The sequence below is a fragment of the Pseudoalteromonas luteoviolacea NCIMB 1942 genome (assembly GCF_001625595.1).
Lineage (GTDB): Bacteria > Pseudomonadota > Gammaproteobacteria > Enterobacterales > Alteromonadaceae > Pseudoalteromonas > Pseudoalteromonas luteoviolacea_A.
In genome coordinates, this window is record NZ_AUXT01000143.1 from 1 (window position 1) to 57,671 (window position 57,671).

Genomic DNA, 57,671 nt, shown 5'->3' on the forward strand with positions numbered 1-57,671 from the left:
TTAACTGACTGGCATTAAGCTACAAGCTGGCATTTTTAACTTTTACACTGAGCATCGCTTTATCTAGTTATAGTGTCTCATCTAACCATTTGAAGAACTCACGCTGCCAAACAATGCCGTTTTGTGGCGTAAGTACCCAGTGGTTTTCTTCTGGGAAGTATAAAAAACGGCTCTTGAGTCCACGTAGTTTAGCAGCTTGGAACGCCTGAATACCCTGCCCTAGCGGCACACGATAGTCTTTACCGCCATGGATCACAAACATAGGAGAATCCCATTTATCAACAAAATTCACCGGGTTAAACTCAGAGTAAGCTTTGCTTGCAGCTACATTGTCTTTTTCCCAGTACGCGCCACCTAAATCATGATTAACGAAGAACACCTCTTCTGTCGTACCATACATGCTGCGCGTATCGAAAATACCGCAATGTGAGATAAAGGTTTTAAAACGGCCTTCGTGATTACCAGCTAAATAAAACGCTGAATAGCCACCAAAGCTCGCACCAATTGCGCCAATACGCTTTTTATCGACGTATGACTCCTTTGCAATATCATCAATTGCATCAAGGTAGTCTTGCATCGCCTTTCCACCCCAGTCTTTACTGATGTCTTCATTCCACTTAACACCATGTCCAGGCATACCTCTGCGGTTTGGCGCAACCACGATATAACCTTGCGATGCCATTACTTGGAAGTTCCAACGGAAAGAGTAAAACTGTGATAACGAAGACTGGGGTCCGCCTTGAAGGTATAGCAAAGTTGGGTATTTCTTGCGCTTATCAAAGTTAGGAGGGTAAATAACCCAAGCCAGCATGTCTTGACCATCTTTTGTCTCAACCATGCGTTTTTCTACTTTAGGCAGATCCAAATCTGCATAAAACGCTTCGTTAACTTTGGTCAACGCAACCATCTTTTTGCTGCGCAAGTTCAACTTAAAGATTTCCTTGGCTTTATTCATGCTGTTACGAGTAACAACCAGCTGCCCATCAAGTACCGCTATAATGCCATTTATATCAAACTGCCCTTTTGTCAGCTGCTTAATTTTCGGCTTAGCTTTGGATCTCGTGTTTACTGCAACTTGGAAAAGTTGAATGGTGCCACCTGTTGGCGCCACAAAGTAGATATGCTTACCATCGTGGCTCCATTTAAAACTATAAACGGTGCCATCCCAATGCTCAGTCAAGTTTACTTTGGTGTTATTCGCCATAACAATGATGTCATTCTTATCGGCTTCATACCCAGGTTCGTCCATCTGGAGCCATGCAAGCTTACCTTTAGGAGAAAACGCAGGGCTTTTGTCATAACCTAAATTGCTTTTAGTTATGTTAGTTGTTTTTTTATCAGCCAGATTATAACGATAAATATCTGTGTTTGTGCTCTTAACATAATCAACACCAGTTAATTTCTTACTGACGTAATAAATATTTTCGCCTTTAGGTCCCCAAATATAATCCTCTGAGCCTCCAAAAGGTGAAGTCGGACTATCGAAAGGTTTACCTTCCATGATATCGACTTTGGCTTCCGTTTTTAAATCTTGGTAAAACACATGTTTAACACTGCCATCTTTCCATGTATCCCAGTGTCGATAATTCAGATCATCAAAAACATAGGCGTTTGCGTTGCTTAAATCTTCATGTTTATCAGAAGCTAAAATAGTATTCATTTGCACTGATTCGTGAAACAGCCTTTTACTTCCATCAGGAGAAACGTTGCTATCTTGAAGCAACCCTTGGTAAGCCTCTAATAGCTGAGCCGAACCGCCTTTTAAAGGCACTTGATACACCTTGCTAGTAAAGTTATTTTTCTCAACACTCGGCGTCGTAACTCGATAAATTACATGGGTGTTTTCTTTATTTAGACCGAGCGCACTTACGCGCTTTACTTGCCAGAGTTTTTCCGGGGTCATTACATCTTTGGCTGATACGCCTGCACTGACCGCTAGCCCCAAGCTAGCACATAAAAGAATTCGCTTCATCGCGAAATACCTCCAAAAATAAAAACCCGTCTAGACTACATAAATAAACAACAGCTGAAAAGGTATTAAAGACAGATTACCATTATCAGCTATACGCTAACCCACTCATTATTAAACGTAAAATTCAAATAAAAGCACTCACGCACTGAAGCCTGCCATTCCACTTTTTACGCGGCACGGCACTTAATTATTCTTAACTTGGTTAAAAACATCTAAAAATCAGTGCACTACAGCCAAAACAAGCACCTCATTGTTAATGGCAAAATATATTAATAACAGCGAAGAATTGATGCTACTATGAATATTTATGCGATTCTTTTTTACTAACTTTGGTTATGTTGGAGAGTCTTTTATACACTGGAAGCATTTGGTTGTCTGTGGGAGCATAATCAGGGCTGAAAACTTGTAACGCTAAAACGTACTTAGTTCTATTCGATTCAATAAAAACTTAATAAGGTGACTTTACGAGCACAACATAACTAGCTTCCATTTGCTCAGAAATAGAACCTCAGATTTTAAGCGCCTAATTTATACATGGCGCGCATTTTTGAATTCCTCAAGCCTTTTGCTCCAATTACCACCATGCTCATTGGCACAAGCTTCTTCTGTATCAAATAAAATACGCTTTTTAACCCCTTTCACGTTGATGTTACAAGATGACAGCTTGCCTTCAATTAGCACCTTAAGTTGCTCACCTTTGTCGTCATTTATGGCCAATCGAAGGTGCGCTTTATTATCGAACACGCAAATTACCGATAGGCTATCGGGAAATCGCTGATAGTTTACAATATGAGTCAACCACTGAAAGCCATCATATTGTTTCAATGCCTCTTCGCATGCTTCTGTTAAGGCTGTAACGATGCTTTTCTCAAGCTTTTTATCTGATTTTCTCATAGGTTTTTCACTGTTCTTTACATAAGAAGAATGAGTATTTGGGCTATCTCCGGCATATGCAATGATTCAGAAAGGCAACTTCCACATTATCTATCTGTGTGGTCACAACTGAACCAAACACACGATTACATTACGACAAAAGAGCTAGCAGAGCACTGTGTCAGGGTATAGCGATTACTATTTTAACAACGAGTATTACACTTTGAAAAAGAATATCTGCTACGCTCCGTGGTAATAATAACTACAGCACTGTCACGTACTGCAACTTACAATAAAGGTTGCTGGGAAAAACGATTGAGTCATCAACAGTAACTGTAACTTTTTGTTTTGCCATTTTTGCAGCGAGTACCATTGACATTGCTGTATTATTTCCATCTGGGATAGTCACTGTATAACCGCCACCGTGAACATAACAATTTGGCTTCGGCTGGTTTGGATCAGGTATTAGCGTAAACCATGTATGCTTTTTCCAAGCGGGCGCAAGCGTATTTGTTGCCTCGTGATATCTAATTTGACCAATTTCACCTTGAATATCATATCTATCCGCCAAAGCATGGGGGCTCACAACCAAAAACAGTACAAAAAGAAGTGCAAGTTTCATTAATTATTCCTCATAAACGCTAATTTATTATAAAGCAGGGTTTAAAAGTGCAGGATAATAATCAATATAAAGCAAATTTCCAAGTTAATTTTCCACCATTTAGGTGAGAGAAAAGTCCCTTTTAAAATTAAATAAATAGTAGCCTGCACAACAATGATAAAAAACATCCTAAACGCGCATCAGCAAACTGCTAATTTCGTATAATAAACGCCCTATTCGTGCTGTACTGTTATTTATTCGCCAATAAAAATGGACGCCTTTTTATATCAAGTATTTGTATAGTACGTTCTAAGGAGAGCCAGCCGCCATAACCGCTGCAGCAAAAAAAACAGCAGGAACAGTAACAACTGCATCTATCGTGATAGTGGCAGGGGTTGCGATGACTTTACCTGCAGTTTCACTAAAAGTCCGAGGTTGCGCTACCATAATTATGTACTCTTTTTCTAGCTTTTCGAGAGGCAGCTCTCCTTCAATAATATATCGCTTACCCGTTAGCTCACGCTTAAGCTTTAGCTGATTAGACGAAAGTTGCTGTTCAAAGCCCAGAGATATCAATTTTACGACCAGTTCTTGTGGTGGGCTCTTTTCTTTCATCGTAAGCGTAACGCTGCCTACGACGTTATTTTTCTCATCTAACCTAAAGTCCTCAAATGTAGGGATGAACTCTACCTCCCTCGACAACTCAAGCGCCTCACCGAATTGCGCATCAATCCCTAACAAGTAAGCAGTCTTCGTTGTAGTGACAAATAGCTCCTTAGTGTCACTTTTGACATAAAAGCCGTTTAGACTTTCTTTTTTGTAATTTGTAGCCCACAAACTTGCGGTGCAACCGCTTAGAAAAACCAAAGCTAATAAAATATACTTGTACATTGAACCTCCTCTACTCAAAGCTGCGCTTTTATTGTAAAAACATTTTTTCTTATTCATCTCGATATGTAATTATCATTCGATATATTACCCGTTAGGCATGTTACGATGCCTGTACATAATTACTACGGCAGCTATCTATCTGATCAACTTAGATACGGCTCTACGAGCAATAGAGTAATACAAAGCGTCACCACTATTTTGATACTCACACTGGCAGCTATAAACTAGCTTAATAATATGCGAATCATCAGACACCAATGCTGCTTGTATCACTGAATCAAAACAACATTGACGTTGTTGTATCTCAATTGCGTTGCGCTTGTATTCATGCCCCGTGCTCAAATATGCGACTAAGATGGCCTTCCAAAGCGAGCGTAAAGCGTACTCCTCATCATCAAGAAAAGGCAGTCATCTTTATTGCGAGCAAAGGCGTTCTATTCACTGAGTCTAGCCTCCTAATAATGTAAGTTTACAATTGTAAATGGCCCAAATACATGGGCATCTCGTGCCCCATCGTAAAGTCTGACAGCTGCTAATATTTCTAACTTTTATAGAAACTATTCCCGAGACTCTAAGAAGAGTCACTGCGTCTCTGGTTATATGATCACGATTAACTCAGCTATTTTTTTTAAACCCTAGCGTTATTTACTACTTAAGTAACGCTAAAGAATTTAAATTAAAAGAATAGACTTGAAACGAATCATCAACTTCTTGCAGCGTTATAGTTATCAAACCATCCCCATTTTCATACTTAGCAGGGACTCTGTAGGTTACAAAAGAGCCCGACTCTTCACCAGCCATTGCAGTACTCGAGACATTCATAAACTGGAACTCCCCAATTTCGACTAATCTCCCCATTTTTGATAGCCCTTTTACTAAGGCTTGCAAATCTGATTCTGAGACCCTGTCGTTTGTACTTACAACTAAATAACTTCTCACCGTGTCTACTTGCCAAGTAGAAATATCTTTGATGGCTTTGTCCATGTAAGGGATAGCGGTTTCTTCATATGATGCGGCTTTATAGCTTGTCCAAGCTAACGCAAACGTAAACAGGCCTATTATTACCAATAATGTAAAACCCAAACCTTTTAAAATTTTTTTAAACATAAAACCTCTAAAATTTATTCCGCCCCCCGCGTGAGGATAAAGGAAATCAAGCCAGTTGAATTTTTGATATTAAGTGTTATCTAAAACTCCTCGCACAACTCGCAACCACGATGTAAAGAACACTGTTAGCCTTCATTCTTTGTGTAATTGAGTTGCAGTAAATCTGATTTATTGCCGTAAAGGTCTGAAGCACAGCCACAGTACCATACTCTTCCCACGGCGTGTCTCATAAAATATAACCCCAGCAATAAGGTTGTAAAATTTGATTTCATTTAGCTACATAATTTATTAAACGGTATGGGCAATTAATATTTTTGGCATTTTTAGTCGCTGACTAATACAGCTGTGCATAAATAACAATTAACTCCAATTTCAAACTCTTAAATTAAGGCGCATTTCGTTGGTAGAGTAGTAAACAAGCAACGAGACAAAGCCGAGAAGACGTAAGCTCGCGGATTTGCCTCAAGAGCGCTGGACGTTATTTATTAAGAGGAACTCTTGTTCTAACTCTACTATTGTATTCAGTAATACAAGCATTGGGCATACTTGCTATATTTACGTTTCCAATAGATTTGAGAACGCGACTATACTCACCCTCATTTTCTGTGATTTCATATACTACAGACAAACAGCCATTTGTATTAAAATCAATCTCATAACTTTTATCTTTCTCAAATGTGGTAGATACAAACGAGCCACATGACAGGCTAACACCCAACCCACTAGGCCTTTTAAAGATTAAAAAATTGTTTGGTTTATTTGCTTCGAAGTAATACTCTTTGGCATTTGCAGCATAGTCTCCGTAGGTCCACAGTGGCACACCTACTTTTTTCGACTTTGTAAAATTGCCATGCATTTTTGCATACAAGGATACTCTATTTGTACCATTGGCACACTCTGCATTATCAAATCCTACAACGACAGCCTCACCTCCATGGTGGCCTGAAGAAACAAACCTAACCTTAGACCTTTCTCCTCCCGTCGGTTCTTGGTATTCAACCGTTGTTGTTGCACAACCCGAGACAAAAAAAGCCACAATAAAAAGCTTGGCATAGACTTTAAACATTTACTCTCCAAATAACCCATGGCCCCGAAAACGAGGAAATATCAAAGTTTAATAATATCAAGCTATACACTAGGTGCCAAAAAGAACTTGTTTAAACCAAACCGACAGCTCACTTACCGCTCACAAATAAATACAGCAATTCACAACAAATCAGTAAATTTAACCTCACATTTGGAGTCGCATGCATGGGGTAGCTCCCAAGGTTCAAAGTTATGAATTCGATTAAGGCTAAATAGAACCATTGCAAAGTAATAACACAAAAGTATCACGCCTCTACGTGCCTCACAATCTGAGGCTATGTGTCTATAAAATTCAGCGTTTAAGTATTGCATCAGGGTCCAAATAAAACATCCTCTTCCAGCCTTGAGGTTCAGTAGTTACCAACCAAGGATGCGGTAGTAAAGATAAAATTGAATAATGCACATGTGCGGGTTTTCCTTGAGCGTTGCCTGAGTCACCTAAAGTACCTATCACTTCTCTCCGCTCGACAAACTGACCAGTACTTACCGAATCGCTTTTTAAATGCGCATAGTAATGAATCCGCCATTTTGGACCAAGCACTGCCACTACGTTTCCGCCTTTGTCGACATGCCCCTTATAAATTACAAAACCATCTACGGCGGAGATAACCGCAGTACCGACCTTTCCAAAAATATCAACTCCCTTGTGTACGCCGGAACTTCCCCAAGGCTCGTACCAAAACGTATTTTGATTCCAATCGCTTGCAACTGCACCCGCAACAGTTACTTGAATTTTTTCTGGCACTAAAGTACCCAATAAAATGAGTAAGAAAAGACCAAAAAGAGTTCGCTTAAAATACGTCAATCTTCTCTCCTTAAAAATAATTGCTTTGCTAGGTGAATTTAAAGCGAATAATTCCATTGTGGTAATTACACGAAAAGTCATAAGTTAGCGACTAATCAGTCTTTAAAAGTAGATTAAATACTAAAAATCCTTAAAAAGTGCTGAATAAACGTTTGCTCAAAATACCAACTAATAATCTTGTCTTATATAAAATCAATTTATCCCTCCATTTTGCTTTCATAATTATGTATCACCATGTGCTAAGAATGTGGTGATCTAGCTCGGAACTTATATGCAGAAAACTTCAAAAAAGGAACAACTTATGTCCTTTAACTCTGTTTGTGAACAAAAAAATAACGAAAAAAACGCTAAAAGCAGTAAAAACTCCAACACTATAAAAATCCCGCTTATTTTGCCAGAAAGCCTAGGCAGTAGTGAATTTCGCAACGATTATTGCATTAAGTATGCTTGTATTGCAGGGGGAATGTACCGAGGTATTGCGTCAAAAGAATTAGTTATTGCGTTAGCTAATGCAAGGTTAATGGGGTTTTTAGGTACAGGGGGCCGAACCTTAAATGATATTGAGCAAGACATCATTTATATTCAAAACTCGCTCACCGACGGCCAAGCTTATGGTTTAAACCTAGTTGCAAATTTAGACTCGCCAGAAGCAGAGTTAGCATTGGTCGAGCTTTATCTCAACTACAATATTCGATGCGTAGAAGCGGCCGCTTTTATTCGCATCACACCAGCGCTTGTTTTGTATCGCTTGCAAGGCATATATAAAGACCAACACGGTGCTGTACGTACCAAAAATAAAATTATCGCCAAACTCTCTCGCCCGGAGGTGGCAAATCACTTTTTAAGCCCCGCACCTATGCACTTTGTTCAGCAACTGTTTGCCCTCGGTAAGATTACCCCCGAGCAAGTTGAGCTCAGTCAGTTCATTTTTATGTGCGATGACATTTGCGTTGAAGCAGACTCCGGAGGACATACCGATAGAGGCCAACCAGCTGTTTTACTGCCAGCCATTCAAACCCTACGCGACCAAAAAGTACTTGAACATAACTTTGCTCAAACACCCAGAGTCGGCCTAGGTGGCGGTATTGGCACACCAAACTCTGCCGCCGCAGCCTTTATGATGGGTGCTGACTTTATTCTCACGGGCTCTATTAACCAATGCACCGTTGAAGCAGGAACTTCAGACCTAGTAAAGCGCATGTTGCAAGATATCAATGTACAAGATACCGATTATGCCCCAGCTGGCGATATGTTTGAATCTGGTGCAAAAGTACAAGTCCTCAAAAAAGGCGTATTTTTTGCCGCACGCGCAAACAAGCTGTTCCAGCTGTATCAGCAATATGACTCATTAGACACTCTGCCTGAAAAAATCCAAACACAGCTCCAACATAAGTATTTCAATGCTTCTTTTGATGATATTTGGGCGCAAACAAAACAGTATTTGCTGAACGCTAATCGCTCACAAGACATTAAACGCGCAGAGCAAGACGACAAATACAAAATGGCGCGGGTTTTTCGTTGGTATTTTGCTTACAGCATGAAGTTGGCATTTACCGGCTCAGAACAAGCACGAGTCAACTTTCAAATACATACAGGACCTGCGCTTGGTGCATTCAACCAGTGGGTTAAAGGTACTGAATTAGAACATTGGCAAAACCGCCATGTTGACCAAATTGCCGAGAAACTGATGCAAAGCACGGCAGCATTATTGAACACAAGAACACAACAGCTCTTAACGTTGAATCATGTAGCAGAAAAAAAGCAGAGGTAATATGAAAACTTACATATTTCCAGGGCAGGGCTCTCAATATGTCGGCATGGGTAAAAAGCTCTTTGGCGAATTTTCACAACAAGTTGAACTAGCAGACGAAATACTCGGCTATTCAATTACTGAGCTTTGCTTGGTAGATCCAAACAAACAGCTCAACAACACGTGCTTCACACAGCCAGCGTTGTTCGTCGTGAGCGCCCTTGCCTATTTACAGCAGCAAAAACAAGATGTCATCTCCGCCGATTACTTTGCAGGCCACAGTTTAGGAGAATACACTGCTTTATTCGCCGCAGGCGCAATGAGCTTTGAAATGGGTCTAAAGCTTGTTAAAAAGCGTGGTGAGCTAATGAGTCAAGCGGCACCCGGCGCGATGGCGGCAGTGTTGAATGTTCAAGAAGTAGAACTACGTAATTGTCTACAGGAACACCAGCTAACTGGTATCGACATTGCTAATTTAAACGCTCCCGATCAAATCGTGATCTCAGGGCTTGTGGATGACATAGATAAAAGCCAGCAAATTATTGAGAGACTGGGCGCGCGCTTTATTAAACTCAATACCAGCGGCGCATTTCATTCTCGTTACATGGCGCCTGCTCAGCGAGAGTTTGCCAAGTACATTGCGGGTTTTAACTTCTCCTCACCACATACACCTGTAATCGCCAATGTCACCGCACACCCTATCAAGGAAAATGAAATTGCCAACTGTCTGATTGAACAGTTAACTCAACCTGTAAAATGGACACAGAGCATTGAGTTTTTACTCGCTCAAGGCGAGATGGTATTTACCGAGCTAGGACCCAAAAAAGTACTCACTAAGCTTGTCGATAACATCAAAAATAATCGCGATACAACTCTTCACATCGGCGCTCAAAGGCCAACCGACGCTGCACAGACTTCTTTGACGCCACAACAACAAGTAGATCACTGGAATAGCACCTACCCAATAGGGAGCGAGATCAAAATCAATGGCACAGCGAAACAAGGTTTCACTCGTTCTCAAGCCATCATGTCGTTTGGCCACCGCCCTACAATTTATTTGCACGGTTATAGCGGATACTTCCACTTAACTGAATTAAGCCCTCTTCAACAAATCGTTAAAAAAGCGACTGAGGCTTAGAACAATTATGAATAAATACATCGGCTTGGGAAACATTCAGGCCATCAACAGAATAAATATCAACAATACTTTTGGATCACAGCGATGAAATATTACATTGGCTTAGCAACCTCATTTCACGACCCTGCTATTGCAATCGTTAACGAAAAAGGCGAACTAATTTTCGCTGAAGATGCAGAGCGCTTTTTGGGTTATAAACGCGGTTTATACTGCTTGCCAGACAACCCTTATTACATTGAAGAAGTACTGAAAACTCACTGTGCTGATTGCACCGAGTTAGTCATTGCCAAAACTTGGAGTAAAGGGCGTGAAAAAAGTACCAATATTCTCGAGAATGTAGTCCTAAGTATTTTAGAAACCTTCTCTTTTAATATCGACGTCAACACGCGTGACATCAAAGATCAGTTCTATTTCGCAAGAGCCTCTCAGGCGGCGGCTGGCAGAACCTTGTCTAGGTTTTTTGAAGCAGGTTGTCGGAACTTTATCGTAGGTAACTATCGCACCAAAAAACCAACCGATGTACGCTATCACGACCACCATTTAACACATGCTGCTAATGCTTGTTTTAACAGTCCATATGACGATGCAGCATGTATCGTCGTTGACGGTATGGGTGAAAAAAGCAGTATTGCTTACTACACCTATAAAAATGGCCAAGTAAAGCCCGCGCCAATCAAAGTAAAGCGTTCTTTCAAGAGCTTAGGTTTGTTCTACACCATTATCTGTGAAAACCTCAGTTTTGACCCGCTCAAAGGTGAAGAGTGGAAGGTTATGGGCTTAGCACCTTATGGTAAGAAAGATCAAAAAGTCTATGATTTACTGCGCTCATCGCTTCAGGTGAAAAACGGTAACTTTTTCGTACCTAAAAACCTCAATACCATCATGAAAGAGATCAAAAGTATGGCAAGAGAACCTGGTGAGTCGGTTGAGCGTTTTAAAGACTTCGCTTACACAGGTCAGTTGGTGTTTGGCGAGATCTTTATGGACTTAATCAATGCTGCCTACGAATATGCTCCCTCTAAGAACCTAGCAATTTCCGGTGGCTGCGCATTGAACTCATCATTTATGGGGACCGCACTTGAGCGCTCCAAATTTGAAAACATCTTTGTGCCTTCAGCCCCAGCAGATGACGGCAATGCCATTGGCGCTGCGCTTCTAAGCTATCAGCAAGATAACCCAAGTTGGCAACCCAGTAAAACGGTGCAATCTCCATATACCGGCTCGACGGTAAAAGAAAAGTCACTGCAAAAACTAGCACAATACGGCCATTTAAAAGCCACAGATTACGGCGATGAGGTTTACAAAAAAACCGCTGAGTTTTTAGCCGAAGGTAAAATCATTGGTTGGGCACAAGGCCGCGCAGAGTTCGGTCCTCGCTCTTTAGGAAATCGCTCAATCCTTGCAAACCCTTGTTTGCCTGATATGAAAGACACCATCAATGCGCGCGTTAAATTCCGCGAAGAATTCAGACCTTTTGCGCCATCTATTTTGCACGAATATGGCGACGAATACTTTGAAAACTATCAAGAGTCTCCTTACATGGAGCGCACCTTAGTTTTTAAAGAAGCCGTTCGCGACAAGGTACCTGCGGTTGTGCACGTCGATAACACAGGTCGGTTGCAGTCGGTGAAAAAGGAGTGGAACGAACCTTACTACAACCTGATAAGCAACTTTAAAGACATCACAGGTGTTCCTGTACTGCTTAACACCAGCTTCAACATCATGGGTAAACCCATAGTGCACTCTGTTGAAGATATGCTTGCGGTGTTCTTGATGTCAGGCATCGATGTGTTGGTGATCAACAATACCATCTACGAGAAAAACTAGCAGCAAGCGCCCTAAGTCAAGGTGATTTAGGGTAACCGCCAAGGTGGGCGGTCACTTTATTTGTTTTGCCCATTATTAGTTATATCCGTTTTACTGAGACAACCATGAAAAACAAACAAGATACTACGGCCAACGAACCTACAAATACGCAACAAGAGATTGCCATTGTCGGTATATCTCTGCGCTTCCCCGGCGCAAGCAGCAAAGAACAGTTTTGGCACAACTTAGCAAACAAAGTAAGTAGTATCTCAGAGATCCCCGCAACACGTTGGCAATGGCAGGATGACTTTGACCCAGCTCCAAAAAAAGACGAACAAAAAATTGTGAGTAAATGGGGTGGATTCATCGATAACATTGACTGCTTCGACGCAGGTTTTTTTGCCATTTCGCCAAAAGAAGCACAAAGCATGGACCCTCAACAACGTCTGAGCATGGAACTGGCGTGGCAATGTTTTGAAGATGCGGGTTTGTCTTCAAGCACCTTCAAAAACACTAAAACGGGTGTATACTTGGGCTGTAGCAATACGGATTATCAAGAGCTTGCCACGGGCAACATCGACCCGCACTTTTTAACGGGTATGTCTACGGGGGTGTTTGCCAATCGTATTTCCCACTACTTTAATTTTCAAGGGCCTAGCGAAACCGTCGATACCGCATGCTCTTCATCTTTGGTTGCCCTACACAAAGCAGTTAATGATTTTAAAGCAGGTGAAATCAATGCCGCGCTTGTCGGTGGCGTTAACTTACTTATCACTAAAAGTCGTTACGTATCATTTAGCAAACTTGGTGTACTGTCTCCACGCGGGCGCTGTAAAACACTGGACGCAGATGCCGATGGATATGTACGTGGTGAAGGTGTTGGTATGGTATTACTACTGCCGCTTGAGCGTGCATTGGCAGAAAACCTGACCATTTACGGGGTAATAAAAGGGAGCAGTGTTGGCCACTCGGGCCACACTAATACATTAACTTCCCCTAGCCCATTTTCGCAATCTCGGGTTGTTCAAGCTGCCATCGACAATGCAAATATACATTCAGATGATTTATCTTATGTTGAATTACACGGCACAGGCACCGTACTTGGCGACCCAATTGAAATTCAAGGTCTTAAACGTGCTTTTCGTGCGACTAAATCTAAAAATGCAGACCCTGAAAAACTTTGCTATCTGAGCACCGTAAAGACGAATATAGGGCACTTAGAATCCGCAGCAGGGATTGCAGGGATTATCAAAGTGCTTTTGAGTTTTAAGCACGAACAGGTGCCACCACTACAAAACTTCGAGACACTAAACCCAAAGATCTCGTTAGAAAAGTCACCTTTTGAACTAGCAACAGACTGTAAGCCATATAATCTAACAGATGATAAAGCACTGCTAGCCGGTATCTCATCTTTTGGTTTTGCAGGCGTTAACGCCCATGTTATTTTGCAATCACCTCCTACAAAAGCCACTAACTCAATCAAACTCAATACACCAGCTGTTATTGTCCTGTCTGCTAAAAAACCACAAAGCCTTATTGAGCGCGCGAAACAGCTAGTCGATTTTATTGCGCAGCAAAATTTCAAAGATGATGTATTGGCTGACTTAGCATTTACCTTACAAATTGGTCGTGAAAACATGGCTCATCGCATGGCCTTTAGTGCAAGCTCCATTGCTGAAGTAACCAAACAACTTACCCTCTTTATCGTAGGCGAAAGTGGTACTTGGCAACAAGCCGAATCAATCAAAGATAAGATCAGCACGTGTATTGAAGCGAGCAATGCAAACATTTCCGATGCTCTGAGCCAATGGCTATTGGGCGCCGACGTTAATTGGACAGCGCTTTATTCAGACTCTCAACCAAATCGACTTGCTCTACCTGGCTACCCGTTTAACCCAAAATCTTATTGGATAACGTCAAAAAAAGACGAGCCAAAAACGGAGGCATTACATCCACTACTCCACAAAGCATTACCCGCTTTTGATGAGCTATTGTTTAGCTCCACCTTTAACGGTGACGAATTCTTTTTGGCCGATCACCAAGTAAATGGTGAACGAATATTGCCTGGGGTTTGCATACTAGAAATGGTGCGTGCTGCGATCTCTTTGTCTCACGATTTAGATGAGTCGCACAGTACCCTAATTGAGAAAGTCAACTGGCTGCGCCCAATTTGCATCGAATTAGCTGCATCAGATGAGCAAAAAACCGTTTTTCTATCGCTTTGGGAAACCGACAATAAAATGCTTTTTGAAGTGTGGCAAAAACACGATAGTACGCAGCAAGTGTGTGTATCCGGTGAGGTGCAAGTATCGCCACACAACACGCCTGTAGCCAAATTTGCGCTAGAGGCAGAGTCTGAGCAGCTGCTCGCGCCTAATGACGCTTACGCCGCGTTTAAAAACATGGGCATCGAATATGGCAAAAGCTTCCAAGGGCTACAGCATTTAAGCAAGCAAGGTACAACCGCAACCGCCAAAGTCGCTGTACCAACATCCTTTTGCCAAGGTTATGGGTTGTCGCCAGCCCTGGTCGATGCGGCACTTCAATCCCTGATTATATTTGCCGATCAAACACAGGCTGCTCTGCCGTTTGCGACAGAACAAGTCACTTATTACAACACCGAACAATTAGGCCAAGTACAGCACCGAGAAGTTTGGGTAAAAGCCTCTCAAATAAGTAAAAATACCGATAACACAAAAAAGTTCGACCTAGATATATGCAACCTAGATGGCAATTTACTCATGGGGATAAAAGGGTTTTCAACTCGCAATGTGCCAATGGACATACTTAAACCAAGCCAACAATACACGCAAACTTTGCTGACTCTGACACCTTGTTGGCAAGCCATTGCACCTGATGCTTCCCAGTCTTTTGACCCACACTCTCGCTACTTTGGTCCACCAACCTTAAAACCCAAGTGGTTAGAACAGAGCACAGATACCAATCAACTGCTTTGGCTGGCAAAAGATGAATATGCTCAGCCGCTGACCTTATTAAAACAGCTTAAGCGCTTACTTGCAGACGGGTTCGATTGCAAACCACTCTCAATCACCTTAGTCACGGAAAAAACCCAAGCCGTATTTGGCCAACATGAGCAACATGCTTGCGAAGGCACTGGTCTGATTGGCTTGTTGCAAAGCGTCGCGCAAGAATACCCTAACTGGACTGTGCGTATCATTGATGCGGAGCAGTTAACCGCTATTTCTGCATCATTCACCGAGCTGCCAGTAGGGCTATATGCACATCGCGGTGCGCAGTACTTTACTTTTGAGCTGGCTAAACACACTTACCTAGATACAGCGCCCAAGAACAGCATGGATTTGCAAACTCAAGGGACCTATTTAGTCCTTGGCGGCGCGGGCGGCCTTGGCCAAGTGTGGAGCGAGTGGATGGTAACAAACCACGATGCGCAGATTATCTGGCTTGGTCGCCGGGCAATAAACGAAAACATTCAAAGCGATATCGCCCGCGTAGCAAAGCTTGGCAAAGCACCTGTTTACGTCCAATGTGATGCCAGCGACAAAGTCGCCATGGAAAAAGCCTTTGTAGACATCACCAACCAGTTCGGTGCTTTAAATGGTGTAGTGCACTCTATTTTACACCTAGAAGATCAAACGGTAGCAAACATGGATGAGTCGCAGTTCTCTCGTAGCTACCACGCCAAACAACGAACGGGTGAAGTGGCCCTTGAAGTATTCAGCCAAGCAGGCTTAGACTTTTTCTTATTCTTTTCATCTATGCAGTCATTTTCTCCTGCGGCTGGGCAAAGTAATTATGCCGCTGGGTGTCTTTATTTGGATGCCCTAGCCCGCACTTACCAACAACAGTGTCCAATTAAAATCATTAACTGGGGTTACTGGGGATCAGTCGGCGTTGTACAAGATGAGTTCTACCAAAAGAAAATGCGTACCATGGGCATAGGATCCATCGAGGCAGAGCAAGGCATGCAAGCACTTGCAACCTTCATGGACTCAAACCTAACGCAAGCAGGCGTCCTCAAAGTAACACAAGCCGCACTAGCCGATACCTTCAAGCTACAAAGCTTTAGTGCACAAGGCGCGCTGCATTCACTTGCTCCAAAAAGAGCTAAACAGCAACCACCCAAGCAAGATAGCAAAACGCACGTTGACTTAAAGCAGCTTTGCTATGCATTCAAACAAGCAGGTTGGCAACACCCTGAAAAACGTGAGCAAGCCCTTGCAACTTTGCCTGAATATTTCAGCAAGTGGTGGGCTGAGACTGCGCGTTACTTAGAGGCTGAGCAGCTAATGCAAAATGGTATAATCCAAGATGCAGAAGCCACGCCTATTTCGGACCCCACTGCAAACTTACTGGACAACTGCTTAGCTAACTTACCCGCCATTTTAAATGGTGCTATGAAAGCCACAGATGCGCTATTCCCAAATGCTTCTATGGTCTTAGTCGAAGCGGTTTATCAAAACAACCCCGTTGCTGACTACGCCAATAAGATACTTATCGAGCAGCTGCAAGCGTACCTGACCAAAACCAAAGCAAACTCAGTGCGTGTGCTTGAGATTGGCGCGGGCACAGGAGGTACTACTCGCTCTGTTTTACCAGCCCTTGCACCGTGGCAAGTAGAAGAATACGCCTATACCGATTTATCAAAAGCGTTTTTTAATCATGCCAAAGCACAGTACCAAACTGATTACCCGTTTGTTGACACCAAATACCTAGACATCAGCAAACCACTTGCTGACCAAAATATTGATATCGGCAGCTATGATGTGGTGATTGCCACCAATGTGCTGCACGCCACTGCTGATATTAAAAACACCCTGCAAAATGCCAAAGCCTGTTTAAAACAAGGCGGTATATTATTAATCAACGAAGTTGTAAAAAAGTCACTCTTTACACACCTTACATTTGGCTTGTTAGAGGGATGGTGGCTAAGCAAAGATCAATTTATGCGTTTAGCTGGCTCGCCCATGCTATCTATTGATAACTGGAAACAGGCACTCACCGAGTCTGGGTTTAACTCCCCTTTTGCGGCCACCGCGCATAATTGTCCACAACAGGTTTTTTGCGCTCAAAGCAACGGCCTTATTTTCCAACATAAAGTTAAAAAAAGCGTTCAAAAACAAATTATAAACTCACATAACAAAGATACAAAACCACCCAGTATGAACAGCAAAACAACCACGCAAGACCAGCTACCGCTGACACACAACACAGATGAATCCGTGCTCACTGAGTTTGTGCAAAACGTGCTGTTTGACATAGCAAGCATAGCGTTAGACATGGCTCCTAATGAGTTAGATGCTGAAGAGTCATTTGCTGACTATGGAGTCGACTCCATTTTAGCCATTCAAATGCTCGATGAGATCAATGCCAAGTTCGACTTAAACCTACCGGCTACTTTGCTATTTGACTACCCCTCAATTGAAACGCTTAGCAAACATATTATTGCAGAGCATAGTGATAAAGCCATGGCGCTACTCCCAGCTCAAAGCCAGAATAATAGCTGCACAGCAACGCAAACAATTGAATATGCCATCAGTACAGATAATACACGTAGTTTGCGCAAGCATCGCTCACACAATAAGGCTTCACAGTCGGAAACTCAGGAACAGGAAAATACCAAAAGTATCCCTGCCAATAGCGGTAAAATCGCCATTATTGGCATGAGTGGTCAGTTTGGTGATGCTAATAACCTAGATGACTTTTGGGCGATGCTGGTTGAAAAAAGAACCTCAGTCAAAGCACAAACTCGATGGGATCAGACAGGGCTCAGTGTCAATCAAAAAAGCTGGAGCAAATACGCAAGCTTGCTCAAAGACATCAGCACTTTTGATGCGCCATTTTTCTCAATTACGCCGCAAGAAGCCATGTATATGGATCCGCAGCAAAGACTGTTTTTACAAGAGGCATACAAGGCATTAGAAGATGCCAATATGATCACCAAGGTGGCTGGTCAAAATGTCGGGGTATACTTAGGTTGCGCACAGAGTGATTATGCCGGTTTGGCCGAGGACGATGCTCCTGCACAAGTATTTTGGGGTAACGCGGGCTCAGTGATCCCAGCACGGGTTTCTTACTTTTTGAACTTAAAAGGCCCTGCCCTTGCCATAGACACTGCATGCTCTTCGTCTTTGGTCGCACTGCACAGCGCTTGCCAAGCACTTAATAATAATGAAATAAGCAGTGCCTTAGTTGGCGGTGTAGCAACGTTATGCACACCAAAGTTTTCGATTCATGCGGGTAAAGCAGGTATGCTGAGCCCAAATGGTACCTGCTATACCTTTGATGACCGCGCCAATGGGTTTGTTCCAGGTGAAGGTGCTGGTGTATTAGTGCTGAAAAAGTTAGAAGATGCCGAGCGTGATGGCGACCATATTTACGGTGTGATTATAGGATCTGCTACCAACCAAGATGGGACCACCAGCGGAATTACCGCGCCTAGCTCTCTGTCTCAAGAACAATTGCATCGTGACATATACGCGCGATTTGATATCCGACCTGACTCAATTCAAATGATCGAAGCGCATGGTACAGGCACTAAGTTGGGTGACCCGATTGAGTTTCAGGCGCTAACTCGCGCATTTAGGGAGCACACCAGCAACAACGAATTTTGTGCGCTGGGCTCAGTAAAAACCAACATTGGCCACTGCCTGACCGCTGCGGGTGTTGCAGGGGTGATTAAAGCGCTACTTGCAATGAAACATCGCACGATCCCAGCATCGCTGCATTTTGAAAATGGAAATAGTCATATAAATTGGCAAAACACGCCGTTTTTCGTCAATCAAGACACCATTGCATGGCAAACCAATAACGCGCAGAAACGCCGCGCAGCAGTCAGCTCCTTTGGCTTTAGTGGTACTAATGCCCATGTTGTACTCGAAGAGTATCAGTCAGAACCCGTACTTCCATCAGACGGCTCAGAGCGCTCAGTTATCATCACGCTCAGTGCCAAAAGTAAAGACGCACTAAAAGACAAAGCGCTAGAGCTGAAGACATGGTTAGCACGCGAAAATGTGCAGAACAACATGCTTGCAAGCTTAGCCTTTACGCTGCAAAGCGCCCGTGAAGAAATGGACCACAGGATTGCGTTTACGGCAAACACCATCGTAGATGTGGGTACTGAGCTGTCGCGCTTTTTAAACAAAACGCGCGGTCAATACAAACATGGGGAGGTCAAGCAAGGTAAAGAGATTTTAAGTGCATTAGATAGCACTGACTTTGCGCGCTGGATAGACCAAGGTGAATTTAACAAGTTACTCTCGCTATGGGTAGTCGGTGCTGCCATTGATTGGCCTTTGCTGTACTCAGAGCAAACTCCTTCGCTACTGCGTATACCAACTTACCCGTTTGCCAAAACATCATTTTGGCTACCTGAAAAGCACGCAAGCAAGCCAATAAGCATTGAGCCTCAAAATGTTGAGCCTAGTAAAACAGATGAACCCTCAAGTGTTGAGTTAGACTTCAACGTAAAAAGCACACAGCTCTTTGAGCCCACTGAGCAAATATCTAATACACATCGCACGGCACCTGCGCTTTTGCATTACACAGCCAGATGGCAGGACACACCTATAACATCGACTGAGCCTGCAACTTATCATCGCCAAGTAGTGTTACTTGGCCGTGACTTGCCAAAGCTCTACTCCGTATCAAATACACGTTTAGATTGCGAGAAATCCAAGGCTCAGGAACAACTTGAAACGTACACAGTGGGCCTTATCGACTACTTCAGGCAACTTGAATCACAACAAGGAGCCATTGCCAATCAAGTCGGTAGTAAACTTTTGGTACAAGTTATTGTAAAAGACAAAGCGAACCTATTGTCAGCACTCAGTGGTGTACTTAAAACCGCAGCGATAGAATACAGCAGTATAGAAACTCAACTTATTTCTGTAGATGAAGCTCACAACCTAGAGCACCTTGTAGAAGCCGAAGCCAAAAAGCAAGATACTTGCGTACGTTATCAACAAGGTCAACGACAAGTAATCAACTTTGACTTACAGGCCTATCAGCAAGTCGACAAATCAACATTGCCCTGGAAAGAAGATGGCGTCTATGTGATCACAGGTGGCCTTGGCCAACTCGGCCAAACTTTTGCGAAAGAAATCATAGAGCACACAACAGGCGCACAGATTGTATTTGTCGGCCGCCGAGCACACAGTACAACTATCCAATTACAACTCAATACGCTAAGTGATGAGCACTCTAGATTGAGTTATGTGCCTTTGGATATTGCAAACCACAATGAAGTTAAGGGGCTATTTAACAAACTCAAAGCTAAATATGGCACCGTGACTGGCATCATTCACAGTGCAGGCGTGATTAAAGATCAGCTCATTAGCAATAAAACGCCGCAAGAAGTGGCACAAGTGTTTGCGCCAAAAGTGGCTGGCCTCTTTACACTCGATGAAGCAACTAAAACATTAGATTTAGACTTTTTTGCCTGCTTTTCCTCGATTGCTGGCGTCTTTGGTAATATTGGGCAGGCGGATTATGCTTGCGCCAATGCGTTTATGGACCGGTTTATGGCAATTCGCCAAACGCAAGTAGAGCAAGGTGAGCGCAGTGGTTTAAGCCTATCTATCAACTGGCCGCTGTGGTCAGAGGGCGGTATGCAGGTTGACTCATTAACCACCTCAATTTTACAATCTCAAGGCATTGAAGTGATGCCAAATGAAGTGGGCGTCGACGCGTTTTATCGGATATTTACTTTACGAAAAATCCCAACTCAGCACTGTTTTTTATTTGGTGATACGACTAAATTAACGCAACTTTGGCACAAGCCAAAAACGGTATCCAAAAGCGTCAATGCTACAACTGTGTTCGCTGGAAAAAATCATGCTCAGATCCGCAACTACGTTAAGTCTCTAATTACAGACATTACTAAAATCGACAGTAACGACTTAGACGATGAGGTCGATTTTAAAGACATGGGCTTTGACTCCATCATGCTGATGTCTGTGGTGCAAAGATTAGAATCTGATCACTATTTGGCTATCGAAACCTTGCCACCGGCCTTACTGTTCGAGATAAGCACCATCAACGAGTTGTGCGGCTATTTGGCAGAGCACCAATTGCCAACGCACCTAAACGAGTTACCGGTTAATAACACATCAAACGCTACACCATACAATTTGAGTGCGCCAATACCTCTGTCAAAAGCCCAGCAAGGTCTGTGGTTATTACACAAACAAAATCCGCAGTTGAGCAACTATCACGTGCCAATGGTATTTGAAGTAAGCAACTTAAATCCGGCTTGCATGCAAGAAACTCTGAATTGGTTGACCCAAAAACACCCAATATTGTCGGTAAAACTCTCTGAAATTGAAGGTTTACCTCAGCAGCAAGTTACTGGCCAAGTACCTGTGTTGGCACAAAGCAACACACAGTTCACATCCAAGTCAGCCCTGATTGGTTTGATCCAAGCAGATATAAAGCAACCATTTTCTCTCACACAAGCGCATAATACGCAAAACCAATTGCTATGGCGCGCAAAGCACTGGCAAGTGAACAATGAACGCGATGTGGTGGCCTTAGTTTTTCATCACCTGATCATCGACGGGGTCTCTGCGACCTTGCTTCTTGAACAATTGTGGCAAACTTATCACGCGCTTGTAGCGAGAGAAACGCTTGAGAAACCACAGCCAAACACTGGATTTTTCACTTATATTGAGTGGGAAAAGCAGATGCTCAAGAGCGAGCAAAGTACCCAGTTAAAACACTATTGGCAATCACATTTACAAGGTGTCAAACCTGAACTAGTGCTTGCAGAAAAGCAAACCCACCAAGGCGCGCAAAAGCAAGCACGGCGCATCGAATTGCCTGTGGAAAACAGCCATGTTCAACGCATTCAACAATACTGTCGTAGCAGTAAGATAAACCCAGCGACATTCTTCTTATCTGCTTTTCAAACGCTCTTAAGTGCGAAAACACAGCGTATAGATATCACATTAGGTGTACCGGTGTTGCATCGCCCAACCAATGAAATGACCAACTCGTTGGGGCTATTTGTAAATCAGTTACCACTTAGAAGCTCATTAAATAAGGCGCAATCATTTGCCCAACTTGCACAAAAAAACCAGCACCTGCTTGGTGAACTGATAAAACACAGCGCCTACCCATTTGCAGAGATTGTCCGCGCAACTGGCGCACAGCGTACCCTACATAGCCATCCAATTTTCCAAATTGGGTTTGCTTACCATAACTTCTTAAAACCAGACTGGATAGAGTCTAATCAAGACTTGGTTGACGCAATTTGGACTCAGTGCTTGCAAGAGCCTGAGTTAGACTTAAGCCTTGAAGTCACCCCTTTGTCCAATACCTTTATGATTGCCTTTAAGTTTGACGCTGCCATCTATCCACCCCATCTAATTGATGCGTTGGCCAAAGACTACTTAGCTCTGCTTGATGATGTAATGTTTGCAGGCAACCAAACACTGGGTAGCTTACCTGTATTTTCAAACTTTCAATCTCAAGCTTCGGTGCAAATAGCTCAGACTACCCTCGTTGATTTATTTGAAGTACAAGTAGCAAAGCACCCTGAGCGCACTGCCGTGTGCTTTGGCATGCAATCAATCAGCTATCGTCAGCTCAATGACAAGGCCAATCAATTTGCTCACACCTTGGTAAATCACCACGAGTTTAAACAAAATGCTGAAAACCTCATTGCGCTGTGCGCAAAGCCATCTATTGAGCTAATAGTCGCCATACTGGGAATCTTAAAATCAGGCGCAGCCTATGTGCCGCTTGACGCAAACTCACCAGATACGCGCATCAACCATATTTTACAAGACGCCAAACCAAGTATTTTGGTTCTTGACACAGATATGCCACATGCTGAGGCCAGCCAACATAGTCAGGTGATTAATTTGCAAGCAGCGCTTTCGAGCAATACGCAAGTTGCCAACATCAATCTAGCATCATCATCAAACCTTGCATATATCATTTATACGTCGGGCTCAACTGGCACACCCAAAGGCGTGTTGGTCGAGCACCACAATGTGCGTAGCTTGTTTAATAATACCCAATCGCTATTTGGTTTTAACGAGCAAGACACTTGGTGTTTATTCCATTCTTACGCATTTGACTTTTCAGTATGGGAAATTTGGGGCGCGCTGCTGCACGGTGGCAAACTCATGATCCCTGACGAACTAACTCGAAAAGAATCCGCCAGCTTTGCCAGATTTATTACCGACAATGAAATTACTATTCTAAATCAGACCCCATCTGCATTTTATCCTTTGCTGGATGTATTACTAACAAACCCCAAAAATGCGCTGCGCAAAGTGATATTTGGCGGTGAGGCGTTAGATTTAAGAAAATTAACACCTTGGTTTGAACAAGCACGGCCACAAGCTGAACTGGTAAACATGTACGGCATCACTGAAACCACTGTACATGTGACCGAAATAACCATAGATGCAAATATGGTGCATGGCGCACAGGCGCGCAGTATCATAGGCCGTGCACTACCCGGTTACGACATTCTGCTGTTAGATGAGCTATTAAGCCCTGTCCAACAAGGCCAAGTAGGTGAGATTTTTGTTGGGGGATGCGGCGTTACCCGCGGTTATCACAATCTATCACCTCTGACTGAAGAGCGCTTTATCATGCACAATTCAGGCAAACGCCTATACCGCTCGGGGGATCTTGCCCGCTTAAATGAGTCTGGTTTACTAGAATATATGGGCAGAGCCGACGACCAAGTTCAGATCCGCGGCCATCGTATTGAACTTGGAGAAGTGCAGCATGCCCTGCAATCGCTAAGCTACATCACTGAGGCTTATGTCGTTGCCGCACAAAAGCAACTTGGACAGGTGTTAGTGGCTTATATCATTGCCCCAGATACACCGTCTACTGCAAAAATCCGAGCTGATTTACTTACCAAGTTACCAGAGTACATGGTGCCAGCTTATTTTGTGTTAGTGCCTCACTACCCACTGACCTCAAACGGTAAAATTGATAAAGAGACATTATTAAAGCAGCTGCCTTTTAATCAAGCACCAAAAGCGGCGTTATTAAATTCGCAACAGACCGCGTTCACCAGCGCTCCACTCCCTAAACTTGCATCTCAATTTGAGCGCTCAGAGTTAAAACCCGAGCTTAAATGCGCTGTGACCCAAATTTGGCAGCAAGTTTTAGAAGTAGATGACATTGCTTCTAACGTGCCATTTTTTGAAGCTGGCGGTGATTCATTACTGGCTAATGTGCTAACTGCAAAACTCAAATCACAGCTAAATGTTGAGTTCCCGCTGACGCAGATTTTCCAATATAGCACCATTGATGCGATGACAGACTACATCGCACAACGACAGTCTGAACATGACACCAAGCGTGTCCACTCTATCGAAGAAAATCAACAAAGCAACGTGTCGACGGCAAACGGCAGCGATCAAAACATCGCTTTAATCGGTTTGTCTTGTCAATACCCTGACTCGCCCAACCATCAAGCGTTTTGGCAGAATTTAGTCGAGGAAAAAGATTTTTTAAAACGCCTCAGTGAATCTAGCGAGCAAGGTGACATCACATGGCTCGACTCTTGGATTGAAGGCCAAGACCAGTTTGACCCAGAGTTTTTCAACATCTCTGAAAAGAATGCTAAAACCATGAGTTACTCGCAGCGTCAGTTACTATTGCATGCTTGGAAAGCCATTGAAGATGCAGGCTATTGTGCTGAAAACATGCCAAATACGGGGGTTTATGTTTCATCGTCTGGCGCTGATAATCCAGACTTGAACTTGCAGGAAAAATTTAAAAACGGCCAGTTTATTTTAAACGCCGAAGACTATGTAGCTTCAACTATTAATCAACCCGGTACACTGCCAACCACAATCTCATATCACCTTGGTTTTACTGGTCCAAGTTTATTTGTCCACTCAAACTGCTCTTCCTCCATGTCGGCCATTGCACTGGCCTGCAGCGCACTGAAAGCCAAAGAAATAGACTACGCCATTGTAGGCGCAGCTTGTTTATATCCGCAGCGTTACACGGGGTATGAATACGAAAAAGGCCTAAACTTCGCTGGGGATGCCCGCTGTAAAGTGTTTGATGAAAAAGCTGACGGTATGATTGGCGGCAGTGGCGTTTCAGTGATTGTGCTCAAACGAGCAGAAGATGCAATGGACGACGCAGACAACATTTACAGCCTGATACGCGGCATTAAAGTTAATAATGATGGCAAAAACAAAGCTGGTTTCTTTGCACCAGGTACCCAAGGTCAAATGAGCGTGATTGAACAAACGCTCAACGCTGCCAGTGTGTCTCCCGCGTCGATTAGCTATGTTGAAGCGCATGGTACTGGCACCGCACTCGGTGACCCTATCGAGTTTTCTTCGCTACAGCAGATTTATCAAAAGCATACCAACGAAAAACAGTACTGTGGTCTCGGCGCGGTCAAATCTAATATGGGCCATACGGATACTTTGGCGGGCTTAACAGGGCTGATTAAAACCTCTTTGGCGCTTTATCATAAAAAGCTCCCCGCCTCTTTGCATTATACAAATACAAATCCGCACATAGAGCTTGCCAGTTCACCGTTTTATGTTGTTGAACAAACCAAAGACTGGCAAACACCGCTTTTACCGAGGCGCGCGGCGGTCAGTTCGTTTGGGATCGGCGGCACTAATGCCCATGCCGTTTTAGAAGAAGCCAACACAAACGTCGTCAATTTAAAGGCTGAGAATGCGTTGCTTTTGAAGCCTACGATCATTATTTTGTCAGCACACAATTCACAGGTACTTACAAAACAAGTAGCTCAGCTCAGTGAATTTCTCGACCAGCATAACTTGGATGAGCATTCCCTCGTGAGACTCGCGTACACTCTGCAAACGGGTCGAACCGGTATGGACGTGCGTACAGGTTTTATTGTCCACTCAATCGATGAGTTAAAAGCTAAACTCCGCAATTACATAGCAGCGCCAAGTTATGTTAAAAAAGGCACTGACACGACAGCAACTGCAATGCCCACAGAGCTTAACTCGCTGCTTGCCCAAGACAATTATGAGGCAATTTTAAACGCTTGGCTGGGGTCTGGATTTACCAATTGGGACTTTTTATATCAACACACTAAAGTCACCAAAATAAGTTTGCCAACCTACCCGTTTGCACTCAAAGCGATACCACAGAGGGAAAACCACGAAGTCAAAGCCCCTAACACGGGTATTTCTAGTGGGGCTATTGAGAGTCAGGTTCACATAAAAGTACCCATTTGGGTACCTAAGCAGCTTACTGATCAAGATGGCGAAATGCCATCGGAAGAATGCCATCATCATGTGGTTTTATGTGAGGCTCCTCCTGTCGAACACACCAGTGACACCTTACATACACTACACTCTGACCATTTCGCTATTGAGCAGAAAGTAGAAGATTACGGCTTTCAACTCGTCGAGCTGTTAAAGCTACTAATCGCAACCAAACAACCAATAAAGTTACAATTGGTGATTGGAACAACCCACGAGCATGACACTGCTAATTTGTATACGTGTTTTCACGCGCTGCTCAAAACTGCCAGCCTCGAAAGTAAAACACTTAAAACGCAATTAGTGCTGTTAAATTCAAACACATCGGCACGCGAGATTGCGAGCATACTTAATCAAAATCTGAACAGCTTTGAAGATACCTTTGTACGTTACCAACAAAGCAAACGTGAAGTATTAAGCTATAAACCTATGCCTAGCAAAACGCCGTACACGCCATTCAAGCCTGATGGCATCTATCTAATCACTGGAGGTTTTGGCGGAATTGGCAAACACTTTATCAATGAACTTAACACGCAAGCATTCCATAAAACGGTAATTGTTACCGGCCGCAAACACCCAGAACATCCCGATGTACAGCAGTGCTTAGCGACTTTGCAAAGCCCACATACCACTTTACAATATCACTCAGTCGACGTTTCACACAAAATGAATGTATTGCTGTTGGTGCGAAAAATTATTGCAGAACATGGCACCTTATCTGGCGTTATTCATGGCGCAGGTGTTATCAAAGATACGCTGCTAACCAAAAAGGATCACGATACATTTAGTCAGGTGCTCAGCCCTAAAGTAACTGGTGTCGTTGCTTTAGACGAGGCAACACAAGACATTGTACTAGACTTTTTCGCTTGTTTTGCTGGGTTAAGTGGCGTCAATGGCGCATTAACTCAGGTGGATTATGCCACCGCAAATGCATTTTTAGACCGCTACATGCAACATCGTGCATCACTACAAAAATGTGGTAAACGCCAAGGTCTGAGCGCAAGTATTGATTGGCCCTATTGGCAAGAGGGCGGCATGAAGATCAACCCTGACTTCGAGCATACGCTGCGCCACAACGGATTTGCTCCTATGCCAACAGAAATCGGAGTCAATGCGTTCTATCAAGCTTTGCAATACCCACAAGCTTTGGTTGAATATGCCCATCAAGACGGGCCTAGCGTAGCAAATAACCCGCAAGTCTATGCTCAATTTTCAAACTTAGCATCCCTTAAGTCTGAATTGTCTGCGGGCCTTGCTAGCATTGCTGCAAACATTTTAGGCGTCAAAGTTGAAGAGCTTGATGCGGATACTGATTTAGGAGATTTTGGTGCTGACTCAATCGCATTTATCACCTTTATTAACCAAGTAAACTCTAAATATCAATTAGCACTCTCACCCAGTGTGCTATTTATGCACTCAACCTTAAATAGTATTTTGGGTCACATACTAGATGAACACAGCGATTCATTGATAAGCACGCCTATGGCGCAAGCGTCGGGTCAAAACATACCAAGTAAGGATCAAAATAACGACAGTGAAGATCGCATTGCGATCATCGGTATGAGTGGGCAATTCCCGCAAGCGGATAATCTTGAAGCTTTCTGGCAAAATTTAGTCAATGAAAAAGACTGTGTCACTGCGTTCGATTGGGAAACCCTACAAAATAGTGATACCCGTTCACAACAACCTCTACCAAAAGCTATTAACTGGCTAGGCCGCCTTGAACGAAATCAAGTTTTTGACCCGCTGTTTTTCAATATTGCACCTGCTGAAAGTGATCGTATCAAGCTTCAAGAAAGTTTACTCATGACGCACGTGTGGAAATGTATTGAAGACGCAGGCTACAACCCTAAAGCACTCGCGGGCACAAATACAGGGCTGTTTATTGGCTGCCAGGCAAGTTATCACGACGGTTTAATCACCTCTTCTGCCTATGCACCAAATCGTATGAGTTATTTCCTTGATTTGCATGGACCTAGTGAAGGGATAGATACCACCTGTTCATCATCACTTGTGGCGATCCATAAGGCTGTACAATCCATTAAAAACGGGGAATGTGATCAGGCGATTGTAGGCGGAGTCAATATCATTGACTCTCCGAGTGCATCCCTTGCAATGCATGAAATTGGCGCATTATCTCCTTCAGGTCGATGCCGAACTTTCTCTACCGGTGCTGATGGTATCGTGCGTGGTGAAGGCGTTGGCATGATCTTTATTAAAAAACTCTCAAAATGCGAGCAAGATAACGATCACATCTATGCCACGATTTTAGGTTCTGCCATTAATCACGGCGGTAAATCTCAAGGCTTTACCGTACCCAATGCAAAAGCTCAAACACGCTTGTTAGATAAAGCTTGGGCTGATGCGGGGATAGAACCGAGCACACTTAGTTATCTAGAGTGTCATGGGACCGGCACGTCATTGGGTGATCCGGTCGAAATTGATGCCCTAAAAGCAGCGTATAAAAACGCCCAACCTGACACGAGAGAAACAGCAAAATGTGCTCTGGGCTCTGTAAAAAGTAACATTGGGCATTTAGAGATTGCAGCAGGAATAGCGGGGGTCATTAAAGTTCTGTTGCAGTTAAAACATCAGACTTTGGTGCCCTCTTTGCATGTAAATGAGCTCAACCCTTATCTATCTGTAGATAATTCACCATTTAAAGTGCAAACCGCTATTTGTCCTTGGAAAGGCGATAACAAGCGTAGAGCTGGTATAAGCTCCTTTGGAATAAGTGGTGTCAATGCACACCTTGTGTTAGAGGAATACCCACATCAAACCTCAAAACAGGCGCAAACAAGTGACGCGGGGGCTGAACACACCATTATTTTGTCTGCTTCGAGCAAATCCGAATTAACCACCAAAGCCTGTGAACTAAGCGTCTACCTCAAGCAGCATTCAACCACTGAACTCTCTTCTTTGGCGTATACCCTGCAAGTAGGTAGAACCGCGCATAAATACCGAATCGGTTGGGTTGTCTCGTCATTTGAAGCATTACAAGACAAACTCTCAAACGTTAAACAATACTCAAAAGTGCCCAGTGGTAAACAGCCTGAATTAAATGACCACGAAGTTTTGCAATTACAACAAAGTCCACAAACCTTGCTGCATTTTTGGCTTGAAGGTAAGACGGTAAATTGGCAAGCACTGTATACACACAAACCAAAGAAACTGGCGTTGCCAACTACGCCATTTATCACCCCTAAAAAGTTCACTTCAGGCCCAGCAAATGCACCATGGTTACTGCTTGAAAACCAATGGAAAGTCCAACCGTTAGACATGCCAACCAATTATCCAGAGCAGCTCCTCCAATCTACCGGCGAACAACACGTTATGATTGTAGCACTAGACTCTCAAACCGCGACCAAGCTAAGTGAAAAATTGCCCAGCGTACATGTAACAACGGTATTATTTGATCAATTAGACTTATTGAAATTCGTACCTAACACTCTGCCTGATATTGTATTTTTCATCAGTCCTGCTGGCAGTTTGACGGCTGTCAATTCGCAAATTGAACCGCTATTCAAGTTTATGCAAGCTATTACACCATTCGATAACCACCCCATGCAGCTTTTTTATGCGCAAGCGCTCAGTGATGATAGAACCTGCGGTGATGATATTTCCGCATTGCTAAGAAGCTACACCATGAGAAACTCAGACCATGTATGGACGTTGATTGAACTTTCGCATCAAGTCCAAGACTGGGCGCAAGTCACGACGCAAGAACTGATTAGCTCCAATATATGTACCCAGCAAGCGCAACCAAACCATATCAAGTACCAAGGTCAGACGCGAATGGGCATGTACTTACACAATCCGCCATTGCAACAAGTAAACAATACCAAGTTTAAGCAAGGCGGCGTTTACCTCATTGCCGGTGCACTGGGTGAATTAGGGATGGCCCTAAGTACTTACCTACTCAAAGAGTTTAACACCACGCTGGTGCTACTAGGTAGGCGACCAGCACAAGAGTGCGCACAGGCGCTTGCATCCTTAAAGGCGCTAAATAAAGGGCAGGTTCATTACCTCACAGCAGATATTACCTCTGTACAACAGATGCGCAATGTTAAACAGTTCATCACAGATAATAGCTTATGTTTGAATGGCATACTTCACTTGGGTACCAGCTATACACCAGATGAAAGTACTTGGGGTGACTTTGAAAATGCGATGAGCGTCAAAGTCCAAGGCTCACTTAATCTTGATAAGGCCTTTGCAAGCAGCGAGTTGGATATGTTTATCCTGTTTTCTTCTATGGCTGTTTTTGGCAGCCTCAATCACCTCTCATATTCATACGGCAATGGCTATCAAAATGCGTTTGCTCAACAGCGTCAGAAATTAGTGGAGCAAGGCGAAAGGCAAGGTAAAACACTGGCAATTAACTGGGGATACTGGCACTCGAACGATCCAGTCAAAAGTATCGAAAACGGTTTCGCGGAGAAAAAAGGTTATCAACTCATTAAGATGTCTGAGGCCTTTAATTTGATTGAGTCTTTACTGTGCTCCGAGCATACCTCAATTGGTGCCTTGTTAAGCTCAGACCCAGAAAAAATACTCCAAAACACAGCCCAGTCGATGATTCGAAAGACGTCGGTTATTAAAACAGCTCATCCCGCGCATGAACCCACGGACAGCGACTTCAGCAATACAGATATCCAAAGCACAGTTATTCAAATTGTCAGTCGTGTTATTGGCATAGCACCAGATGAACTTGATTTAGAATGTGACTTGTACGATTACGGCTTTGATTCTATTTCATTGCTGAAAACCTTCCAGCAGCTCAAGGATACGTTGGCTATAGAACTGCAAGCGGATGCTTTCAAGAATATGAACACCATAAAATCGTTTATTGACGACATTGAAAGGCTATATCAGGCTCAACATAGTGATATTGCGAACAATAACACTCAGCAAAAGCCTGACTTTATTTTGGACGCTGGGTTCTCCCCTGTTACGCAAACTGACAACCTAGCAAATGCATTTGAAGGTAACGTGAAGTCTGTCTTACTGACTGGTGCTACAGGCTTTTTAGGTAGTCATATTCTGCACCAGCTTCTCCACGAGACAAACGCAACTATATTCTGTTTAGTACGTAGCAAGTCATTAAAGCAGGCTCAGCAACGTATTGAGCAATCCGCCCAAAACTACCAATTGGATATTGATATGGCGCGAATTGTGCCAATGCTTGGTGATATGGAGCAACCTCAGCTGGGGCTAAGTAATCCCAACTGGCAAACCCTGTGTGAGCAAGTACAGCATATTATTCATACGGCTTCTTATGTCAACCATATTCAGCCCTACTTTGCATTTAAAAAGTCAGTCGCTGGCACCAATCAGTTACTAACCATTGCGACGACCGAAAAGCTTAAAATGATTCACTTCGTGTCTAGCACCACAGCAAGTACCCAAGTAAAAAACTCACACTTTTCGGTCAACCCTGTGGAAGACTTTATTGAGATTGAAGATGCCGAATTGATTTGCAGCGGCTATGGTCAATCTAAATGGGTGCAAGAAGAGAATATTCGACAGGCAGCAGAAGTAGGCGTTCCTTACACCATTTATCGTTTTGCACAAATATCTGGCTCGTCAGAGACTGGTATAGGTAACACCGATGATATTTTCCATCGTATTTTAAAGATGATGATGCAAGTTCCTGTACAACCGGCTGAAGTACCCTATTTGCTCGATATTATTCCGGTAGATAAAGCGGCGGCAGCCATCGTCTTTGGAATGAATGACCCAAAAAAGCGTAACTCGGTGTTTCATGTCGCAAACTCAGAACCTTTACCTGTGGCGCAGTTTTATAACTTTGCTCAGTCTCAAAAACTGAACTTTGAGCAAGGCTGCAAATCCGATTTTATCCAAACCTGCAAAGAGTATGTGGATGGCTTAAAGCCAGACAATACGCAAATCATCATGGAGGGATTACTTACCCAACGTCCAGGTTATGATGAATACTTATTTGAAACCTATTTAATGCCAATGACGCCCTATGATAAGGACAACTATCTAGCGCTGATTGAAAAATACAATATTGGTTTTACTGATTGGGAAACGCTATTTACGACCTACTTTAACCAGTGGCGGCAAGATAAACACTACCACACCATATGGCACGCACTGCCAGAAAAGTAATTTAGCTCTGTACTAAAGCCTCACTCTTCGCTGGGAGGCTTTGAGTCGTTGCGCCAATTGAGCTAGCTGATTTCAAAAGCACCAAGATACGAACTACAATGAATATAATTGAAACAGCTTGCCATGCATTAATTACCCAGAACAACAAGTCAAAACAGCACAAGTACGTAAAATATCGTTTAGTACATATAATTGCTGAGTGCGCATGACATTGACAGCGCACTCATTCAATGTGAACATTTACTATCGGGCATTGAACCTAATAGCCTATAATTAGGCATTTCGAGTCAAGCATCAACATACACCTAGTACGTTTGGTGTATTTGAGCGTTGGCTGTTTGAATATGTGATTGACGGCTATAACTGTGATGACTTTGCACGCATGCTTTTGGTGAGTTGATCTCGCAACACAGTGACCTCATAGCGAAAACGCACTCTTGGGCGACACACCCTTATTTTACGGTCAGGCGCGCAGTTGCAGTCATCTTTATATACCCAATCAAAAAAATGCAGTGCCCCACAGATGCACCGAGACAAGCTACAAATCTATTGCTGTTCGACCAGCATGATTTAGTGCAAAATGGGGGTGACTGGCTACTAAAAGTGCTGTCACAAAAATCCCCTAATGAAGCCATCAATTATTTAATAATCAAACCACAAAAAAATACCGAGAGTGGCATTTCGATATACATTAGAAAAGCTAGATAAACAAACCAGTTCAGCGCTTATGTCTCTATGAACGTGCAAATACGCCGGTGCGGACCGTAGTATTTTCACAGTAATTAATTTATGCTTTTATTACTTTATAACAATAAATATGCAAATCATGATTACGATAAAAAAGCTCTCAAACGCATATATAAATCAAGTAGAAAAAATACAACTATGCGATGACCAAATAGAATTTGCAGGCACTGCACCGGAATTTTTAAATGATGGATCAGACACAACACATTTGCATGTAATAAAAAACAATGAAAACGTCATTGGGTATTTTAAGCTCGATTTGGCGTATGCCGATAAATATGATTTTTGCCCACAAAACGCGGTTGGAATAAGGGCATTTGTAATAGACAAACAACAACAGGGTAAAGGCTTTGGTAAGCTAGCCGTAAAAGCTCTGTTTCCCTATGTGGCCGCAAACTACCCAACATATTCACAAATCGTGCTAACCGTCAATTGCCGAAACCAAACGGCCTATGAGTGCTATAAAAAAGCGGGATTCCAAGACACCCAAGAAAAGTATTTAGGCAGCCCTGCTGGCCCTAATTACATTATGCGCGGCCATTGCAAATAGCTAGATGGCTCACAAAGGCTTTTTCTAAAGTGATTATTTCTACGGAGATTATCTCTAAGGAGATTATCTCTAAGGAGATTATCTCTAGCCATTTTATCCATTTCGATTATGCTACGATGTCTTGCGATTAAGTAATGGCGGAGGCTCAAGTGAGTATTGAAAGTTACGTTGCCCTATTTGGTGCGATGTTTGTCGTAGGTATTATCCCCGATTTGCCATCACCACCACGTCCATCACTGGCGGCTTTCGTCGTGGTGCTGCAATGATCATAGGCTTAGTGCTCGCCGACTATGTGTTTATTTTATTGGCGGTCTCTGGCTTGGCTTTTGTTGCTGAGTCCATGGGCGCAACAGGTCCATTATCATTGTCAGTTTTAACCAAAGAGCTCAAATCAAAAGACGAAGTTGTCGCAACAAGCGCTGTGTTTATGACTATCAGCCACCTCACCAAAATACCAGTATTTATGCTGGTTACACATATGCTTTGGCAAAGCTTAGAATTGATTTTAGGTATGGTACTGGGTTCTAGTTTGGGTTCATTTGTAGGTACCAAGTTAAGACTTAAGGCTAGCAATGCCGAGCTGATAGCCGTGATTAACTTGCTGTTAACTTTGCTCGCACTCCACATGATTTTTGCTGTTTTCGCATAGAGCCAAGCGTCAATTTCTCAGTCAACTACTTCCCTGAAACCGAAAAAAAAATTAGTACTAAGTTCGCTAACAATGGCTCCATACTCGATCCATATTCCTAGCCTATAATGATGAATAGTTAAATAAGATAGAGAATCGACATGCGCTTAATCACGACTGCTTTATTGAGCTTAGCCACTTTGACAGGGTGTCAATTTGGCGCTAACGATACGCCAACAATAACTGAAGTCACACCAACCCCTGAGGTAAAGAGTAACCTAGAAATTACCGCAATCTCAACGGGCCCTTTGGACACACTAGAACCCACAGACACTGTAAAAACTTACTACACTGTTGATGTAACGGGTTTTAACGATGTAGATGTAGAAGTTCACTTCTATCTAATGCACTCAGACGAACTTGATGTGCAAAGTGAACAAGAAACAACGATTGAAGACATACAGCAAATTGCCGTCGTTGAGCTGACCTCGCTGAATGAAGGTTCAAGCGAGCACGAAATTGATCTGCTACTGCCTAACACGCTTGAGGGCGGAAACTACCACATTATTGCGCAAATTGATCCAAATGACTTACATGTAGAAGATATCGAAGAAGACAATCACCCATCGGTTGATCACCAGCCTCACTTAGACGGTGAATTCCCGCATGCTGATATTGTTGTACGTGAGCAAGAAGGTCATGATTATAAGCTACTAACTGCCTCTTTCGGCCAATCAGCACTTATCTTAGATGTGCCAAATGTCGACAACGGAACCAGTGAATATCATTCAGATCTTATCGGTTACCTCGAAGCAGATTATGAAGGCGGTAACCTAGGACTTTCACATATCAAAGCTGAAGTGATGGTTGCAGGCAACTGGGTTGAGACTCATTTTTGGGATGCTCAAAACAAACAGTATACAGATACACTAGCGCATGAGTTCACTGCTGAGCTACATGATGAGCATATTGGTTTTGATATTGCGTTAGAGCCTGAGTTATTACAACAAGTTTATGCTAATTATGATGCTCAAGGTGATAACCAGTTAGAATTACGCTTCACGCTTATTGACGCTGCACAAGATTCAGAAACACGTACCGATAACAACGAGATACTGACATCTATTCCGCTTTATTTCTTTGAACAGACTGACGAACCACAGGAGCGTTCTGCAAGACAGGAGCGTTTTAATGAAACTGCCATTTTGCCAGCAGCGGTTGGTCTTGCAAATATCAACTTCTCAAGTGAGTTCAACAAGTCATATGGTAACAAGTCGAAGTTCAGTGTGGGTGTAGACTTACAGGGTCAACTGTTTATCGTGCCTACTGGCGATCCTGGTGGTCGAATTACAGGTGAAGGAACGGTAGAAGCCTACTTCTTTAACGCCAAAAATACGTTGTTTAGCATCTCATATAACGGTAGTGCTTATATCAGCGGTCTAAACACTGGCTATGAATCAGAAATGATTATCTTCAATAACGTTGTTTTTGAAGACGAGAAGTTTACTGCAAAGTATGAAAAGTCATGGGAAAAGAAATGGGAAGAAGAAAAAGTACTTGCCCAAGCCACATTCACAGTGGGCCCTATTCCCATTAAAGTCGAAGCTGGCGTAACTGGTAACCTTGGTTTTGAGCTAACAGTCGGTTACAACGCTGAGCTATATGCTGAAGGAGACCTTTTCCATGTAGACTTTGGTGCATTTGGCCGTGGCGGCGTAAATCTACTCGTCGCTTCTGCGGGTGTACAAGCTATCTTAAACTTGATTGACAACACCTTTGCAATGGAGTCAAACGCTGGGTTTGCATTACTGACCAATGACAATACCAACCCACATATCTATTACGGGATTGAGCTGAAAAACGACCTAGATGTTATTTCTGGAAAGTTTGGTCTGTACGCAGAAACCTATGGTGTGAAGTGGTGTAAAAAATGGGGGATCCCATACCCTTGCGGTAAGAAAACAACTCGCTATGATCTGTGGTTATACCAAACCAACAGTGTGTTCAATAAATCGTGGACAATCTACTCCAAAGAAGGCGATATCAGTCTATGATAACGCTTAATCAAGTGATTTTAGCTGGTGCACTTTGTGCACTAGCTAACTCCCAAAGTGCTCAAGCCGCTCAAACCAACTGCTCTGCTCAATTTGACTTTACCATAGATACTCGCACCACGTTTAATTACGACCAAATTAATAAGCAAGGCCAACAAACACACATCAAGCTGTCTGGGCAACTCACTGTCAAAACAGTTGAACACAACGATGAAGCTGGCTGGTGGGCAATAAAAGCAGACAATGTGCGTGCAGGAAGTGGACAATTTAGTTCCGAGCTGGACAGTTATACTGTGCCATTCGCCTTTAAATTAACCCCAATGGGATTAATCAGCGACTTTTGGTTTCCAGCACCTCTGGACAAACAAAACCAAGACCAACTAAAAGGGTTTGCATACTATTTTCAATTTCAGCGCCACCCTGACAAGCAACTTGAAATGGAGCAAGACACCCTTGGCCAATATTCGGCATTTTATTCATTTAAAGAAGACCAAATCCAACTCAATAAGCAAAAGTATCAGCTGCATAATGCCAATCAAGATGCACTGCAAACAATAAATATTGCTTCATCTGGACATGAAATTACTCCAAGTCCATGCTTCTTCACAACACGAAAGGGGCAGGAAACTTTGTTGTTTACAGGTAAATCGCAAAGCTTGAACTTGAAAACCAAACAGCAATACTTCTTTGAACCTGCTAAACAAGCCTACCCGTCTGTACTCTTTTCTTTACCAACAGACCTAGTCAGCTGGCCAATCGACAACCAAAATCTTAGTGAAGAAGATATCGCCCAGCTCAAAAAAGCGTTAGTGAGATTGATACTCGAAAATGATTTAACACAAATTGCCGCCCATGATTTGGCAAAGCAGCTGGCTCAATTTGACGCTGTGATTAGTTCATTAGATGACGTCTTTTTAAAGCAGCAGCTTCCAGATAATGCGCAAATGCGTTTATTCAACGCCTTGGGTCAGTTAGATAGTAATAATAGCCAATTATTGCTTGGTACACTGCTGATACAAGCAGATAAAGACCCTCTTATACAGTTTAGAGCTTTGCGGGCACTGTCTCAGGGCAGAAATACTTTAAGCCCCGAGCTAACCGCACTACTCAAAGAACAAGTTGAAACGGGCTTCACCAGTTTGGACTCTGAAGTAACAAGTAGTTTTTACATGACCATTGGCGCGATGCTGTATGGACGTGAGCCTGACGCTCAATCGCAACAACTACATAGTGCACTCTCAGAACAGCTTTCATTAGAAACAGATGGACGTATTCAATCAGCACTGATCACTGGGTTGGGTAATAGCCGCAATGAACAACACTTTGAACAAATTGATAGCTACGTCAACAATCGTAACAAAAGTGTACAGAGAGCCTCTTTTCGAGCTCTGGGTATGTTACAAACAGAACAAGCGTACATGAGTTTAGAAAAGCAGCTATCAACACCCACGCATCACAATCAAATGGCACTTCTCAGTGCCCTTGGAAAATACCAGCTAAAGCCAGCTGCAAGTGATACGGTACTCGCAATTGCGGTGAACAACTCAAGCGCAGAAAGCCGCTATGCAGCCATCAAGGCGCTGGCAGCACAAAAAAATCAAGAAGGGATTAAACACACTTTAAAATCAGCATTACGCTCGGAAACATCTAAAAGAAATTTCAAAGCGATAGTTGAATTACTGCATAACACAGACAATTCAACGCAAAACTAAATCCCTGCATACAGCCATCGTCTAATTGATTGATGGCTGTGTTTCTTATTAGAACCCACCACCGATATCAGCAAAGCTTAAAATCGACACGCGCACTGCATCAAACCAAACTATTTTACATAGACTTTATGGGGTTTCAGTTAGATTGGGAACATAAATATGAGTCGGGACGACCACTGTATATGCAAACATCTCAGGGAAAGTGAGTGCTTCACCTTTGTGAGCATTACGGAGATACCACGCCAAGTACAACGCTTAGAATTGAAGTAGAAGACCTCATCCAATATCAACGTTTATTATAAGGAAAACAGTTCAAACATGCTCGACCTGGGATTAATACCCAACTATGGGGCTTAGAAATATCCATTTCAGATCCCTTTGGTAATAAACTGATTTTTACTCAACCTGCTTAAAAAGGCAGCACATTCGCTGCCACAAAAACTGACTATTTTTGTGCTTCGTCAACTCGCCTGTTAACTGGGTAACGCTCAAAGTCCTCCCAATAATGGATCCCTCCGAGCATTTCTTTGACTAAATACCCCATCGCAGAGAGCTTTTGTGCTGCTTTACTCGCACCATTACATCCGGGGCCCCAACAGTAAACTATGAATAACGTATCTGTGTTAAATTCTTGCATACGAGCTTGAGTTATTTCACCGTGTGGAATGTTAATCGCAGTGATGGCATGACTCTTTGAAAATGCCTCTCGAGCGCGTACGTCAACTAATACAAAGTCGTGACTGCCCGATTTGATGTCTGCATAAACATCTGAGCAGTCTGTCTCAAACACGAGTTTATCTGAAAAATACTGATGCGCCTTTTTAGTGTCTTTCTCTATGAAGTAACGTACATTGGACATGATTTAACTCCTTAATTAACCTACTGAACAATTTACTAAGCGATTGCTAATTAAGGAATTCATAAGTTTTGAACGCAGTGTTCAGACATTCTTAATACACATAAAAAGTCTCTCTCCCTTAATCTTTCATCTGCTCAATGGCGACAATTTCAGAGCGGTTCATAGTGAGTTTATAACGTTCAAGCTGGACCTCATCTTTGGCCTTAAAACGCATGACCAAATTGATTTGATAACGCCGCTCTACAGAGTTTTTTGACACTTTGTGCCCCTCTAGGCTGTAAAGCTTTCCAGCGCCTTTCTTCAAATAGCGTGCAAATGAGCTCATGTTAAATGTTATACGTTGCTGTACTTCTTCATACCCGGGTAAGAATTCGTTTACGTGCACTTGATTCTTTGCGCAAAAATGCAAGAAGTTCGCTTCTTGTCGATTCTGTCTACCACGTTTTTTAAGCAATTTATCAACATCGTCTGGGATCTCTTTTTTCTTGATATGCTCCAACCATATAGTTTGTGTACAGACAGTCGCATCATTCACAGAGTTTTTGAACTTGTTGCGCCACTTTGGCCTACCCTTTTGTATTTGTCGCCATGCCCACTGAGTTAAGTCATCTTTAAAGGTTTCTCTTAAGCCGTAGATAACACCCAATAACGCGATGAGCGCAACTGTGATCTCTTCAAAATTAGAGCGCGCGTTCAGGACCAAGTACATGACGAAAGCCATTATCACCGCAGTTACGCCGCCGCGCGCTAGGCGTTTTAAGTTTGCGCCTAAGTTAGTCGTTTCTTTATTAAAAACAACCCCATACTCTATCAGCCTTTCAAGTAAGCGCATCTTATTGGTAATGCGATTTGGGTCGTCTAAAGTAACTTGTGAGTTATAACTAAGCTTTTCTCGATACTCACTCTCTTGTTTACAAAAATCGACAACCGTACTTCTTTCGCGACTAAATTCACTAGATTTTGGACCTCTTGCTAGTAGTTTCAAAAACGCTTGTTCCGTGTGCCAACTCAAATAATTGTCTGCATTTTGAAAGTAAGACTTTAGCTTGTTATCTGGTGGCGTGTAGCGTCTCAATTTTACCAACAAACGTGCCGACTGTTCCACCAGCTCAATAGCTGCAGGATAAAACTCATCAGCTTGCTTCAGTTTAAGCATGTCTTTCACATCTGCGTCTAATGCAATGCGAATTTGATAGCAAAATAAATTTAAATTAACTCGATAGTCACTTTTTTGCCCTTTGCTTTGGCTAATAAAACGGCTTCTCACTAATGGTAAGTGTAACTGTTCAGAATAGTAGGCACTGTGACTCTTAATGTTCGCGTTAAAGTAGTCAACTTCATTTAGCGTATTGGCATTGATACCCATATCGGTAGGTATAGAAAAATACAGGTCAAGTTGGTTGGCTTCTTTGGGCAGGAGCTGATAATTGATTTTAAAAGATAGGCTTTCGTCTTGGCTTAGTTTCGCTTTACTCACTCGAATAATGTACCTCCAATTTTTTATACACTGCAATTATAACACAAATCCTTTGGGAACATCGGCTTATGCCCTGAAATACTCGGTTTTTTGTACCAAAGTCGAGGTTTGCAAACCTTAGGCTTTTAGAGATAATAAGGTTTTAATTCAATAAGAAGTATTGATGACAAACTCACCCCAAACACCTGAAAATATTGAAAGTTTTATAAACCATGTGGCAACACCGGGTAACATCATAGAATTTGAGCAGACCATATCGTTGATAGACAGCCACTATGTATTTAGTCCATGTGCATTCGAAAGTGGCGAACAGCACAATGAAGCAGGCACTAACTTAGGCTCGTGCAAAATATTAGCATTTGCAAAACTGCATAACTTGTCAGCGCAAGCAACACTACACTGCTTTGGCCGCTATTATAGGGAAGACGTTTTACTCAACCCCAAAGGCACTGATCACGCAAATATCAGAAACTTCATTAAATTTGGCTGGCAAGGCGTGTATTTTTCTCAATTCCCTTTGGTTCAAAAGTCGTAAATTAAATCGGGTGCATCGCAAACGAGTGCAGAACATGCGCCCAACCTTTACTGCAAATACTCCCTGCTTTAATCACTTTGTAAAACGTGAATCCAAACCGACAGTGCTTTCGTATAATTCCGCTTTGACAAAACCTTGGATTAAGATGCAATTTAGAGAAGACGAAACGTCACGAATAATTGAAATGGCCTGGGAAGATAGAACTCCATTTGAGGCAATACACACCTTGTTTAAATTGGATGAACAAGCTGTTATTCAGCTCATGCGAAGAAACCTTAAGCCTCGCAGCTTTAACAGTTGGCGGACTCGCGTATCAGGACGGAAGACTAAACATTTACACATGCGCTCAAAAGATATTGTGAGGGGTTACTGTAAAACCCAATATAAACATAGATAGTATTTGAAAGCAGTGTAATGCAATAACTATGTGCCAATTAACGCCATGCTTGATTCAATTTTAGGGCGGGTCTTTGCACAAAACTATACTCCCAAATCCTCGCGTGATTTCCGTTTTAAAAGTAGAGTGAAATAGATGGGCTCACCAGCCCATCCAAATAGGTTTTAGCCACATACTTAACTGACAGTACAAGTTGCCATTGTCTCTATTAAGTTTTGTGCGGTTAAATCTTCTGTCACGAGATAGCCTTTTACAAAATCATAGCCTTTAATCATGTACCTACCTTAACCACATATTGAAGAGGTATACAAAGTGAGAATAGAGCTTTCAAATACTCCAGTGGTTGCTCGTAACTTGACCAAAGCTTCCAAAAACTCAAAACCATCCATAAGCGGCATATTGATATCGAGAAAGATAATCACAGGCGGGAACTTGTCAGGGTATCGTTTCGCATTGTGCTCATAGTTAGACAAACAATCGATCGCGACTTGTCCATTGTCAGCTTCAAAGATATGACCCGTGTAGCTGGCATTTTTCAACGCACGTGTCAGCAGATACCTATCTACGTCATCGTCGTCAATCATCATAATGGTATATTCTCTCATCTGCACTTTCCTTACTATGAGATAGGTCAACAAACTCGGCGCAAAACATTTACATAAATAAAATCAATAATTTATATTGCAAAATACTCGCTCTTGCTTACTCAAGTCTAGTCAAACAGCCGTAATCCACAAATTAAAGCAAGAAGCAGGTGTGTAATATGAAGAAGCCTTTGAAATGTGATAAAGAAGAATAAGTGGCTATGTAACGGCTTCAAGGTAGATCAAGTTTGCCATTGCTTGTTCATTGCTAGAGCCACAGGTTTCTTTGTCTGCTTTGAAATCACTACAAACCTTGGGCCGTTCCGGCTTACCAAAAATCGAGCATAGATTTTGCTCGTTTAAATACTCACAGCGCACATCGGCTGCTTTTTTCAAAGAGCTGATACTTGGGGCGACACAACAAGCACCGCAACCTAACCTACACTCCATTTCTACCCCCAAACCAAAAAGCTGAGATTATACGTATTAGCACACTTTCTGTATGCAAAAATGATTCTTTTATTAAATTTTAAGCAATTTTACCCGCTAATTGTAAAATTGTGACAATAATCGCAATGCTTTGTTACATATTGATATGAGATCAAAACACCTAGAAATATCTATTGGCGTATTATTCTGTGTAACCGATACGTATCAGTATCAAATTTGTCAATTCGGGAAGGAATTAACATCGTGGCTAGTAAAAAACAAATCATATTACCCTGTGTGGTTTTGCTTGGAGGTATCGCAAGCGCTATTGCATTTTCTTCAATGCAAACACCTCCGCAAGAAAAACCAGAGAAGATCATTCATCCGCTTGTCGAGGTATCGCCGATCCATACATCGTCTCTGCAAATGTCGGTAAGCTCTTATGGTATCGTCAAGCCAAAATACAGCACACAAATGGTTGCTCAAGTCAGCGGACAAATTATTGACCTCTCTAAAGCTTTTGTTAAAGGGGGATTTGTTAAAAAAGGGGCGATTTTAGCGCGCATAGATCCCAATGATTATGAAGCCGCGCTTATTGATGCGGAGGCTAACCTCGCACAAGCTAGTTCTGCTCTCGAAATCGAGCAAGCTCAAGCGCATGTAGCCAAAACTGAATGGGAGCGTATTAAAAATAACGCTAACTCCACGATTCCCTCTGAATTGTACTTACGAAAGCCTCAATTAGCCGAAAAGCTAGCACGATTTAAAGCCGCCCAAGCCAGCGTTAAACGTGCAAAACGCAACCTTGAACGCACCTATATCAAAGCGCCGTATGATGCAATTATCGAAACTCGCTCACTGAGCCTTGGTAGTGTCGTAAATCAAGGTAGCTTAGTCGGGGTTTTAAATTCTATTTCTGTAGCCGAAGTACGTTTACCAGTAGCTGATAATGAGCTCCAGCATCTTCAAAATAATGGAATCAACGCAAATGTCACACTCACTGCGAAAGTGGCAGGCCAAGAAGTCAACTGGCAAGGCACAATCGTACGCAGTGAGGGAGTCATCGACAGCCGCAGTCGTATGACCTACCTTGTTGCGCAAGTTGAACGCCCATATGACGACACGCAAAAGCCACTGCGCTTTGGCGCATATTTAAATGCAAATATAAAAGGAAAGCGAGTCAATAACGCTGTGGAAATTCCTCACCATTTGGTGAGAAATGGGCAGGTGGCGATTCTAAACAGCGACCAAACGCTGTCATTTAAAAAGCTCAATATTGTTCGAGAATATGACGGCCTAGTCGTTATAGATCAAGGGCTTGAATCTGGGCAAAGCCTCATCACATCAGCGCTTGAATATCCTACCGAGGGCATGCAACTACGCATTGATGATAATATACCCACTCAAGCCGCGACTCAGCTTGCATTAAAAGAGGAGTAATGGCGCATGGAGACTCAAGAAAAAGGCATCATTGCTTGGTTTGCGCGTAACCCAGTTGCCGCTAACCTTTTAATGATATTTGTACTAGTTGGTGGGTTACTGACCGCATTCACCATTCAAAAGCAAATTTTCCCACAGAATAAAAATTACCGGTTGAGTATTCAAGCAGTCTACCCTGGTGCTGCACCACAAGAAGTAGAAGAAGGGATCACCATAAAAGTGGAAGAAGCGATGGAAGGGCTAGAAGGTATAAAAAGGCTCATTACCTACTCTAATCGTGGATTTTCACAAACTTGGATTGAAGTTGACCAACAGTATGAGCCAAAAGACGTCCTCGACGAAGTTAAGATGCAGGTAGACGCCATCTCTAATTTCCCCTCTGGTATGGAGCGTCCAATTGTTCGTAACGAGAAAAACGAACAAGATGTAATGTTGCTAACGTTAAATGGCGACATGGACTTCAAGGAGCTGAAGAAACTTGGCAATATCCTTCACGATGAAATGCTTGCACTCCCAGGCGTGAACTTAGTGAATTTTAACAGCGGCCTGGACTATGAAATAGGTATTGAAGTGAGCCCAGACAAGTTGCGTGAATATGGCTTAACATTCCGTGATATCTCCTCCGCCGTACAGAGCTTTTCAGCCAATATGTCGGCTGGGCAAATTCGCTCAGACAATGGCTACATTTCAATGCGTGTTGAAAACCAAGCTTACCAAGGTCATGAATTTGAGCAACTGCCTTTAATTACGCTAGAAGACGGCGCGCAAATTCGCTTGGGTGATGTCGCCAAAATTTCAGATGGTTTTGAAGAAGGCTTAATGTACTCGCTATACAATGGCAGGAATTCACTGTTGTATGAAGTCATGGCCTCCAAAGATCAAGACATCACAAAAGTTGCCAGTGTTATAAAAGGCTACTTAAAAGAGAAAGAATCTCAGCTTCCACAAAACGTAAAACTTGAGCCTTTTTTAGATTTCACTTACTACCTCGAAGGCCGCCTAAACATGATGATTGAGAACATGGTTATCGGTGGGATTCTGGTAATGTTGATGTTGGCGTTATTCTTAAGAGTTAGACTCGCGTTTTGGGTAATGATGGGTTTACCTGTTTCGTTCTTAGGTGCTTTCTTACTCATGCCTATGGGCTTTATGGACATTACAATCAATTTAGCTTCTTTGTTCGCCTTTATATTGGTACTCGGCATTGTTGTGGACGATGCTATCGTCGTCGGAGAATCTGCACACGCAGAAATTGAAAAGTATGGCCATAGTCTAGATAACGTGGTTCGCGGAGTTAAACGCGTTGCCGTGCCTGCAACCTTTGGTGTACTTACAACAATTGCAGCATTCTTACCACAAACTTTGTCTACAGGCCCTGAAGCCGCATTTTCCAAGGCGATTGGTGGAGTCATTATTCTGTGTTTGATCTTCTCATTGATTGAATCAAAACTGGTCCTTCCTGCTCACTTAGCAGCCATGAGAGACAAGCCCAGCAATCCCAAAAACCCACTTCACCGTTTGAGAGCGGGTATGGATAATGGTTTAAAACACTTTATCGACAATATCTACAGACCATTTATTGACAAGTGTATCCACTACCGTTACACGGTGATCGTCGGCTTTATCTGTATTTTGATTGTTAGCGCAGGACTATTTGCTGGCGGATTCATTAAGTTTGTCACGAACCCTAAAATTCCACACGACTTCCCTAGCATACAAGTTGAAATGAACTTATCTGCTTCAGAGTCTGCAACGCTTGACACAGCCAATAAAATTGAAAAGCTGGTGTGGGATGTTGAAAAGAAAATTGAAGAAGAGTATGGGCAGGTGATGGTTAAAAACCTGTCGGTAAACATGAATGGCCGCACCAATGCTTCAATCCGCGCTATCTTGGTTGAACCTCATTTACGTCCAATTGACACTTTTGAGCTAAGCGAAATGTGGCGAGAAAGCATGCCGCCTTTGCCCGGCGTTAAAAGCTTGAATATTGAAGACAGTGTCTTTGGCGGTGGTCGCGATGATGGCGACATTAGCTTCCGCCTTGAGGGTAAAAACAAAGAGACGCTGAGAGAAGTTGCGGCCAAGCTAAAAGCGAAGCTAAGAACTGTGGAAGGCGTCGGAGATGTAAATGACTCCATGCAGTCTGCTACGGATGAAATCAGACTAGAGCTTAAACCGTTAGCTTACAGCATGGGCTTGACCTTATCCGATGTCGCTTCGCAAGTGAACTTTAGTTATTACGGACTTGAAGCCCAACGTATTTTACGTAACGGTGAAGAAATAAAAGTTATGGTTCGCTACCCTCGAGAGCATCGTAATGCCATCAGTGACATCCAAGATGTGCGTATCATTTCACCTGCTGGGGCTGAAATCCCATTGGTTGAAGTGGCCGACATCAACCTCGTTGAAGGTGTTAACCGCATTCGCCGAGAAAATGCGAAGCGCACTATCAATGTCTGGGCATCTGTAGATACTGACAAAGCAGAACCTTTCAAAATTGCTGAACAAATAAGCGAAGAGTACTTGCCTAGCTTATTAGAAAGTTACCCTGACGTTACGAGTAGCATTACCGGACGAGTGCAAGAGGAATTGGACAGCGTTGCTGAGCAACTGCGCGATTTTGCTTTATCGCTGATGATCATCTTTGCACTTTTAGCTATCCCACTTCGCTCATATTTACAACCTTTATTGATTATGTCTGTGATCCCGTTTGGTGTTGTCGGTGCTGTATTAGGTCATATGGTTCTTGGCATAACAATGAGTGGATTATCCTTCTTTGGCATCATTGCTGTAGCAGGTGTTGTGGTTAACGACTCTCTGGTAATGGTTGACTTTGTCAACAAAGCACGAGAAGGAGGACTAAGTATCAAAGACGCTGTTGTTGAAGCTGGATGCCGCAGATTCCGTGCAATCCTACTTACATCACTCACGACGTTTATCGGTTTAATACCCATCATTATGGAAACCAGTTTGCAGGCGAAAATCGTTATTCCAATGGCGGTTTCGTTAGCCTTCGGTGTCCTATTTGCAACGGTTATTACTCTAATACTCATTCCTTGCCAATACGTTGCGCTTGAGGATGCAAAACGTATTGGTAAAAAGCTGTTTGGTAGAAAAAGCGAGGAAATTACCCAAGTACAATCCAATTTGAATTAAGTAAACTCCCTTCCTGACCAAGCCCAGCATGTATGCTGGGCTTTTTCACTCTACAAATTATTACATTTAAATAACAAAAATTACCTTATTTATTAAGTTACCGTTAAAATAAAGCGGACTAAATTGCTTGGAAATAGGAGACCACTTCCTATTGACTAAAAATAATGTGAAAACTGCCATTGATAAGGAATGAAAATGCGCAAAATACTTTTGGCCTCACTCGTTGGATTGTTAGCTGCCTGCGGTGGCGGTAGTAATTCATCAGGAAACGACGATCAACGCCCTTCTACACAAAACCGAGCCCCTACAGTTACACTCAGTGGCGATTCGCTCGCTCTATCAAAAGAATCTATTGTTATCACTACCAGTTTTATCGACCCGGATAACGATCAACTTACCGTAAATTGGACAAGTTCACTAGACGGCGTTCAGTTTGACCAAGAATCAATGACCAGAACAGTGGTTAAACTCCCGTCTGTAACAGAAAGACAAAGCATTACTGTCACATGTGAGGTCTCGGACGGGGTGAGTTCTCCAGTGACTAAAACCCACATAATTTCACTCTATCCAGAAGTTGTAGGCGCTAACATTGAAATGCAGGACAGTTATACGTTCAGTGGTGGTGACACAGTTTCATTGACAGCATCATTTGCAACTGACGCAAATATTCAAAAGGTGAGTTGGGGATTTGAAGGCCTAAACCCGACGCACAAGGTATCGACATCAAACGCAGGGCGCACAGGAGACTCTACGCTAACCCTCACACTTCCTGATGTATCAGAGGAAACTGAGTTTACTGTGGTGATTAATGTTGTGACCGACAACGACGTACATACTCGCCCAGCAAAAGTAAAGATAACGCCTGCTGACGGCCCTTCTTTAACTTTATCATTACCAGAACAGGTGACAGTAGCAAGCGGCAAAACCGCAAGTATCGTCCCAACTATTTCTCATAGCGACGAAATCGAAGCTTATGCATGGCTATGGCAACCAGACCCGCAGCCAACCAACGCCACCAGTGAGAGTAAAACCTATAGCTTTACCGCCCCTGCTGTTTTGCAAGACACCACGTTTGATTTGTCACTAAAGGTTTCAATGAAAGGTAGTGTGACTGAAACTGCTAGTACAAAGGTTTTAGTCACAAAGCAAGAAACCCAAACCCCCATCTCACTAACTAGCTCTCACGAAGTGGCCGCTTCAGGACAGACGGTCGTAATAAACAGTAACCTGACGGACTTTTCGAATATCGATAGTGTCACATGGGCTATCAACAATCAGTTTGATGAACAATATCTCACCAAGGAAAACAGTAAGCTGACGATACAAATACCTGAAGTCGAGAGCTTTAATAATTTTCATACCATAAGCTATAAAGTGAAATACAAGTCAGGCGAAAGTACAACCGCAACGCAACCGCTGATTTTCCATAATACAGCAGCAACGAGAGACTCTATCAATATTCCTGATAAAGACCATAGGTTTGAACTTTATCCTAAACGTGAAGTTACACAAAACTACACCTTAGAAAGCTCAGTGCCAATTGACCAAGTGCGCATTGTCCCCATCACTAACTTGTACACTTACGATAAATTAGACGTCACTCAGACGGACGGCATTACCGCTGTGACGGTATTAGATAACCAATACACGATAAGTTCACTAAGAGCATTTAACCTAATAATCAAAGCGGGCTTTGCCGAAAAAGAAGTTAAAATCTATGCCGAATCGTACAACTCTCTATTGAGAACCTATGCAGGCGTCAATGAAACCTATGTAAGTGGCTCGACATTTTTCTTGTATGGTCAGTTCATCCATTTAGATGGCAACACTGACTATGTTCCTTCTTGGGACAGTTTTGGTGGAGTATCAAAGACTTCAAATGATGTCGCCTTAACCGCCCAATATCAACAGATAATACCGCAAGACCATGAAGCTAGATTGTCTCTATTCACAAGAGATGAAGCAGATACATATGTGACAAATAGTCTAGAAATTGTATTAGCAAACAACTTAGAAATCGAAGGTGAGCACTACCGCTGTGTTGTTGAAGACCGAGTATTAACAAGGTGTACCAGTACCAACAGTCAACTTAGATTTGAAACTCAGCCTGAACAACTTAAACAAGTGGTTACCCGCGGTTATTATGCCTGCTTATTAGGTAATGAGGGAGACGTTCACTGTGCAGGGTTTAACGACTCACCAGTGTCAGAAGTCCCCGTGTTGGAAGGAGTCAGCAAACTAAATGCGGTCAATTATGATACTGCTTGTGCACAATTTGCTGATGCAAGCTGGCAATGCTGGGGGAATGATGTTGAGCCCGTGCAGCAGCTTATCGCACAATCAGGTGTCGTACATCAAATTTTGGGTAACAATACGCATACCTGCTTAGTTAGAGACGGTCACTTAAGCTGCTATGCTGGCAACACTTTGGCATTCCAAAGTAGTGGAGACTTTGTAGAAAACATCGTAATGGATGATGGTAAACTGTGTTATAGAAGCCAAGGCTCTAATACACTCAAGTGCCCACTAGAGGATTAAACAGAGTCACTCTTCCCGCTACAGAACTGGGCGTTCGATCAGCTCTGTAGCATGGTATCCCAACGGATTCCGCTCTACTTTTACTAATTCCTAGCTTTTATAAAAATACGCTATTTATCCTAATATAAAATAAGCAGTTAGGTTATTTTGACTAGTTAACTTTACAAATGAACTGAATAAAGACACACTAGAGACAGTGATTCGAAACTCTTTTTTAAAATGAAATATCTCTGTTTGATTTTCGCTCTGACGACACTTTTTTTAGTTGGTTGTGGTAACGAAGAAGCAGGTCGAGGTGATAAAGACACCCCAGGCTATGCCGCTACAATGTATTTTGATGCACTATACAACCGCAAGGATATGAAAGCCGCGCTTAAGCTGTCTACCCCCAGACTCGCTAGAATAATGCGCTCTTACGGTACGCCATCACAATTCACTAGAAACCTAGTTAATATGCAATTTGATCACGTCACAATAGAGTTAGACATGACCAATAAAAGCTTGCGTGAACAATATGGAAATAAAGCCAAGGTGAACCTGATCTTTACTGGGCAGTTACATGGCGACCAAGTGGACGACATGCGCAGTGTGCAAATGGTAAAACGCAAGGGTGACTGGTACGTCGATAAAATCAATCCAGACCCCTACGCACGCTAAAAAACTATCAAGCGTTTCGTGAGTCCACACTAAGCGCTTCGTCTCTAAGCTTCAACCATTTTTCTAGTGTTTCTTTGTCCCCTTCAGAAATCGTACCTGACTCACAAGCCCCCTGCAATTGCTGAGAAATTGTCTTATCATAAATGGTCGCTGATTGCTTTCTTTGCCAACTCAAAAAGTCGTGATACGGAAGTTTTGCTTGATTAGAAATAGACAGTGCTTCTTCTAGTTTTTCCAGCCCGACCATTCCATTACTGTCGCAGAACGCACTAATACGATTACGCGTATTGCTGTTTTCAAAAACACTCGAGCACAGGGATTTAACCTCACCATCTGACGGCCCGAATGCTCTTGTTCCAAGCGGAAAAATAACTCGCTTCACCACACTTCTAAGCCCTCTTGGCAAAAAGTTCTCAATAAACGCTTTCGCAGCTTGACTGTAGTTTGTCAAATGATATGCCATAGCCACACGAAGAAGTGGTAAGTCACCACATTGGCGTCCATCGTCTTCATATTTTTTCAATACACAGGAAGCTAAGTACAAATGACTAAGCATATCTCCCAATCGGGCTGACTGCATTTCTCGATATTTAAGCGCACCACCTAAACGAAGCATCGCAATATCACTTAATACCGCCAACACTTGACTGTACCACGTCAGGAGTTGGTAATAGCGAGCCACATCTCCACTAACGGGCGAGCTGACAAAACGCGCCACAGTTAGGCCATTAAAAAGTGCTTTTAAGCTATTTATGCCAGAGTGAATGAGATGGGACAGCAGTAACTTGTCAAACTCTTTTAGGCCCTGCTCTTTATCTTCAAGTTGAACGGCTTCCATTTCTTTTAAAATGAATGGGTGGCAGCGGCTCGCTCCCTGGCCAAAGATCATTAAGTTTCTGGTCAATATATTCGCACCTTCCACCGTAATGCTGATTGGCATACCGGCATAATGATTGGCTAAATAATTTAAAGGACCTTTTTGAATTGCCTTACCACCATGAACATCCATAGCATCATTAATTACAACTCGCGCTTGTTCAGTTAAATGGTACTTCGCAATAGCAGTGATAACCGATGGTTTCTTGTTCAAGTCGACCGCCAACGCTGTATTTTCTCGTCCAGCCTCAATGCTATATGTCAGTCCGCATATTCTAGCTAACGTACTTTGCACGCCTTCAAACTGGCCTATGGGTTGCTTAAATTGATAGCGAAGTTGGCTATAGGCGGAAGTCGCCCTACTGCATAATTGCGCCGTACCAGCACTCAAAGCTGGTAGAGAAATTCCGCGTCCTGCACTCAAACAAGAAACTAACATTCGCCACCCAATTCCAACGCCATCTTGCCCTCCAATAACCCAATCTAGAGGAATAAATACATCGTTGCCCTCTGTTGTGCCATTCATAAACGCCAACCCCATAGGGTCATGCCTTTCGCCTTTAATGACGCCAGAATGGGCTGTCGGTATCAAGGCGCAGGTTATGCCAAGCTCCACTTGTTCACCCAACAAATGCTCTGGGTCATACACTTTAAACGCCAGCCCAAGTACATCAGCTACAGGGGCTAAAGTAATATAGCGTTTTGACCAAGTTACGCTTAATCCTAGCGTTTCTTTTCCTTCGAAATCTTGTTTACATACGGTCGCATAGTCGGTGATACCACCCGCATCGGAACCTGCATGCAGTGAGGTTAAAGCAAAACAGGGGATCACCTCTCCTGTTGCGAGCTTTGGCAGCCAGTGTTGTTGTTGCTCTTGTGTTCCAAAATGAAGTAATAGTTCAGCCGGCCCTAAACTGTTCGGTACCATAACAGTGACGGCCGCGGATAAACTGCGAGTCGCAATCGTTGAAACAATCACTGAATTTGCTTGCGCACTAAACTCCCTACCACCAAAGCTCTTTGGAATGATCATAGAAAAGAACCCTTGTTCTTTTAAATACTTCCAAACAGACTCAGGTAAATCCCCCTGTGCAGTAATTTGTGACTCATCGAGTATTGCCATGAGTGACTTCAGCTCATTATTTACAAAAGCCTGCTCTTCATCAGATAACCTTGGTTTGCCAGAGTGCAACCACATCTTCCAGTCTGGTTTACCGCTGAAAAGGCTTGCATCCCACCATGTGTCACCTGCCTTCATTGCTTCCTTTTCTGTATCTGATAGCTCGGGTAACGCGCGTTTAAAGTAATTAAACAATGGCACAGAAATCCACTTAACCCGTATTTCCTTAACGCCGAAAATAACCCAACCAGCTATAATTATTAATAAAACTAACCACATGAGAGTTTATCTCCTTCCTATAATTAAGATAAGTATGGATGAAAAATATACTAACTCAACCATAGCAAAGCATTGCTGGCAATAATTCAAAGCCACATTGTCACTGGTATATGAATAAACTTTGATTTAGCTTGTGCCCAATTTAACTTTCAGTGCTCTTTTGGCGATTGAGAGGACGCAAATAGACTGTTATCATCGCGTTTCTCTATAACAAAAAGTGAATAATTATGTCGGCAAAATTTAAACTCAGCCTAAGCGCGGTATTCGTCGCTGGGGCGCTCTCTCTGAGTGGCTGTAACTCGACAACAAGTGAAAAACTAACAGAAAAAGACGCTGAAGCATTCCTAGTACAAGCTGAAGAACAGCTTTTAGACCTGACAGTCAGAAGTAGCCGTGCAGCTTGGATATACGCTAACTTTATTACAGAAGATACTGCTGCACTCTCTGCTGAAGTTGGCGAAGAATACACAGCGACACTTGTTGCCCTTGCGAATGAAGCTGCAAAATTTGATGACCTAGAACTTAGCTATGATAACCGTCGTAAGCTTGACAAATTAAAATTAAACCTAACGCTGCCAGCGCCGAAAGATCCGGCTAAAACAGCAGAGTTAGCAAAGCTTTCAGCAGATTTAGATGGCCTTTATGGCAAAGGTAAATACTGTAAAGAAGGCAAATGCTTGAGCTTAGGTGATATGACAGCCAAAATGGCCAACAGCCGTGATTACGAAGAGCTATTAGATATATGGCAAGGTTGGCGCGATGTTTCTAAACCAATGCGCCCTCTTTATAAAGACTTAGTATCTCTTGCAAATGAAGGAGCCAATGAGCTTGGCTATGCTGACACAGGCGCTATGTGGCGTAGTAAATATGATATGCCAGCGGATGATTTCGCTAAAGAGCTAGACCGTATTTGGGGCCAAGTTAAACCTTTATATAACTCTCTTCACTGCCACGTGCGTGCAAAACTTGGTGAAAAATACGGCGAAGACAAAGTGCCTCAAAATCAGCCAATTCCTGCACACTTACTTGGCAACATGTGGGCACAATCGTGGGGTAATATCTATGATTTAGTTGCACCAGAAAATGCAGATCCAGGTTATGACTTGACGGAGTTACTTAAGCAGCACGACTACGATGCTATTAAGATGACGAAAGGTGCAGAAAAGTTCTTTACTTCAATGGGCTTTGAACCTTTGCCAGAAACATTCTGGACACGTTCACTGTTTTTGAAACCAAAAGATCGTGATGTACAGTGCCATGCTTCTGCGTGGAACTTAGACTCTAAAGATGATTTGCGTATCAAAATGTGTATTCAGCAAACCGGTGAAGAGTTTTCAGTTATTCACCATGAGCTAGGCCATAACTTCTATCAACGTGCATACAACAAACTACCTCTTTACTACCAAGAGAGCGCGAATGATGGTTTCCATGAAGCAATTGGTGACACTATCGCACTATCGGTCACACCTGGGTATCTAAAAGAAATCGGTTTATTAGATCACGTACCTGATGAGTCAAAAGACATCGGCTTACTAATGAAAATGGCAATGGATAAAGTTGCTTTCATTCCGTTTGGTTTACTTGTTGACCAGTGGCGTTGGAAAGTTTACTCCGGTGAAATAAGCCCAGAGCAATACAACCAAGCTTGGTGGGAACTGCGTGAAAAATACCAAGGTGTTAAGGCACCTGTTGCGCGTACAGAAACTGACTTCGATCCAGGTGCAAAATATCATGTCCCAGGAAATGTTCCTTATACGCGTTACTTCTTAGCTCATATTCTTCAGTTTGAATTCCACAAGTCTCTATGTGAAATTGCTGGCAGCAAAGAAGCTATCCACCGTTGTTCAGTTTATAACTCGAAAGAAGCTGGTGAGCGATTGAATACCATGCTTGAAATGGGCAGCAGTCGTCCATGGCAAGAAGCACTTGAAACAGTAACAGGTAGCAAGCAGATGGATGCAACGGCAATCCTTGACTACTTCGCACCTTTACAAGCATACCTAGACGAGCAAAATAAAAATCGCCAGTGTGGCTGGTAACCGCTCTTCCTTTAGATAGTGCAACAATAGTTGCACTATCTCTTTCAATTCGCCATATCTTGCAACAATTTTTTTCTTCCTCCTCTTTAAAAATATAGCTAAAGTATTGATATCAAGAGGAGAACATATGAACTTTCATCGTACCTGGCTGTATAGTCAGTTTGAACTAACCCGCCTATTTGCTACTAAAAGGGGCTGGCTCGCCGTAACCGCGTTTTCGCTGGTATGGTTTATGGTCCTACGCTATCCAATTTACAACGCGGTGCCATTTCTTAATAGTCCTGAATTTGAAGGCTTTGTCAGCCAACTGGCTGGCACAATTGGACTCAACAGTTTGGTCTCTTGGCCTGAAGCTGAACTCGCGATATTTTGGGTTATTGCGTTATTTACCTTTCCGATGTTTGCTTTGTTCGTTACCGCAGATCAAACAGTTGAAGATAGAAACCGAGGTACTGTTCGTTTCCTAACGTTGAGAAGTGCACGATTTGAACTGTTATTAGGACGCTTTTTTGGCCAAGTAATGATATTAGCCGCTTTGATTGGTTTGGTAAGCATTGCTACGTTAGTCATGATGAGTATGCGTGATACCGGTTTAGTAGGGGCTGGGCTAATCAAATCGGTCGCAATATGGGCTAAATTATTAGTGACATGTTTGCCGTTTATCGCACTGATGAGCTTACTAAACTTAGTAACTAATTCTGCGCGGATGAGCATTGTATTTGCGATTTTATTTTTTACCATTGTCGCTTCAATAATCACTTACATTGGCGATGTATATCCAATGTTTGCTTGGCTAAATTACTTGATCCCTGGGCATCATATTGGCGATATAACAGGCTGGCAAAGCAGCTCTAACTTCGCTCTAGTCTTGCCAATTTTCCAAGCTGCTGCACTACTGGGTGCTGCACAATTCATTTTGCGGGAGCGTGACCTATGAGCACAGTTATAGAAGTGAGTGCACTGTCAAAGTCCTTTGGTGCAAAACAAGCATTATCCGGTGTTAACTTCAAAATAGAGCAAGGGAGTACGGTCGCTTTAGTGGGTCCAAATGGCGCGGGTAAAACCACCCTATTCAGCATTATTTGTGGCTACCTCAAGCCAGACACGGGGCATGTCGATATCATCGGGCATCCGCCACGCAGTGCAGCTTTATTCAGTAAGTTAAGTGCACTTCCACAAGACGCGCAGCTCGACCCCAAGTTTTCAGTAGCTAAACAACTAAGCTTTTACGCACAATTGCAAGGTATGGACAAAAAGTCAGCTTTAGCTGATACCCAACGGGTACTAGAGCTTGTTGACTTGTCACATGTGGCACAATCCAAAACATCAGAGTTATCGCATGGAATGCGCAAGCGAGTATGCATTGCACAAGCCTTATTGGGCAACCCGGAAATTGTTCTACTCGATGAAGCCACTGCCGGTTTAGACCCCAAAAATGCCAAAGCGATTAGAAACCTCATCGCTTCCTTAAGAGGCAACATTACTTTTATTTTGAGTTCACACGACCTCAGTGAGTTAGAACGCCTATGTGACACGGTCTTGTATTTAGAGCAAGGACAGTTGAGTAGTCATCAAAGTGACCTGCACCAAACACAACAAGGGAGCTATATCACACTACAAATGCTTAATCTCAACGACCAAATGCAGGCCCAAATAGCACAATTGCAAGGGGTAACAAATGTTAAGCAAACTCAGTCCGACGAACTGGTGATAGAATATACCAAGCACGCGGAACCGTTAGATTTGTCACTACTGACTTTAATACATAAAAATCAATGGACCTATAAGCAAATCGTGAATGGTAGAACCTTGGAAAACCAGCTGTTTGTTGACTGAGCCCCAAACTAAAATACAAGTGCCTCTGCTAACCAGAGGCGTTTTTCTCGTCTATTTACATGCGAAAGGCCTTCATTGAGAACCTTACGTTTAATACACCATACAAAATCGAGTTGGGCAGTTCCATCCCTTGGTGACCTCGAAAGACCTCTCAAAAATAAGGGCGTAAAACGTGCGTCTCAACTTGCACTGCAACTCGGCTCTCGGGTTACTGCCCGACAGTATGTTTTTCAGCAGCTCTGCAAAACGCGCACTAGACACAGCCAAAATCATTCACCAAACTTGCGCACCACAAATCCCGCTAAATATATACGTCCCATTGTATACATTTTGTGAGCATGAACACCACTTTGCTATTCAAGACCTAGATGAACCAGCACCAGACTGCCAAGATATTTGTATTATTGCTCATAACCCGACTTTAACATTACTGGCAAACAGTCTCAATGCAACGCGAATTGAAAATATCACCACTGCTGTGCGCCTTGTTATTCAGAGCCACTCTGATTGCTGAGCACAACTCAACCCTACCAATTGCCAATATCAATCCCACCGCTTCATGCATTGAAGACTGCAACCCTTCTTTATTAACTTTCGTTGCAGCGGTATCATCACAGCTGTGTATTTACCTACAATTTAAACTTTTAAACACGCGGTAAATTCTCATTTTAAGAATTTCACAAATAAGGTCATTAAGTATGAAGACGGCGATTGTATTGGGAGCTACCGGGCTCATTGGAAAACATTTAATTGAGCAGCTTATACAATGCAACGACATCGGGAAGATAATTGCGATTGCACGTAGGCCCATTGATTTCGGTACTGAAAAAGTCGTCTGTGAGCAGGTTTGCTTTGACCGACTCACCGATTACGCAGATGTATTTCAAGGTGACATTCTTTTTTCATGCTTAGGTACAACCAAAAAACAGGCGGGTTCTATTTCATTGCAACGCAAAGTAGATTTTGACTACCAGCTTCAAGTTGCACAAATTGCCGCTGACAATAAAGTTTCACACTATTTTCTAGTGTCTTCAAGCGGTGCAAATGCGCAAAGTCGCAACCCATATTTAAAAATGAAAGGGCAACTTGAAGATGAAATCAGCAAACTGAGTTTTGATAAGACCTGTATTATTCAACCCTCGCTACTACTAGGTAAACGCGATCATTTTCGCCTCGCAGAAACTCTTGGTGCCCACATTCTACCCATTGTGTGCAAAATACCGGGCCTTGATAAGTTCAGACCAATTTTGGGGGAACAAGTCGCCATTAAGATGGTAAAGATCAGCCATACACAAACCTATGGTAAAAGGACCTTTAAACAGGATGAACTTTTTTAGCCTCTACATAGGGTAAATGGCTAAGCAGTTAAGCTAGCCCTCTC

At 42.8% G+C, this 57,671-nt stretch carries 32 protein-coding genes and 2 pseudogenes; 22 read left to right on the forward strand and 12 right to left on the reverse strand.

Features of this window, described 5'->3' with window-relative positions:
• Positions 1-67 precede the first annotated feature (67 nt).
• The 7 genes from N482_RS07300 to N482_RS07335 form a co-directional block, all read right to left on the reverse strand.
• Entirely contained in the window at positions 68-1,972 is a 1,905-nt protein-coding gene (locus N482_RS07300) for a S9 family peptidase (RefSeq protein WP_063376409.1), read from the reverse strand.
• 528 nt (positions 1,973-2,500) lie between these two features.
• Complete coding sequence (locus N482_RS07305) at positions 2,501-2,866, reverse strand: hypothetical protein (protein WP_063376410.1); 366 nt, start codon at positions 2,864-2,866, stop codon at positions 2,501-2,503.
• Between the two features lie 241 nt (positions 2,867-3,107).
• Complete coding sequence (locus tag N482_RS07310; RefSeq protein ID WP_063376411.1) at positions 3,108-3,467, reverse strand: hypothetical protein; 360 nt, start codon at positions 3,465-3,467, stop codon at positions 3,108-3,110.
• 288 nt (positions 3,468-3,755) lie between these two features.
• Positions 3,756-4,337 carry a hypothetical protein gene (locus tag N482_RS07315; RefSeq protein ID WP_063376412.1) on the reverse strand — a complete coding sequence of 194 codons (582 nt, stop codon included), beginning with the start codon at positions 4,335-4,337 and terminating at the stop codon, positions 3,756-3,758.
• A 648-nt stretch (positions 4,338-4,985) separates the two neighbouring features.
• Complete coding sequence (locus N482_RS07325) at positions 4,986-5,444, reverse strand: hypothetical protein (RefSeq protein WP_063376414.1); 459 nt, start codon at positions 5,442-5,444, stop codon at positions 4,986-4,988.
• Between the two features lie 478 nt (positions 5,445-5,922).
• On the reverse strand, positions 5,923-6,510 hold the full coding sequence (locus N482_RS07330; RefSeq protein WP_063376415.1) for a hypothetical protein: 588 nt from the start codon (positions 6,508-6,510) through the stop codon (positions 5,923-5,925).
• A 312-nt stretch (positions 6,511-6,822) separates the two neighbouring features.
• Complete coding sequence (locus N482_RS07335) at positions 6,823-7,335, reverse strand: M23 family metallopeptidase (protein WP_063376416.1); 513 nt, start codon at positions 7,333-7,335, stop codon at positions 6,823-6,825.
• A gap of 301 nt (positions 7,336-7,636) precedes the next feature.
• Between N482_RS07335 and N482_RS07340 the strand changes: the two genes are divergently transcribed.
• The 11 genes and pseudogenes from N482_RS07340 (at position 7,637) to N482_RS26090 (ending at position 38,481) form a co-directional block, all read left to right on the forward strand.
• Positions 7,637-9,106, forward strand: a complete 1,470-nt coding sequence (locus N482_RS07340) for a PfaD family polyunsaturated fatty acid/polyketide biosynthesis protein (RefSeq protein WP_063376417.1) — start codon at positions 7,637-7,639, stop codon at positions 9,104-9,106.
• Between the two features lies 1 nt (position 9,107).
• Positions 9,108-10,223: an ACP S-malonyltransferase gene (gene fabD / locus N482_RS07345; RefSeq protein WP_063376418.1), complete on the forward strand. Its 1,116-nt coding sequence runs from the start codon at positions 9,108-9,110 to the stop codon at positions 10,221-10,223.
• An 84-nt stretch (positions 10,224-10,307) separates the two neighbouring features.
• Positions 10,308-12,050 carry a carbamoyltransferase gene (locus N482_RS07350; RefSeq protein ID WP_063376419.1) on the forward strand — a complete coding sequence of 581 codons (1,743 nt, stop codon included), beginning with the start codon at positions 10,308-10,310 and terminating at the stop codon, positions 12,048-12,050.
• 104 nt (positions 12,051-12,154) lie between these two features.
• Positions 12,155-32,377, forward strand: a complete 20,223-nt coding sequence (locus N482_RS24755) for a non-ribosomal peptide synthetase (RefSeq protein WP_063376420.1) — start codon at positions 12,155-12,157, stop codon at positions 32,375-32,377.
• A 384-nt stretch (positions 32,378-32,761) separates the two neighbouring features.
• Positions 32,762-33,085: pseudogene (locus N482_RS26085) on the forward strand (DNA alkylation repair protein); the annotation flags it as partial.
• A gap of 109 nt (positions 33,086-33,194) precedes the next feature.
• Positions 33,195-33,674: a GNAT family N-acetyltransferase gene (locus tag N482_RS07365; protein WP_231100809.1), complete on the forward strand. Its 480-nt coding sequence runs from the start codon at positions 33,195-33,197 to the stop codon at positions 33,672-33,674.
• Between the two features lie 134 nt (positions 33,675-33,808).
• Positions 33,809-33,940 carry a hypothetical protein gene (locus N482_RS25905; RefSeq protein WP_269202106.1) on the forward strand — a complete coding sequence of 44 codons (132 nt, stop codon included), beginning with the start codon at positions 33,809-33,811 and terminating at the stop codon, positions 33,938-33,940.
• Positions 33,937-34,323 carry a TSUP family transporter gene (locus N482_RS07370; RefSeq protein ID WP_063376421.1) on the forward strand — a complete coding sequence of 129 codons (387 nt, stop codon included), beginning with the start codon at positions 33,937-33,939 and terminating at the stop codon, positions 34,321-34,323. The genes N482_RS25905 and N482_RS07370 overlap by 4 nt, the downstream gene beginning before the upstream one ends.
• Positions 34,324-34,463: 140 nt before the next feature.
• Complete coding sequence (locus tag N482_RS07375) at positions 34,464-36,356, forward strand: hypothetical protein (protein WP_063376422.1); 1,893 nt, start codon at positions 34,464-34,466, stop codon at positions 36,354-36,356.
• Positions 36,353-38,068 carry a HEAT repeat domain-containing protein gene (locus tag N482_RS07380; RefSeq protein WP_063376423.1) on the forward strand — a complete coding sequence of 572 codons (1,716 nt, stop codon included), beginning with the start codon at positions 36,353-36,355 and terminating at the stop codon, positions 38,066-38,068. The genes N482_RS07375 and N482_RS07380 overlap by 4 nt, the downstream gene beginning before the upstream one ends.
• Before the next feature lie 32 nt (positions 38,069-38,100).
• Positions 38,101-38,481 (forward strand): annotated as a pseudogene (locus N482_RS26090) (glyoxalase superfamily protein).
• 32 nt (positions 38,482-38,513) lie between these two features.
• Here the strand turns inward: N482_RS26090 and N482_RS07385 are convergent.
• Together N482_RS07385 and N482_RS07390 are read right to left on the reverse strand one after the other, a co-directional pair.
• Complete coding sequence (locus tag N482_RS07385) at positions 38,514-38,927, reverse strand: rhodanese-like domain-containing protein (protein WP_063376424.1); 414 nt, start codon at positions 38,925-38,927, stop codon at positions 38,514-38,516.
• Positions 38,928-39,045: 118 nt separating this feature from the next.
• Complete coding sequence (locus tag N482_RS07390) at positions 39,046-40,404, reverse strand: hypothetical protein (RefSeq protein WP_063376425.1); 1,359 nt, start codon at positions 40,402-40,404, stop codon at positions 39,046-39,048.
• Positions 40,405-40,567: 163 nt separating this feature from the next.
• Between N482_RS07390 and N482_RS07395 the strand changes: the two genes are divergently transcribed.
• Together N482_RS07395 and N482_RS07400 are read left to right on the forward strand one after the other, a co-directional pair.
• A complete protein-coding gene (locus N482_RS07395) occupies positions 40,568-40,939 on the forward strand; it encodes a HopJ type III effector protein (protein WP_063376426.1) in 372 nt (123 codons plus the stop codon).
• A 145-nt stretch (positions 40,940-41,084) separates the two neighbouring features.
• Positions 41,085-41,336 (forward strand): TIGR03643 family protein, encoded by a 252-nt coding sequence (locus N482_RS07400; RefSeq protein ID WP_063376427.1) that lies wholly within the window; start codon positions 41,085-41,087, stop codon positions 41,334-41,336.
• Positions 41,337-41,620: 284 nt separating this feature from the next.
• On the opposite strand, the gene N482_RS07405 is transcribed toward N482_RS07400, so the two are convergent.
• Complete coding sequence (locus tag N482_RS07405) at positions 41,621-41,941, reverse strand: response regulator (protein WP_081227820.1); 321 nt, start codon at positions 41,939-41,941, stop codon at positions 41,621-41,623.
• Positions 41,942-42,139: 198 nt separating this feature from the next.
• On the reverse strand, positions 42,140-42,370 hold the full coding sequence (locus N482_RS07410; protein WP_063376428.1) for a hypothetical protein: 231 nt from the start codon (positions 42,368-42,370) through the stop codon (positions 42,140-42,142).
• Positions 42,371-42,613: 243 nt separating this feature from the next.
• On the opposite strand from N482_RS07410, the gene N482_RS07415 reads away from it, so the two are divergent.
• From N482_RS07415 to N482_RS07430, 4 genes are all read left to right on the forward strand, one after another.
• Entirely contained in the window at positions 42,614-43,789 is a 1,176-nt protein-coding gene (locus tag N482_RS07415; protein WP_063376429.1) for an efflux RND transporter periplasmic adaptor subunit, read from the forward strand.
• A 6-nt stretch (positions 43,790-43,795) separates the two neighbouring features.
• Positions 43,796-46,945, forward strand: a complete 3,150-nt coding sequence (locus N482_RS07420; protein ID WP_063376430.1) for an efflux RND transporter permease subunit — start codon at positions 43,796-43,798, stop codon at positions 46,943-46,945.
• A 195-nt stretch (positions 46,946-47,140) separates the two neighbouring features.
• Positions 47,141-49,483: a hypothetical protein gene (locus N482_RS07425; protein WP_063376431.1), complete on the forward strand. Its 2,343-nt coding sequence runs from the start codon at positions 47,141-47,143 to the stop codon at positions 49,481-49,483.
• A gap of 219 nt (positions 49,484-49,702) precedes the next feature.
• Positions 49,703-50,140 (forward strand): hypothetical protein, encoded by a 438-nt coding sequence (locus N482_RS07430; RefSeq protein ID WP_063376432.1) that lies wholly within the window; start codon positions 49,703-49,705, stop codon positions 50,138-50,140.
• Positions 50,141-50,147: 7 nt separating this feature from the next.
• Here N482_RS07430 and N482_RS07435 read toward each other — a convergent pair whose 3' ends face one another.
• The gene (locus N482_RS07435) at positions 50,148-52,415 is read right to left on the reverse strand and encodes an acyl-CoA dehydrogenase (protein ID WP_063376433.1); all 2,268 of its coding nucleotides are present in this window, start codon (positions 52,413-52,415) and stop codon (positions 50,148-50,150) included.
• Positions 52,416-52,642: 227 nt separating this feature from the next.
• Between N482_RS07435 and N482_RS07440 the strand changes: the two genes are divergently transcribed.
• The 5 genes from N482_RS07440 (at position 52,643) to N482_RS07460 (ending at position 57,627) form a co-directional block, all read left to right on the forward strand.
• On the forward strand, positions 52,643-54,454 hold the full coding sequence (locus tag N482_RS07440) for a M2 family metallopeptidase (protein ID WP_063376434.1): 1,812 nt from the start codon (positions 52,643-52,645) through the stop codon (positions 54,452-54,454).
• A 127-nt stretch (positions 54,455-54,581) separates the two neighbouring features.
• Positions 54,582-55,391, forward strand: coding sequence for a hypothetical protein (locus N482_RS07445; RefSeq protein ID WP_063376435.1), 810 nt, complete (start codon positions 54,582-54,584; stop codon positions 55,389-55,391).
• Positions 55,388-56,290 (forward strand): ABC transporter ATP-binding protein, encoded by a 903-nt coding sequence (locus N482_RS07450; RefSeq protein WP_063376436.1) that lies wholly within the window; start codon positions 55,388-55,390, stop codon positions 56,288-56,290. The genes N482_RS07445 and N482_RS07450 overlap by 4 nt, the downstream gene beginning before the upstream one ends.
• Positions 56,291-56,462: 172 nt before the next feature.
• Positions 56,463-56,804 carry a histidine phosphatase family protein gene (locus N482_RS07455; RefSeq protein WP_063376437.1) on the forward strand — a complete coding sequence of 114 codons (342 nt, stop codon included), beginning with the start codon at positions 56,463-56,465 and terminating at the stop codon, positions 56,802-56,804.
• Positions 56,805-56,988: 184 nt separating this feature from the next.
• On the forward strand, positions 56,989-57,627 hold the full coding sequence (locus N482_RS07460; protein WP_063376438.1) for an NAD(P)H-binding protein: 639 nt from the start codon (positions 56,989-56,991) through the stop codon (positions 57,625-57,627).
• Positions 57,628-57,671 lie beyond the last annotated feature (44 nt).

Bases quoted from the DNA above. Each gene is read 5' to 3' on its own strand.
- N482_RS07300 (WP_063376409.1), bottom strand. From the start codon at position 1,972: ATGAAGCGAATTCTTTTATGTGCTAGCTTGGGGCTAGCGGTCAGTGCA.
- N482_RS07305 (WP_063376410.1), bottom strand. From the start codon at position 2,866: ATGAGAAAATCAGATAAAAAGCTTGAGAAAAGCATCGTTACAGCCTTA.
- N482_RS07310 (WP_063376411.1), bottom strand. From the start codon at position 3,467: ATGAAACTTGCACTTCTTTTTGTACTGTTTTTGGTTGTGAGCCCCCAT.
- N482_RS07315 (WP_063376412.1), bottom strand. From the start codon at position 4,337: ATGTACAAGTATATTTTATTAGCTTTGGTTTTTCTAAGCGGTTGCACC.
- N482_RS07325 (WP_063376414.1), bottom strand. From the start codon at position 5,444: ATGTTTAAAAAAATTTTAAAAGGTTTGGGTTTTACATTATTGGTAATA.
- N482_RS07330 (WP_063376415.1), bottom strand. From the start codon at position 6,510: ATGTTTAAAGTCTATGCCAAGCTTTTTATTGTGGCTTTTTTTGTCTCG.
- N482_RS07340 (WP_063376417.1), top strand. From the start codon at position 7,637: ATGTCCTTTAACTCTGTTTGTGAACAAAAAAATAACGAAAAAAACGCT.
- fabD (WP_063376418.1), top strand. From the start codon at position 9,108: ATGAAAACTTACATATTTCCAGGGCAGGGCTCTCAATATGTCGGCATG.
- N482_RS07350 (WP_063376419.1), top strand. From the start codon at position 10,308: ATGAAATATTACATTGGCTTAGCAACCTCATTTCACGACCCTGCTATT.
- N482_RS24755 (WP_063376420.1), top strand. From the start codon at position 12,155: ATGAAAAACAAACAAGATACTACGGCCAACGAACCTACAAATACGCAA.
- N482_RS07365 (WP_231100809.1), top strand. From the start codon at position 33,195: ATGCAAATCATGATTACGATAAAAAAGCTCTCAAACGCATATATAAAT.
- N482_RS25905 (WP_269202106.1), top strand. From the start codon at position 33,809: ATGGCGGAGGCTCAAGTGAGTATTGAAAGTTACGTTGCCCTATTTGGT.
- N482_RS07370 (WP_063376421.1), top strand. From the start codon at position 33,937: ATGATCATAGGCTTAGTGCTCGCCGACTATGTGTTTATTTTATTGGCG.
- N482_RS07375 (WP_063376422.1), top strand. From the start codon at position 34,464: ATGCGCTTAATCACGACTGCTTTATTGAGCTTAGCCACTTTGACAGGG.
- N482_RS07380 (WP_063376423.1), top strand. From the start codon at position 36,353: ATGATAACGCTTAATCAAGTGATTTTAGCTGGTGCACTTTGTGCACTA.
- N482_RS07385 (WP_063376424.1), bottom strand. From the start codon at position 38,927: ATGTCCAATGTACGTTACTTCATAGAGAAAGACACTAAAAAGGCGCAT.
- N482_RS07395 (WP_063376426.1), top strand. From the start codon at position 40,568: ATGACAAACTCACCCCAAACACCTGAAAATATTGAAAGTTTTATAAAC.
- N482_RS07400 (WP_063376427.1), top strand. From the start codon at position 41,085: ATGCAATTTAGAGAAGACGAAACGTCACGAATAATTGAAATGGCCTGG.
- N482_RS07405 (WP_081227820.1), bottom strand. From the start codon at position 41,941: ATGAGAGAATATACCATTATGATGATTGACGACGATGACGTAGATAGG.
- N482_RS07410 (WP_063376428.1), bottom strand. From the start codon at position 42,370: ATGGAGTGTAGGTTAGGTTGCGGTGCTTGTTGTGTCGCCCCAAGTATC.
- N482_RS07420 (WP_063376430.1), top strand. From the start codon at position 43,796: ATGGAGACTCAAGAAAAAGGCATCATTGCTTGGTTTGCGCGTAACCCA.
- N482_RS07425 (WP_063376431.1), top strand. From the start codon at position 47,141: ATGCGCAAAATACTTTTGGCCTCACTCGTTGGATTGTTAGCTGCCTGC.
- N482_RS07430 (WP_063376432.1), top strand. From the start codon at position 49,703: ATGAAATATCTCTGTTTGATTTTCGCTCTGACGACACTTTTTTTAGTT.
- N482_RS07435 (WP_063376433.1), bottom strand. From the start codon at position 52,415: ATGTGGTTAGTTTTATTAATAATTATAGCTGGTTGGGTTATTTTCGGC.
- N482_RS07440 (WP_063376434.1), top strand. From the start codon at position 52,643: ATGTCGGCAAAATTTAAACTCAGCCTAAGCGCGGTATTCGTCGCTGGG.
- N482_RS07445 (WP_063376435.1), top strand. From the start codon at position 54,582: ATGAACTTTCATCGTACCTGGCTGTATAGTCAGTTTGAACTAACCCGC.
- N482_RS07450 (WP_063376436.1), top strand. From the start codon at position 55,388: ATGAGCACAGTTATAGAAGTGAGTGCACTGTCAAAGTCCTTTGGTGCA.
- N482_RS07460 (WP_063376438.1), top strand. From the start codon at position 56,989: ATGAAGACGGCGATTGTATTGGGAGCTACCGGGCTCATTGGAAAACAT.